Origin of the sequence: Pseudomonas sichuanensis (assembly GCF_003231305.1) — a bacterium.
Lineage (GTDB): Bacteria > Pseudomonadota > Gammaproteobacteria > Pseudomonadales > Pseudomonadaceae > Aquipseudomonas > Aquipseudomonas sichuanensis.
Window position 1 is genome coordinate 1 of record NZ_QKVM01000041.1, and the last position, 57,184, is coordinate 57,184.

Sequence of the window (57,184 nt, forward strand, 5' to 3'; positions counted from 1 at the left end):
TTTTATGCGGTGGTACAACAACGAGCACCGACATAGCCGCATCCGGTTCGTCACACCGGCTGAGCGGCATCGAGGGCTGGACCATCAGGTCTTGGCCCGGCGACATGAGTTGTACGAACGAGCCAAGGAAAACAAACCGGAGCGGTGGTCAGGCCGGACGCGTAACTGGGAACCGATCGGCACCGTGTTGTTGAACCAGGATCGAGAGCAACAGAACGAGAAAATGGCGGCATAGTTAGACGGTTGACGCGACAACTACCTTGAAAAATGCCGTCATGGTAGCTAAGCTAGCACCCCACTAACAATATCGCTATCAGCACATACCGCACCCTGTTCGAACTAATGGATTGTGATGGACACACCAAATAACTCACTGTATGAGGCAACCCATGAAAAAGCAATTAAAAATAATTCTGCTCGCGTCCCACCTGGCTCTGTTTGGCGCGGGAGTTGGGCTAGGGATCTATATACTTCCGATTTTGACAGCACAAGAAAACGCCACCATCGCCGAAATTGAAGAAGTGCAAAAGGTGGCAAAGTATAGCGGAGAGTTCAAGAAAGATCAGAAAGGCAGCGACGCCCTTCACTGGGCGAATGGACAACTTTTTGTTACGGATAACGAAATTGTATTTAAAGGTGATGTAGCACCTGGTCCAGACTACAAAATTTACCTGACAAAGAAACAAGCCACCGACAAAGAATCGTTTTTGGACATAAAGAAAGAAGCAATTCTGATTGGCGAATTGAAAAACTTCGGGAATTTCAAGAAAACCATTCCTGCAAGCGTCAACGTCAACGAGTTTACAACGGTCCAAATATGGTGCGAGCATTTCTCTAAGTTCATCGGCTCCGCAAAATATCAGTAAACAAGCTTAAACTTGGATCTTGCCTGTTCACGAATAACATGCGCCTCATGCCAATGGAAATTAAAGTCTTGCCGGGCATGAGGCCTCCCCTCCACGTCTAGATTCTTGAAGTCAAAATTGACCTCAACCGACCCTCAGACACTGACTACGATGCCTGCATACCCTGAAGCGGTTCACCAGATGGGCTTGCGACAGAGATAAGTACGCGCCAACCTCAGATGCCGCTAAGGCTCTATACGCCGCCTTATCGGAATGGGTGGAATTTTGCGCGCGAGCGTCTAATGTTATCCAAGAGCGAGGGCTCTGATTAGTCCCGTCTCCCATGAAGATTCGCAGACTAAGACCCCTATTAAATCTGTAACATTTCGCTAGTTAAACGTTCATAGTGGAGATAAATAAAATGATTTCTTTACTGTGGGGTGAAATTAACCATATCGACAATGTTAGACCCATAGACGATGAGGACCTGCCATGTCTAAATGAAATATTTGAAATATTGAAAAAGCACAACTGCATAGACAGATTTGGCGTGGCACTACTGCACAAACACTTTGATCTACAAGAAGATGAGGTGCTTCTGGAAACAACCGATGTGGATGGGCGCGAACAGTGGATCAGGCCGATTAAAGAAAGTTACTTAAAAGAAAACCGCATTGAAGCGCAAACAACCCTCGTATGTTACTCCGATGCAGGCCTGTCTCGGATGTGTGTTTGCGCGCGAGGGCCTGATGGTCATATAGGAAGACATGCCAGTACTCCAAGCATGGACTAAGTGTCAAAAATAGCTGGCGTGATAAGCGCAATGGAGGGAGCGTGGAGTGGATAAATATTGCCTCGGATGCCGTGAAAATTGGTATGGGAGCGTTGATCGCTGGAATGTTTGGCTATCTCGTCGCGCTGACCAATACTTCGGCAGAGACCAAAAAACTTCATATCACTAAAAAACAACTGCAGCTGGATAAGGTTATAGAAATACTCAATTCATTCCATAAAAATTATGCACACTATAGAGCCAATGTAAGAAATTACACAGGGCGGTTACAGGAGCTGAGTGCAACACGGTTATTGAATTGAAGCTGGAGCATCATGCCGCATAGCCATAGCTTCCTGCATCACCTCGTCCATAACCTCGATCGGACACTTGAAGTCGAAGCGCTTACGGGGGCGCATGTTCAGTTGCAGTGCGATGGCATCCAGTTCCTCCTGGCTATGCACCGACAAGTCCGTGCCCTTGGGCAGGTACTGGCGGATCAGGCCATTGATGTTTTCGTTACTGCCGCGCTGCCAAGGGCTGTGCGGGTCGCAGAAGTAAATCGCCACCCCGGTCTGCTGGGTGATTTCAGCATGCCGCGCCATTTCTCGGCCCTGGTCGTAGGTCATGCTCTTGCGCATCGCCAGCGGCATGCCATTGAGCGCTGCACTGAAGCCTTCCATCGCCGAGGTCGCCGTCGCGTCGTTCATCTTCACCAGCATCAGGTAGCCACTGGTGCGCTCCACCAGCGTACCTACAGACGAGGCGTTGGCCTTGCCCTTGATCAGGTCGCCTTCCCAATGCCCTGGCATCAGTCGGTCTTCGATCTCCGGCGGACGTACATGAATACTGACCCTCTCAGGGATCTGACCGCGCCGATCCACGCCGCCAGAGCGCGGCCTGCGCATCGTCTTGCTTTGGCGCAGGCAGATGATCAGCTCTTTACGCAGCTCGCCGACTGGCAAGGCATAGATCGCGTTATAGATCGTCTCGCGACAGACGTAGGCATCTCTGAGGCTGGGAATATTCATGCTGCGCAGCTTGCCGGCAATCTGCTCGGGAGACAAACGCTCACGCAGCATATGCGCCACCAATTCGAAGCGCTCGCTACCCGGCAACAGCTTTTGCTTCGGTCGACACACCTGACGGCGGGCCTGCATCTGCTGCTGGGCCACGCGGGCCGAGTAGCCGCCACAGGCATCTCGATTGCGGCGCAGCTCCCGGCTGATGGTCGAAGGGGATCGGTTGATCAAGCAGGCAATCCCGCGCAGGCTGAAACCTTGGGCATGACCGATTTGAATGGTGGCGCGCTCTTCAACGCTGAGTTCGGAATAAGACATAGGGACAGCACCGTACCGGAAAGGTCAGGTGTTGCACTCAGTTTTCGCCGCCGCCCCCTTATTATCACTGCGAGGTGAATAGCTTTTCTGCCAATTGATTATGCCAATGCGATTCTCTTCGCCGAAGATTTCGTCCATGAGCATGCCAAGTCTAAATAGTTCCCTATGATCAATACAGATAGCCATAACCCCGCCTGGGGTTAGCATCTCACGCATCATCCAGATTCTGGGTGTCATGAAGCGCAACCATTTGCTGTGCTTGGACCCATCATCTTTAGGAACTACATCGCCGAGATCTGGATCGTTTGGATCCTTGTCCCACTTGTCGTTATAGCGGAAGTCCTCGCCGGTGTTGTACGGCGGGTCTGTTACTACAAGATCAACTTGACCACGATATTTATAGAGCGTGACCATCGCAGAAAGGTTTTCACCGTCCCAGATCTCATTCTCTGACTGGGCGGTTTCCTCTCCAAAGGATACTTTCTTGATAATACGATGCAGCTTCGGCTTGACCTGGCGGATGATCTGCCAGGGAGCAGCCCGCCCGGTGTAACTCATAACGATGCCATTCTTGCCAGCATCGGCAAGCGCCGCATCATGCTCCTGCAGCATACGGACCAAGGCGGCCCTCGGCAGTTGTTCGTAATCCATGCTTGCCCCTTGAATTCGTGCGGCGGCACCGAAAAGCTGAAAATTCTAGTACCGCTCGTGGATGCTTCACCATCCCTAGGGTGGCGAGTGTACTTGTGAACGTATTGATTTGGCTGTTAAACCGTTGAAAAAGACGGATCAACTGAGTTCCAAACGGGCTGCGTACTGGCTGGCAGATGCGAATCCGGCGCACGCCGCTCCCTTCTGGGCTCAAGCCCGCGAAGCGGGCATAAAGAACCCGGCCGAGGCCGGGATCCTTATGGGCTTATGGGCCGGCGTATTGGTCTGCCCAGTCCAAAGCCGGTGCCACGGGAGCTTGCACCTCCTGAGGCCAGGTTTTGGAGCCCACTGCAAATCGCCCGTAACCCATTAAAAGATAGCTGGGCATCCGACGAAAAGAGCACCAAGGCACCATTACCCTTGAGCTACAGCGCCGCTACGGGGCACCAGTTTGATTTCAACGCGGCGATTTTGGGCGCGACCCTCGGCGGTGTCGTTGGGGGCAATGGGCGAGCTGGAGCCTGCACCAAAGGTTTGCAGGCGCGAAGGATCGACGCCATTGCTGCGCAAAGAGAAAAAGGGGACTGATTTATGTGCGCCAGGCAAAGCTTGGTCGCCTGGGAATGACGGCGCAAGCCGTCACGAAATGGCGTAAGAAACCCAGCGGGTATGACCCCCGCCCGGTAAAGGTTAGCCACCGACCGGAAGCGAGTCTTGCGTGGTGACCGGGTAACCGGCGCTGCGAAGCGTAGACAGCAGAAAAGGGGATTTATTTTCCCTACTCTAAAACGGCCGCTGTTGGCCGATTGCTGCCTGTCGTGGACGACCGTTTAACTTCAAAGCCTGACTGGATTGCAAACTGCTGACACGCGTAGATTCTGTTTTCGACTCGTTTAATGCCGTCGATGCCAGGCCATAAACAGAGAGGAAACAACCGCTCGAAAATTCGAGCCATAGACTCTAGAGCCAGTGGGTAGTCGGAGTCATGTTCCTGCAACCATCAAATCCAGATTCTGCACCGCCGCTCCAGCGGCTCCCTTCCCAAGATTGTCAAACACCGCAGCCAACAAAACCTGCCCCGTCTCATCATTTTCACACACCACCAATCGCAAACTATCAGTCCCGTTAAGCGCCTGAGGATCAAGGCACGTCAACCCTTTGGCCTCCTGCATCGACATCACCTGTACATGGTCCGCATCGACGTAGTGCTGCATAAGACACGCATGCAACCGCACCGCATCCACGCCCGGCGCCAACAAGCGAAGTTGCAACGGTATGGTCAGCACGATCCCCTGCCGAAAAGCCCCATAAGCCGGCACAAACATCGGCCGCTCCATCAGACCGCTTTGCTGCTGAATCTCCGGAATATGTTTGTGTGCCAGCCCCAGACCATAAACCTGAAACGCGGGCGCCTGTGATGCGCCCTCTCCCTCATGCTCTTGCACGCCAACGCGCCCTTTTCCGGAATAGCCCGACACAGCATGAATGTTCGTCGGATAGTCCCTGGGCAGCAACCCGGCCTCCAGCAATGGGCGCAGCAGCCCTATCGCCCCCGTGGGATAGCAACCGGGATTGCTGACCCGCCGTGCCGTGGCGATGCGTTGGGCCTGCTGCGAGTTCATCTCCGCGAAACCATAGGTCCAGTCTAGATGGGTGCGGTGCGCCGAACTCGCATCGATCACCCGAACGGCGGGGTTTTCGATGCTCGCTACAGCGTCGCGTGCGGCTTGGTCGGGCAAGCAGAGAATCGCGATGTCGCAGGCGTTGATGATTTCGGCGCGACGTTGCGGATCCTTGCGATGTTCGGGGCTGAGCGTGATAAGCCGCAGATCGGTCCGGTCGCGTAGACGTTGATGGATTTGCAACCCGGTGGTGCCTTGGTCGCCGTCGATGAATATAAGAGGACTTGCCATGGAATGCTCTCGGACATAGGAAATCAGGAGTTCCAATCTTCAGTGAGGGGCTAAGATAGGAAAAGTTGAATTTCTAAACGATGAAATTCAGCTTTTCTGAACAAGGAGTGACTCATGCGCGAAATCAGCCTGGACCGTCTGCGCACGTTGGTGGCCATTGCCGACCTGGGTTCGTTTGCCGAGGCGGCCCGTGTGCTGCACCTCGCGCCACCCACGGTCAGTTTGCATATTGCCGACCTGGAGTCGCGGGTTGGCGGAAAGCTGTTGTCGCGCACACGTGGGCGCATTCAGCCTTCGGCGATTGGAGAAACGCTGGTGGAGCGCGCGCGGCGCCTGTTGGCGGATGCGGAGCAGGCGCTTGAGGACGTGGAGCGTCAGGTGCAGGGCTTGGCCGGGCGTGTGCGGCTGGGTGCCTCCACAGGGGCCATCGCACAGTTGATGCCGCAAGCTTTGGAGACGTTGGGCCAACGCCACCCCGCTATCGATGTGCAGGTCGCGGTGCTCACGTCGCAGGAAACTTTGAAGAAGCTTGCCGAGGGCTCTTTGGAGATCGGTCTGGTCGCGCTGCCACAGACCCCGGTGAAGGAATTGCGGATCGAGCCATGGCGGCGGGACCCGGTCATGGCCTTCTTGCCGGCTCGCTGGGAATGCCCGGATGTTGTGACCCCCGGTTGGCTGGCCGCCCAGCCATTAATTCTGAATGACAAAACTACTCGGCTTTCGCGCTTGACCTCGGAGTGGTTCGCCAGTGATGGACGGCAGCCCACGCCGCGTATTCAACTGAACTACAACGATGCGATCAAAAGCCTAGTGGCGGCCGGTTATGGTGCGACGTTGTTGCCGCATGAAGCCTCCACGCCATTGCCCGATACCAGGATCGTCATGCGGCCATTACAGCCCTTATTGTGGCGTCAACTTGGTATTGCCCACCGTGGTGGGGACGTCGAGCGGCCTACGCAACATGTGCTGGATGTGTTGTGGGGGTTGAGTGCGGGCTAGGGCGATGTTGTCAGAGAAAGGACCGCTTTCGACCCGGTCATACGGTGATTGAGGTCCCAGGCGTCAGCTACCGCACCTGAAGCCGTCGTTCATCGCTCCAAAGCCGGTGCCTGTCTCCGTTCGCCCAGGCCAGGGTGTCGTAGTACTTGTGCAGCAGCTCGGTAATGGCGGCGGTGTCGTCGGTCATGGGGTTTCCTTGGGGTTGGCGGTGAGGACTGCCTGGACGCGTGCTTGCAGCGCGGGCAGCACGTCTTGTTGGAACCAGGGGTTGCGCACCAGCCAGCGATTGTTGCGCGGGCTAGGGTGAGGCAGGGGGAACGCTTGCGGCCAGTGCTCGCGCCAGGCTTCGACCACCCGGGTGAGCGGCGTCTTGCCAGTACCGAGGTGGTAGTCCATGGCGTAGCTGCCCAGCACGATGACCAGCGACAGGCGCTCGAAACGCTGCATGAAGGCTTCGCGCCAGGCGGGGGGCGCACTCCGGGCGTAGCGGCAGGTCACCGCTTTTGCCGGTGCCCGGATAACAGAAGCCCATGGGCAGAATGGCGATGCGGGTAGGGTCGTAGAAGGTGTCGCGGTCCACGCCCAGCCAGGCGCGCAGACGCGCGCCGCTGGCGTCGTCGAAGGGCACGCCTGAGGCATGGACCCGGGCCCCCGGTGCTTGGCCGGCGATGAGGATGGGCGCACTCGGGTGAAACTGGAAGACCGGCTGCACGCCGTGTGGCAGATGCGGTGCGCAGCGCGTGCAGGCGCGGACGTCGGTCAGAAAGGCGTCGAGTGTCGGCATGGCGCGCTTCCGGAAAGGGTGGCTCGCGCAGGACGGAGGTGCCATCCTGCGCGAAGCGTAACCCGGCAGCAAGTCAGTGCTGGGTCAGTGTCGGATAGCCCTGGATGAATACGCGGTCGGTCTTGGCCGCCGGCACATGGCAGCCCATGCAGTCGGCTTCGTAGCTGACGGCGACATTCTTGGCGGGGGCGTCGGCCTTGAACAGCGCCCAGCCCCAGCCGTCGCCCCACAAGGGGTTGCTGGCGAAACGGCCTTTGGCGTCCTAGACCATCACGAACCACACGGCCGCATCGGAACCCCAGACCACAGGGTTGCCAGTGGTCATGGCGCTGGTTTCGAGCTTGCGGATCTCTTTCACCAGCGTGGCGCCGTCCAAGAACTTGCCGGTCTTGCGGTAGTGCTCGGCCGAGGCCTTTTCGGTGTACACATCGTGCAAGCCGCGAGAGGCGGATTTTTCGTCCAACACCGCATATGAGCCCAGGTGGACGAAGTTTGTGCGGAAGTCTGTGGGGCGGCTGATGCCGCCCTGGCTGTCCACATAGGGCGAAAAGTCGCCGGCCGTGACGGCCAGTGGCAGGACGAGGGCGCTGGCGAGCAGAGCGCCGGTGAGTGCGATTTTCATCGTGTTCTCCTTATATGCCTATGGAGATCAGACGGCGACCACGGGGAAATCCACCGTGGTGTCGGCGATGTGGTTGGTGTAGTTGGTGAGCGTGTTCAGCGCGACGTTGGCGATCACTTCCAGTATCAGGCCGTCGTCGAGCCCCGCGCGGCGGTAGTTGGCCATGGCGTCGGCCGACACCACGCCGCGTTGCTCGACCAGCGCGCGGGCAAAGCCGGCGATTGCATCGTCAAGTGCGTTGGCCGCCTGGCCGGTGCGGGCCGCGGCGATGGCCTCTGCCGACAGTCCGGCACCTTTGCCGATCAGGGTGTGTGCGCTCAGGCAATACTGGCAGCGATTGGCTTGACCGGCAGCGAGCGCAACGATCTCGCGCTGGGAGGCATTCAGGCGGCCGGTGCCCAGCGTTTCGGACAAGCCGAGGTAGCCATTGAGCGCCGCCGGCGCGTGGGCCAGCGTGGCGAACAGGTTCGGCACCATGCCAAGCTTGGCTTTGACGGCCTTGAGTGTGGCAGCGGTAGCGGCGTCAGCGGTGTCGATGGTCAGGGGGGCGATTTGGGTCATGTCTATCTCCGTAGTGGGTGAGGTGCAAGAGCACGTGGGCATGATCGCCCTTTGTTTGGTACGATATGGCACGTAAAGTATCAAATACGTAACCTATCGTCTTATATGGAGAGTGGAATGGCGGATCGACTGGCCGGCTTGCTCCGGCACTACTCGCTTTCGGCGCGCGTTTTTCACAGCGGCGCCTTCTGTGGGCAGCATCATTACGCGGCGCCGCATGGCTATATCCATCTGGTGCGGCGCGGCCCGATTACGGTGCGTTCGCCCGTGCATGAAGATCTGCTGGTTACCGAGCCGAGCCTGCTGTTTTATCCGCGCGTGGCGTCGCATCGTTTTGTCGCCGCCCCCGGCGATACCGCTGAGCGGTTGTGTGCGGAGGTCGACCTGGGCGCTTCGACGGGCAATCCGTTGGCCATGGCCTTGCCGTCGATGCTGCTGATTCCGTTGGCGGACTTGCCCGGCCTCGGGCCGACGCTAGAGTTGCTGTTTGCCGAAGCCGAGCGCGACCAGTGCGGTCGGCAGGCCGCCATCGACCGCTTGTGCGAGTTGCTACTGATCCAGTTGCTGCGTTATCTGATGGATGGGCGGCTTGGCGCCACCGGACTGCTGGCGGGCCTGGCCGACCCGAAACTCGCGCGCGCCATAACCGCCATGCACGATGCGCCGCAGACCGCGTGGTCGCTCGAGGCGCTGGCGGCGAAGGCGGGCATGTCACGCGCGCGCTTCGCCGCCGCGTTCAAGGACGCGGTGGGCGTCACGCCGGGCGACTATCTGGCCGACTGGCGGATGAACGTCAGTTGCACCCTGCTCAAGCAGGGGCGGCCGGTGGCGGTGGTGGCCGACCGCGTCGGCTACGGCAGCCCGAACGCTCTGGCGCGCGCCTTCCGCGTGCGCATGGGCTGCGCCCCGCGCGACTGGCTGGCGCAGCAGCGCGGTGACGCGGCGCTCAGCGGTTCGTGAGTTTGAGTTCGATTCGCCGGTTCTTGGCGTAGGCGGCGCCGGTGTTGCGCTCGTCGAGCGGGTGAAATTCGCATCACGCCGGAACAACTGGCGGAACTCCAGGTGGCGATCCGTCAACGGCTGGTCAGTCTGTTCGTGCGGCGCGGCCGGCTGGACAAGGCTGAGTCAGTGGCGCAGGTAGCTGGATGACGCTGTCCCGCCCTGAGCCGACGCTCACAGGCGGGGATTTCCAGTGTCGTCATTGTCGGCTATTGGCCGGCAGCAGCCCGTCGTTGCCTGATGGATCCAACCCCTCCGCTGCTATAGTGCAGTCGGCTTCTGACGTTCAGTGCAGCCGTCTTCTGAAAACGACATCCAGACGAGCTTCTGGGCTTGGGATTTCCCGTTTTCCTGTCACTTTTCTCGTACCGAAATCAGTGTGAGAAAAACGCATGGGAAAGCGGATTGGATATGCCCGAGTGTCGACTGATGATCAGAACCTCGACCTGCAGCGAGATGCACTTGCTCTGGCTGGGTGCTCAACAGTCTACGAGGAGACCATGAGCGGCAAGTCGGCGGACAGGCCGGAGCTGGGGCATTGCCTTAAAGCTCTGCGTAATGGTGACACTCTGGTTGTCTGGCGACTGGACCGCCTCGGTCGCTCTTTGCCTGACTTGGTTGGGATTGTCAGTAGCTTGGAGCAGGAAGGGGTGGCCTTCGAATCCATAACCGAACGAATCGAAACCACCAGCGCTGCCGGCAAGCTGATTTTTCACGTGTTCGCTGCCCTGGCTGGGTTTGAGCGCAATCTCATTCGAGAACGGACTCGTGCAGGATTGGCTGCGGCTCGTGCCCGTGGGAGAAAAGGTGGACGCAAGCCTGCGCTGGATGATCGTCAGGTGCGTGAGATACGAGCTCTTCTCAGAGATCCTGAGATACAGGTAACCGATGTTGCCCGACGGTATGGCGTTTCTCGAACAACGCTTTACCGCTACGTCGGTTCGCCGAAATCATCTGCGGTCGTTTAAGTGGTGGTGTTATTTTCCGCTGAAGTTGCCCAGATAATTTTGGGCGCTATGACCTAGCAGGCAAGTGAAGAATGTCTCTGGCGTACTACTTGTGCCGGACTACCACTGAATAAATAGGGAGTTTTCATGTCGGTGTTTTTTTCTGTGAAGGGATGCGTTGGTACCTTGCTGTTGGTTGTGCTGGTTGGTTGCTCCAGTACCCCGAAGGTCACGTTGCCAGAACCTAAAGATGTTCCTCGCGAGAAATGGTCCGATGCCATGCTGGTTCTGGAAGCCATGCGCATCGATGGTCAGCGCGATATTCCAAGTGAAACGGTTGGGAATGAAGCAGATAACCTGAGCGCGCCGCGGTCTTCGGGAGGCTCTGGAGGTCTAGCGACGGCAGGTTTGGGATACGTGTCACCTCCAACTGGTTTTAGCAGCGCAGGAGCAGCCTCTTTTGGCGTCGGTTTGTTCTTGCTGGGTGGTGGCAGCGCTGGCCCTGTCTATCATTACCAGGTTGCTGCGTGGGTGCCTGAGAAACTCGCGTCTAACCCAAAGGAGGCATCTGCTTTGGTCAGGTCGGCCTGGCTTGATGCGAGAGAAGAATACTTCGGTGGGAAAATCTCAAAGTTGCGTCATGAGCCGGCTAAGTACGCTGACGGATCAGGCAAGAAATACGACAGGCTTGCAGATTTGGCTGCTGGGAACCCTGCACCGTTCGACGCTCCGGCGAGCGCTGCGCCAGCATTCATTTCGGCCGAGAAAGCTTACGGCCCGATTTTCCTGACCGATCCCTCAGGCGAACTATTTGCTGACGCTAGCAGAGCTGATAAGGACGGCATGGATGCGCTGGCGGGTATTGCTCGTCACCTGCCCGAATGGATGTATGCATACTATCCTGGACGGAATTGGCCTAAGGACTTCCGACCTGCCGCTATTTACAACAAGAACGGCAATCTCTATTTCATTGGGAAGTAGTTCGTGGTCGACCTGTGCGCCTGGCGTGCCGGGGTTTTATCTGCGGAATCAGGCATACAGACTCTCTCGCGAGTCGAAGGCGTTCAATAAAAACGAAGGTGCTCAACACGAGTATTGAGCACCTTCGACGTGCGTTGAGCGCCTTCAGGGAGCGGTGGGAAGCTCCCATGCCCATCCGCCCTGCATACCTGTTTTGTGTGAACGTATACCTAGCTGTTTCTGGGCTCTGCGAAGTGACGCCGAAGAAATGCAACGTTCTTCAGCTAAAGCCATCAACGCATTGGTTGCAACAGGCCCAGCTTGCAACGTCTCCTCAAGAAAGCTGCGCGCTTCTTGAGTAGCTGATGCGGGTCTGGCGTCACCCGTTTGCTCGATAGCAGCGAGAATGGCTTCAGCGCTACCGTCGATGGCCTCTCCCCATCGGATGCAGGTTGTCTCCAGCTGCTTGTCTATAACGATGGGCTCAACGAAATACTCGATTCCTCCGTTATCAATCGAAACGTTGGACTTGGCTCGGACAAGCACCCTGGCTTCTGAATTTTGATCCTTCTCTGCCACCAGTACAGTGCGAGCGAGCGCGGAGAATGCCTGGCTGCCGATTACACGATTAGCGGCGGAGGACTGGACCGTACCTTTGCTCAGGTGAGATATGCCGAGGACAGCGCAACAATGCCGCTCTGCAAAATCCACTACCATTTGTAGCCCTTGCCGAACCTCATTTGCTCGGTGCATATCCCCACGAATAAGATTGATCAGTGGATCGAAAATCAGCAATGAAACGCCGTCAATACGTGCGGCTGCCTCATTCAAAAGGGCAAAGTTGGCTGCAGGATCAAACTGTCGCCTGTTCCCACGCTGATCACTTAGCCCTTCAATTATGTGCACGCGGGTTAGGTCTGCATCTGCAGCCGTAAGGCGGGGAATGATCGTGTCAGCGATACCATCCTCGCCGCTCCAGATTACGATGTTGCCTGCTGTCTCACATTTGCTGCCGTCTGGCCAATCACCACCTCTGCTGAGCGTGGCGGCCAGCGAGATTGCCAGCGTGGTTTTGCCGCATCCACCTGCGCCGGCAAGAATGGATAACTTTGCCTTTGGCAGCCAGCCTGGCCAAATCCACTGGATTTTTTCCGCTGGAATATCGACCGCTGCTGTGAGTTCTATCATCCAGCCCGGTTGTTGAGGTGTTCGGCGCTGCATTACAGTGCCTCCCTTTGCCGAATCCAAGCCTGGACTTCGCTGTTACGCCAACCGACGCTGGAACCGCACAAAAGGCGCTGTCGCGGGAAAAGGCCTTCCGATATTTTCCGATAGATCGTTGAACGTTTCAGGCCGACGATTGCTTCGACATCGCGCAAACGAAGAATCTTGTCATCGTCGCCGACGTCGTCAAAGTTGCTGACGTGCTTTGCCATAGGTTTTGAGTCCGAGGTTCTGAAGCGTGGGGCAGCGTCCTCCGGCACTACTGCTAAAAAGGGTAAAAAGACGGGTATCGGCTGGCTATATAGCGAGCAGGGGCATTTGCCACACGCATAGGTATATGCGCGTTTCCGAGATTCATGGTCGGTAGCGTCGGAGGTCGTTGTGGGCTACAGAAGTTCTAGGGCACTAAGGCTTCTAGGGGCAGAACGCACTGCGAGTGTTCTGACCAGGTACGCAAATCAGCCAATGGCAGCTGATGCGGCCCGTTCAGCTGATGCGAACGAGGCGAAAGCTTTTAACGTCGTTACCGGGGCGACGTGGCGGCCCGTTGCGGATCGATAGGGAACGCTTGGGACGGACACTATTTAACATGAGAGTGCCGGGCTGGCAATCAGCAGGTGCTCTACCTTGGTTGGGAAAGGGTGGCCCAACCAAGGCAGTAGTGACTGAATGCTCAGCGTTCTGTCGGACTCAACTAGTTATTTTTCCCGATATCGATTTTGGGCAGCGCCTTGACGATTTTCTGGGTTTCCAGGCTGACGGTAACCACGCGCAGGAACAGCTCGAGTGGGTACTTGGGGTTGCCCATGGTTTCCACGGCCCAGTCGTTGGCGTCGTTGACGATGCCGCTGGCCTTGTCGGTACGCACCGCTTGGCGCTCCATCACCCAATCGAGTGCGGCTTTGCCGTTGACGACGTAATCCCACGCCGCTTCAGGAATGTCCTTTATGGTGATGCAGTGGTTGTAGATGACGGTGGTCTTGTCGCCCTTCTTGGCGAACTTCATCTTCTCCACGCGGTAATCGGCATTGGTCAGCGTGCCCTTGGCCTCGATGGTCAGCGGGTAGGGCGCGACGGTTTCGTAGTTCAGGTGAAGTTCGGCCAATGCGCGGCCCGCCTTGCTGAAAGCCCAGAAGTCGGCGACTTTCTGTACGGCCGGAATGCGTGGCAGTTCCTTGCTAAGGTTGTCGGCAAAGCGTTCGCGGTATTCCGGGGAATGGAGAATGCCGTAGACATAATAGAACAGATCTTCTTTGCCGATGGCCTCGCCGGGATAGGCGTTGGCAAAGTGCGCCAGACCAGCATCGGTAATGGCATCGCGGCGGCGCAAGCCACCTTTGACTGGGTCTGCAAAGAGGTCATCTTTTGCGATCTGAGCAGCTTCATCGTAGAGGTAGAGGGGGAAGCATTGAGAACCTTCAATATCCATACAGTGAAGGCTAGGCACATGATTTGAAATCAGTGCGCTAAAGGCCACTTTCTCTCCTGATCCAGAAACGCCTATTACTAGGTTTTCAGATGCAGCCTCAGGGAACATCCGGGGTAGCTGATTAACATAAGCATTTAACATTCTGTCAAAATACCCATGCTGCTTTGTGAAAGGCCGATAAAGACAAGTAATAAATCCAGTTTCGTTAAATTTTGCTAATTTTCCCTTTGCACAGTCGTTACGCAGGCCTCGTGTCCAACTAATTTTGGTCGCCTCCTTATTAATAAAGTCAGCAACAGCTTCCGCTCTTGATTTGGTATCCATTTCCGGGGTCGCGTGGAGAAATCGATCAACTTCTCCGTTATAGAAATCGACCATAGATTTGACTTTGTTTTTGAGCACGCTTTTCGAGCTATTGAACACCCAAGCATCGCGCCCGGTTTCCAGTCCTCTGGTGTAGTTCTCAAACAACGTTGCTGTGGTTTTGTCGTCCTTGTCGCCTAACGCTATGAACTGGGCAAAGCTGTTGTCGCGCTGTTTGAGCCAATCGCCGTGCTCGTCGGGAATTATCTGCTGCCAAGCTGGAATGCCGACAACGCTGGCGTAGCTGACGATCTTCTCCAGCTTTTCTTCGCGGCTGAGATAGTCGCCGATATCGTGGAAATAGATCTGGCCGTGGGTTACCGCCTCGGGGTTCTTAACCAGCAGCGAGATGGCAATTGGGGCACGGCTGCCACTACCAAAAATCTTCCCACCTTCCTTACGTGAGGTTTCGCCACTGGTGCGCTGGTTGCCACGGAGGTGGAACACATAGAGGCTGGAGAACTCATCCACCAGGCACTTGCGTAGGCCATCTGCAGTATTGGCTTCTACGAAGCCTGCGTTGGTAACGAAACCAATGATGCCGGCATCGCCAATACGGTCACTGGCCCAGCGAATGGAGCGAATATAGCTGTCATAGAGAGCGTTCTTGTTGTTCGCGTCTGAACGAGCGGCATAGGTTGTTCGAATGCGCTCATCCAGACTTGGATAAGGGACGTTAGCGTTGTTAGCGTTGGCGTCACCTTGGCCGACTGAATAAGGCGGATTGCCCACAATCACCCGTATATCCAAATCCTTCTGCCGCTTACGCCGGGCGCTGTTGTCCTCCAGCAGTGCGTCTACCAGGTCGTCCTTCTCATACATTTGGAAGGTATCGGTCAGGCAGATGCCTTCAAACGGGGCGTATTCGTCGATCACTTCACCATGGTAAGCCGCTTCGATATTGATGGCGGCGATGTAGTAAGCCAGTAGCACCAGCTCGTTGGCATGGATCTCGTGTCTGTACTTGTGCGGTAGCTCTTCCGGCTTGATCAGGCCCGACTGGATTAGGCGTGTGATAAAGGTGCCGGTGCCGGTGAACGGATCGATGATGTGAACGCCCTTACTGCCTAGGGTTTGGCCGAACTCCTGTAGCAGCAGGTGGTTGACGCTGTGGAGGATGAAGTCCACCACTTCGACCGGGGTGTAAACGATACCCAAGCGCTCGGTCATCTTGGGGAAGGCGTTGCGGAAGAATTTGTCGTACAGCTCGACGATGATCTTCTGCTTGCCCTGGGTGTTGTTGATGCCGGCAGCACGCTGACGCACGCTGGCGTAGAACTTCTCTAGGGTGTCGGCTTCCTTGGCCAGGTGGTGCTCATGAAGCGCGTCCAGCACGCTTTGCATGGCCTTGGACATGGGGTTGTGGCTGGCGAAGCTGTATTCATCGAACAGTGCATCGAATACTGGCTTGGTTACCAGATGCTGGGCAAGCATTTCGACGATCTCGCCATCGCTGATGCTGTCGTTGAGATCATCGCGTAGCTCAGCGGCGAAGGCCGCGAAAGTAGCTCTCTCCTGGGTGTATTCAGGATTCTCCAAAATACCCTGGATGCGGTCGATGTGGGTACGGGCGATCTTGGCGATGTCGTTGGCCCAGTCTTCCCAGTGGTGGCGGTTGCCACACTTATCGACGATCTTGGCGTAGATGGCCTTCTCGATTTCCCCGACCTCATAGGCCAGCTCGGCCTGCTGGGTCATCTGGCCTTCGACATCGTACTTAGCGCGTTTCTCACCAATGCCGTACTGGCCTTTGCCTGCCTGGCCGTTGCTGGTGCCGCTAGTTTTCCTTACCTTTTTACCGGCCTTGTCGGTGATAGCAATGACTTCCATCTTGCGCGGGTCAGAGCCGATCAGGTCGAGCTTGTTGACCATGGCGTCGAAGCTGTCGTCGTGCGAGCGCAGTGCCTGAAGCACCTGCCAGACCACCTTATAGGTCTGGTTGTCGTTGAGCGCTTCGTGGGGCTCCATACCGGCAGGAATGACCACCGGCAGCACCACATAGCCACGCTTCTTGCCCGGTGCGTTGCGCATTACCCTGCCAACGGATTGCACCACGTCGACTTGGGAATTACGCGGGGTGAGGAAGAGCACGGCGTCCAGCGCGGGCACGTCCACACCCTCGGACAGGCAGCGCACATTGCTGAGGATGCGGCAGGTATTCGCTGGCGGCTCTTCCTTGAGCCAGTTGAGCTTGGCTTCCTTGGCGCTGGCATTCATGCCACCATCGACGTGTGCGGCTTCGCATATGATGCGTGAGGCTTCATCGATGTTTTCTGACTCCTGATAAGCCTCCACCACCGATTGGAACATGCTGGCGATGTTGACAGAGCTGACCTTGTGCTTGGTGCCCTTGTAGTTGGGCGAGATGACCTGGCAGAAAGCTACAGCACGCTTCATGGGCTGATCATCACCCACCAGGTTTTCGGCCAGTCCCTGCTTGGCCAGCGCCTTCCAGCAACCGACTATCTTGGCGGCGTCGTCTACCTTGAGTTGGTTGTTCTCGTCCTTCAGCATCTCCTGAAGGCGGCGGCTGATGGTGCTCTCCTCGACGGTGAGTACTAGCACCTTGTAATCGGTGAGCAGGCCGCGCTGAACGGCCTCGGAGAAGTTGATGACGAACAGTTCTTTGCCGTAGAGCGCTTCGTCATCCATCGAGCACAGGGTGACTTCGCCGGACTCGGCCTTGAGCTTGGCGTTGTCACCGTAGATGCGCGGCGTGGCGGTCATGTACAGACGTTTAGTGGCGCGGATGTAGTCGGCATCATGAACGCGCACAAAGTTGCTTTCGTCATCGTCGCCAAAGGTGGCACCCGTGGTGCGGTGAGCTTCGTCGCAGATCACCAGATCGAAAGCGGCCAGGCCATGATCAGCCTGGGCGCGGCTGATTACGTCGATGGAGTGATAGGTGGAGAACACCACGCTCATGTGTTCGGCATCGTGGCGCTTGAGCATTTCCGCTGCGAGGCGATCCGCCTTGGTGGTGGCCGGGTAGCGCAGCTCGTGGGTGAACACCTGAACCGCGTCATCCTCTGATTTGCGCTTCTTGCCTACGTCGCTGTCGGAGCAGACGGCAAAGCTGTGGAGCGGGGTTGCGCTTTCCTGCGTCCACTCGGTGAGGGTTTGCGATAGCAGTGACAGGCTGGGCACCAGGAACAATACACGCTTGCCCTTGCCGGCCTGCTGCTCGGCAATTTTCAGGCTGGTGAAGGTCTTGCCGGTGCCGCAGGCCATGATCAGCTTGCCGCGTTCGGCGTCCTTGAGGCCAGCGGCCACGGCATTCAGCGCGGTTTGCTGGTGCTCGCGCAACTGCTTCTTGGCCTTGAGCGCGACGGCTTGATTGGGCTGGTACTTGGCCCAGTCGATCTGGCTGTCTTCCAGGGCTTGCAGGTCGATCTTACTGACCGGGGGCTGCTGGCCCTGCAACGCGTCCTCGGCGTGCTCGCTCCAGTTGTTGGTAGTGGCTACGATGATGCGGTGCGAGAACGGCGCCTTGCCCGAGGCAGTGAAGAAGCTGTCGATGTCCTTCTTCTGAACGCGGTAATCCACGGCATACAGCTTACACTGGATGGCGTGGTACTCGCCGGTACCTTGGGTGCGCGCCACCAGGTCGATGCCCGCGTCCTTACCGCTAAGGCCCTGCTCCTTCGCCCACTCCGCATATGCCCATACCTTGTCGTATAGGTCGCGGTAGGTGGCTTCGTTGCGGAGGTAAGTGCAAATCAGCTCTTCGAAATAAGTACCTTTTTCGCGTTCGGTGACAGAAGCGCTGCGGTAGGTATTCAGCAAAGCTGATAAGGCTGACATCGGTAGGAATTCCTTTTGGACTGCGCCTGGCGCACTACAGGCGCCAAATCGGCGCAGTTTAGCAATTCAGCCAGTACTGGAGCGATAAGATAGTGCTTGTATTAGCTTGAAGGCTTGCTGGCTGATGGGGGCGCTTGCATTCAGCGTTTTATCGAGTCCAAAAAGTCGGCCCAGATCTGCATCATTTCACGCCGCTCCGGCAAGAAGGTGGTTCGATCGTACGCACGTCCCAGCGGATTTTTTACCGTGTGAGCAAGCTGATGCTCCAGAAGATCGGGGCGAAACCCCAGCACCTCAGCGCCTATGGTTCTCGCTGTCGCACGAAAGCCGTGCCCAGTCATTTCGTCGCCGCTGATGTCCATGCGGCGTAACGCGCTGAGTACGGCATTGTTGGACATCGGCCGGTCGCCTCCCCGTGCCGAGGGGAAGGCGTACCGATGTCTGCCGGTGAGTGGTTTCAGCTCGCGCAGAACAGCGATTGCTTGCTGGCTCAGGGGAACCAAATGATCCGGACGATCCTGTTTGGTGGCAGTGAGCCCTTTCATCTTGTGGCCGGGAATCAACCACTCGCCCGCCTCCAGATTGACCTCCGACCACTCCATGTGGCGCAGGTCACCGGGCCGGCAGAACAGCAATGGGGCCAGTTTGAGTGCACAACAAACAGGCATTGTCCCCGTGTAGCTATCCAGTGCTTTGAGCAGTGCCCCGAGTTTTTCAGGATCGGTCACGGCAGCAAAGTGTTTCACCCGCTTGGCTGGGAGCGTACGTGAGAGATTGCCAATCTGGTTGGGCGGGGTGATACCGGCAGCTTCGGCGAACTCGAAAATCTGTTTGTAGATCTGGGCAACACGACGCGCCGTCTCGCGAGCGCCGCGCTTGATGATGCGCTGCAGGTTTTCGACCAGCATGGGCGTGTTGATGCTGCTGATCGGGAGTTTTCCCAGCCAGGGGTAGGCATTGAGCTCAAGGCGCTGCCGCACCGTGCGGGTGTACTCCGGATCCCAGGATGATTCGCGAATAGTGAGCCATTGCTTAGCGACCGATTCAAAGGTGTGTTGGTGATCGAGCTGGCTGACCACCTTGGCCATACGCCGTTGGAGCGAAGGGTCTTGGCCGCCGGCGAGCTGAACACGAGCGTCATCACGCTTGCGCCGGGCCTCCTGCAGGCCGACCTCGGGGTAAACGCCAAGGGCCAGGCGTTTTTCTTTTCCCAGAAAGCGGTACTTCAAGCGCCAGTAACGGCCTCCGTTGGGCTGCACTTCAAGGTACAAACCTTGTTCGTCGTACAGGCGGTATGGCTTGTCCTGGGGCTTGGCGTTGCGGCAGTTGGTGTCTTTCAGGGGCATTGGGGGCACATCCTCTCCGAGCGAGCTGATGAGCGTTTTATGCCCCCATATATGCCCCCGTCAACCGCAGGATGCCCTGGGATTAGGTGGGAAAACGTGGGCAATAAAAAAGCCGTAAAGCTTTGATTTCTCTAGGCTTTACGGCTTTTCTGGGTCTTCCTGGGAAGAAAAATTGGTGGAGCCGGGGGGATTTGAACCCCCGTCCGCCAGTACTCCGCTGTCGGTACTACATGCTTAGCCGTGTCTACTGATTTAATCCGCAGCCGCCCGACGGGCAGGGTGCTTTGGATGAGTTGGGTAAGTTTTAGTCGCTTCGCCCCCAACGTGCTGCACGACGATCCTGTTCTGTATGACAATCATTTCGGGTTTACAGGCATCCCCTGATGATTGCTGGAGCCGAAGCTACCAGGAGAGCGGGCTCAGCTGCTTACGCAGCGAGAGCGTAGCCCTCGTAGTTTTCGTCATTGGCAACTATAGAAAGTTGCAACAGTGGATTTACGAGTTCTGTTACCAACTCGGCATGCACCTAGAGTTTCGCTACCGGCGTCGAATCCTAATCGGCCCCACACTCAGCTCTAGCTGACCGTACCTTTCGGCACGTAGGACGGAGTATACGCCCTTGAGCGGGCGGCGTCGACTGTCGCCGCCCTTCGCGGGGCTCAGGCACCGCTGCCGCTGGCACCGCCGCCGCCTTTTTCGGTTTTTTCCAGGCCTTCGAGCACCTTGCTGGTGATGGCGATGCATTCCTTGGTATCGCCCGAGGCCTGGGCGGCCTTGGCTTTGTCTACGCGTTCGGTGACGGCTTTGTCCATGCCTTCGGAGGTGGCGCCGGCGGTGGCCATGGCGTCGTCGATCTTCTGCAGGTTGAGGGCGCACAGGTCATCGGCGGCGAATACGGGCGAGGCCAGCAGGGTGGCGGCCGCGAACAGGGCGGATAGCGCAGTACCTTTCATGGGTGTCTCCTCGTGAGGCCTCTGGTGGGTGGGCCTGTTGGGTGGACTGTGCATGAATGAGCAGGGTTCAATTGATGTGATGGTTGCCCATCGCGGGGCAAGCCCGCTCCCACGTTCAGATATGGGGCGGGCTTGGTGGGCGTGGTTAGGTGCCGTGGCCCATGCCGAGCTCCAGGTCGTCGATCAGGGCCTTGGCCATGGCGCTGAGGATGCGGGCGGTGCCGCCGGCGATCAGGTCGCCTTCCATTTCGGCTTCGCAGGTGAGGTGGCGGATGCAGCCTAGCAATACCGACAGTTCGCTGAAGGCATGCTGGAAGGGGATGCCGGGCTGGATGCGGTAGAGCTCAAGGCAAGTGGTGGTGCCTGTGGTGCTCCAGTGGGTGGAGGGCTCGGTCATGGCTGCGCTCCTGTTTCGTGGCGGATCAGGGGGTAGAGCAGCTGATTGAGGTAGATGCAGGTGTTCAGCAGGGTTTGGCGCTGTTCTTCGCTGTTGGTGTCGAAGTACATGTCGAGCACTTCGCGCAGGCAGCCCATCAATGAGGTGGCTTCGGTGCGGGCGGCTTCGGGGGTGAGGTCGGGGGAGATGGACAGGTAAGGGAAGAAACGGGGTGGGTCGGGGACGATCTTTTTCATGTTCAACACTTCCGCGTAGTTCATGGATGCTGCCGTCCATGCCTTTCTCACGGGACGAGGGGTGGCAGCCGTACACGGGGTGAGAAACCGACGCGGAAGTGAACCTCGGCCAGACCGAAGTCTGCCCGGGCACGGCTGCCATAACAGAGATGCCGTAGACTTTTTGCGTCGGGTTCTCACACCCGGTCACCAAATTTGGCGACTGGGTGAAGTTAGCCCTGAGGGATTTCCCCGACAACGCAGCGACTTCCGGCAGGTGCGTAGGATAGTTCCCAAGCCTTTTGGGCTGAAGCATTTGGTTGCAGGTTCGGAAATGTCTTACGGGGTGAGTGGTATGCCCTTGGTGGTCCTGGCTGGCTACCGCGTGAGGGCAAACAGGTGCCAGGCTGTTGATTGCATCAGGGCATGCAGGTGCCTGCCACAGCTCTTGTGGCGCCTATGAGATCGAGCGCCGCCCGCGCGGCGCATCGCGGGACAAGCCCGCTCCCACATTTGTTTCGGGCCAATGAGTCCTGTGAAAGTACCGCTGCCCGCCTTGGTGCATGTCTTGAGTCATGCGAAGCAGCGTTAGCGACTACGCCAAAACCGCGTCGTACCAACAAGGCGGACCAGGTGATGGCACAGGAAGTACTGGCCCGAAACAGATGTGGGAGCGGGCTTGTCCCGCGATGCGCCGCGCGGGCGGCGCTCGATCTCATAGGCGCTGCAAGAGCTGTGGTGAGCACCTGCATGCCTTGATGCAACCTACAGCCAGGCACCTGGATGCCCTGATGCAACCTACAGCGAGACACCTGGATGCCTTGATGCAACCTACAGCCAAGCACCTGGATGCCTTGATGCAATCAACAGCCAGGCACCTGCCCGCCCTCACGCAATCCCGCCAACATTCAGACCGCCCGCGCCCGCGTCACCCGATCCACCAGATACACCAACCCGTGATAGTCGATCCCACTATGGCTCGACAACCCAATCTCACAGGTACGACTGGTAGAAATCCCTTCACTGCAATACTGCACCGCATCCTTGAGCGTACGCAGCGAGTGGGCATTGAGCTCGGGCGTGGTGAATCCCTTATCGCCAGCAAAACCACAGCAGTGAATGCCTTCAGGAATCACCACATTCTTGCTACAGCGCCGCGCCAAATCGATCAGTGCCTGGCTCTCGCCCAGGTGCTGGGTGCTGCAGGTCACATGCACGGCCACCGGTTCATCCTGGGGGGTGAACTCCAGCTTGTTGACCAGATGGGTGCGAATGAACCGCACCGGGTCGTAAAGGTCCAGGCGGGTTTCGCCCAGGTCCTGCACCAGGCGCAGGGTGCAGGGGCTGGTGTCGCAGTAGATCGGGTCGAGGCCGCCGCGGCTGGCGTGCAGCAGGGCGGTGATCAGCTCCTGGCGCTTGTGCTCGGCCTGCTCCGGGTAACCCTTGGAGGCGAACGGCTGGCCGCAGCACAGGCTGTCGGCGTTGTCCGGGAACACTACCTGGTAACCGGCCTTTTCCAGCAGGGCGCGGGTCTTGTCCAGCAGCGAGCTCTGCTCGCGGTCGGCATAGGCCGGGCCCATCACCCGCGACACGCAGGCGGCCAGGTAGACCACCCGTGGGCGGGTGTCGTGACTGGGCGTCGGCAGCGTGATGGCGCGTAGCGGCTGGGGCATGGCGGGCGTCCACTGTGGCAGGCGGCCGTGGCTGGCCTTGCTCAGGCTGGCACTGAGGCGCGCCATGCGCGGGGCGCCCAGCAGCTTGCGCGCGCCATTGGCGACGGCCAGGGTCAGGCGGGCGCCGCGCAGGGTGGTGTGGAAATGCTCGGCCAGCCAGTCGGCGGCCTTGGCGTGCTCGGCCGCCTGGCCGCGCAGCTTCTTCACCAGGTCGCCGGTGTTGATGCCCACCGGGCAGCGCTGGGCGCACAGGCCGGTGGCGGCGCAGGTGTCGATGCCTTGGTACTGGTAAGTGCGCAGCAGCTCGCGGGTGTCGACGCCGGCGCGCTTCTTCGCCTGGATGTCGCGCCACATGACGATGCGCTGGCGCGGGCTGAGGGTGAGGCCCTTGGACGGGCACACCGGCTCGCAGAAACCGCACTCGATGCACTTGTCGACGATCTCGTCGGCGGCGGGCAGCGGCTTGAGGTGCTTCAGGTGGATGTCCGGGTCTTCGCTCAGCACCACATCGGGGTTGAGGATGCCATTGGGGTCGAGCAGGCGCTTGAGTTGCCACATCAGCTGGTAGGCGTCCTTGCCCCATTCCAGCTCGACGAAGGGCGCCATGTTGCGCCCGGTGCCGTGCTCGGCCTTGAGCGAGCCGCCGAACTCCACCGCCACCAGTTGCGCCACGTCGTCCATGAAGGCCTGGTAGCGGGCGACTTCCTCGGCGCTGTTGAAGCCCTGGGTGAAGACGAAGTGCAGGTTGCCTTCCAGGGCGTGGCCGAAAATGATCGCCTCGTCGTAGCGGTGCTTGTCGAACAGCTGGATCAGGCGGTTGACGCCCTCCGCCAGTTGCTCGATGGGGAAGGTGACGTCTTCGATGATCACGGTGGTGCCGGTCTGGCGCACGGCGCCGACGGCGGGGAAGGTGTCCTTGCGGATCTTCCACAGCTGGTTGTACACCGCCGGGTCTTCGCTGAACTCGACCTTCTGCTCCAGGGGGTAGTCGGCAATCGACGCCATCACCTGCTGCAACTGCTCGTGCAGCAGGCTCTGGCTGGCGGCGCGGCACTCGATCAACAGGGCGCAGGCGTTGGCCGAGAGGTCCTTGACCCACGCCGGCATGCCCGGCATTTCCTGCACCGAACGCAGGCTGCGGCGGTCGAGCAACTCGACGGCCGATACCGGCTGGCGCTTGAGCACGGTCACGGCGCGGCAGCAGCTTTCCACGGTGGGGAACACCAGCAAGGCGCTGGCCTTGTGCGGGTGGTCGGGCACGGTGTCGTAGGTGACGGCGCTGATGAAGCCGAGGGTGCCTTCAGAGCCGACCAGCAGGTGTTGCAGGATGTCGAGCGGCTGGTCGTAGTCCACCAGGGCGTTGAGCGACAGACCGGTCGTGTTTTTTAGCCGGTACTTGTGGCGGATGCGGTCGGCCAGTTCGGTGTTGGCGCGGGTTTCGCGGCCAAGGCGAGCGAGCTCGTCGAGCAGGCTGGCGTGGCTTTGTTCGAAGGCGGCGACGCTGGCCGGGTCTTCGCTGTCCAGGCGGGTGCCGTCGGCCAGCACCAGGCGCAGGCCGGCCAGGGTGTGGTAGGTGTTCTGCGCGGTGCCGCAGCACATGCCGCTGGCGTTGTTGGCGACGATGCCGCCGATCTTGCAGGCGTTGATCGAGGCCGGGTCGGGGCCGATCTTGCGCCCGTAGGGGGCAAGCCAGGCGTTGGCCTGGGCGCCGATCACGCCGGGTTGCAGGCGGATCTGCTCGCCCTGGCCGCGAATCTCGCGGCCGTTCCAGCTGTCGCCGAGCACGATCAGCACCGAGTCGCTGATGGCCTGGCCAGACAGGCTGGTGCCGGCGGCGCGGAAGGTCACCGGCACACGCTCGCGCTGGGCCAGCTTAAGCAGGCCGACCACTTCGTCTTCGGACTCCACGCGCACCACCAGCTTGGGGATCAGCCGGTAGAAGCTGGCGTCGGTGCCGAAGGCCAGGGTCGAGGTGGGGTCGTCGAAGCGGCGTTCGGCGGGGATCAGGCGCTCGGCATCACGCAGGAACGCGGCGGGCAGGCTCATGCAGTCTCCTCGCGGGGCCGCGGCGTCTGGCGCGCGGCGTGCCCCGGGTATTCAGGCGGTAGCGGGCGCTCAGGCGCCCAGTTCGCGGACCAGCGAGTCGCGGGTGATCTCGCTGATGGACTTGGCGCCGGTCAGCACCATGGCCACGCGCATTTCCTTCTCGAACAGCTCCAGCAGGTTCTTCACCCCGGCCTCGCCATGGGTGGCCAGGGCATAGAGGAAGGCGCGGCCGATCAGCACGGTGTCGGCGCCCAGGGCAATCATGCGCACCACGTCGAGGCCGCTGCGGATGCCGGAGTCGGCGAGGATCTTGATATCGCCCTTCACCGCGTCGGCGATGGCCGGCAGGGCGCGGGCGCTGGACAGCACGCCGTCGAGCTGGCGGCCGCCGTGGTTGGAGACGACGATGCCGTCGGCGCCGAACTTGACCGCGTCGCGGGCGTCATCGGCGTCGAGGATGCCCTTGATGATCATCGGGCCGTCCCAGAATTCGCGGATCCACTCCAGGTCTTTCCAGGAGATGGACGGGTCGAAGTTGTTGCCCAGCCAGCCGATGTAGTCGGCAAGGCCGGTGGGGTTGCCACGGTAGGCGGAGATGTTGCCCAGGTCGTGGGGGCGGCCCATCACGCCGACGTCCCAGGCCCATTGCGGGTGGGTCATGGCTTGCAGCACACGGCGCAGCGGGCCGTTGGCGCCGCTCATGCCGGAGTGGGCGTCGCGGTAGCGGGCGCCGGGCACGGGCATGTCGACGGTGAACACCAGGGTTTTCACGCCGGCGGCCTTGGCGCGCTCCAGGGCATTGCGCATGAAGCCGCGGTCCTTGAGCACGTACAGCTGGAACCACATGGGCCGGTCGATGGCCGGGGCCACTTCTTCGATCGGGCACACCGACACGGTGGACATGGTGAAGGGGATGCCGTGGGCGGCGGCGGCGCGGGCGGCCTGCACTTCGCCGCGGCGGGCGTACATGCCGGTGAGGCCGACGGGGGCCAGGGCCACGGGCATGCTCAGGGTTTCGTTGAACAGCTTGGTCTCGAGGCTGAGCTCGGACATGTTGTTCAGCACGCGCTGGCGCAGGGCGATGCTGGCCAGGTCCGACACGTTGTGGCGCAGGGTGTGTTCGGCGTAGGCGCCGCCGTCGGCATAGTGGAACAGGAAGGGGGGCAGCTTGCGTTGGGCCGCGGCGCGATAGTCGGTGGAGGCGGAAATGATCATGGATTCTCGCAGCGTGGGTTGAAGGAGATGCCGGGCGCTGTGGCGCGCCCGGCCCCTTTCACTTTAGTGATGAACCAGCATGCCGGTCAGCCAGTAAGCCTGGACCAGGGTGATCAGGCCGACGATGGTGGCGAAGAACAGGCTGTGCTTGACGGTGAAGCGGAACAGGTCGGATTCCTTGCCCACCAGGCCAGTGGCGGCGCAGGCCACGGCGATCGACTGCGGCGAGATCATCTTGCCGGTCACGCCGCCGCTGGTGTTGGCGGCTACCAGCAGGGTGTCGTTGACGCCGATCTGGTGCGCGGTGGTGGCCTGCAGCGAGCTGAACAGGGCGTTGGACGAGGTGTCGGAGCCGGTCAGGAATACGCCCAGCCAGCCGAGGAACGGCGAGAAGAACGGGAACGCGGCGCCGGTGCCGGCCAGTACCAGGGCCATGGTCGAAGACATGCCCGAGTAGTTGGTGACGAAGGCGAAGGCCAGCACCATGCCGATGGACAGGATCGGCCAGCGCAGCTCCCAGAAGGTCTCTTTAAAAGTGGTCAGACCAGTTTTGAAGTTGATCTTCAGCACGGCCATGGAGATCAGCGCGGAGAGGAAGATCGCGGTGCCGGTGGCGGAGATCGGGTCGAGCTTGAACACCGCAGGCATGGCGGTGGGCGCGGCGACGATCGGCGCGGTCTTGATCACCAGCTGGTCGAGGTGCGGGATGGCGAAGTTGAACACGAAGTTGTACATCGCGCCGCCTGGGGCGAACGCCGCCTTGAACGGCTTGAGGGTCCAGATGGTCACCAGCACGGTGAGGATCAGGAACGGCGACCAGGCCTTGAAGATCTCGCCGAAGCTGTATGGGCTCGGCTGGCTGCCGCTCGACTGCACCACGGCGGCGCCGACGCTGCCCTTGGCTTCGCTGAACGAGCGCTTGGGCTGCCAGACCTTGAGGAACAGGGTCAGGGCGATCAGGCTGGCCAGGGCCGAGGTGATGTCGGGCAGCTCTGGGCCGATGAAGTTGGAGGTGAAGTACTGGGTGACGGCGAAGCTCAGGCCGGCGACCAGGGCGGCAGGCCAGGTTTCCTTCACGCCGCGCAGGCCGTCCATCATGAATACCAGCCAGAAGGGCACGAACAGCGACAGCAGCGGCAGCTGGCGGCCGGTCATGGCGCCGATGTGGAAGGCGTCGATGCCGGTCACTTGGCCGGCGACGATGATCGGGATGCCGAGGGCGCCGAAGGCCACCGGGGCGGTGTTGGCGATCAGGCACAGGCCGGCGGCGTACAGCGGGTTGAAGCCCAGGCCCACCAGCAGCGCGGCGGTGATGGCCACGGGGGCGCCGAAGCCGGCGGCGCCTTCGAGGAAGGCACCGAAGCAGAAGCCGATCAGCAGCACTTGCAGGCGCTGGTCGTCGGTGATCGACAGCACCGAGCTGCGGATCACTTCGAATTGGCCGCTCTTGACCGTGAGTTTGTAGAGGAACACCGCGGCAACGATGATCCAGGCAATCGGCCAGAGGCCGTAGAGGAAGCCATAACCTGCGGCGGCGAAGGCCATGTCGACAGGCATCTGGAAGGCGAAGATCGCCACCAGGATCGACAGCGCGAGGGTGATGCTGCCGGCGACGTGGCCTTTGAGGCGGAACACGGCGAGGGCAAGGAAGAAGAACACGATAGGGATGACCGCCGCCAGTGCGGACAGACCAAGACTACCAAGCGGGCTATAGAGTTGTTGCCAGGTTTGCATATGGGGTGGCCCCTAATTTTTGTTGGTAAGGCACTGGCATTGGATAATTGGTAATACCAATTTACAATGGCTGGTCGCTAGGTTAAAAGCGCCATTGCGGGTGTGTCAATTTGTCCCGTGCAAAACTTTGGTGGAATGCCGATGAGCGGGCGCCTGATGGGTAGCTAAAATCGCCGGCTGATGGCTGTCGGCACAGGCCGGATAGGCGCAGAATAGGCGCCCCCGGGAACCGCACGCCGGGGTTCGTGGAGAGCATGTAGATGGTTTTTGATCAGGTCCGCCAACGGCGCCTGTCCGACGACATCGTCGATCGGTTGGAAGGGATGATTCTGGAAGGCACGCTGACCTCGGGGCAGCGGCTGCCGGCCGAGCGCGCGCTGGCCGAGCAGTTCGGCGTGTCCCGCCCGTCGTTGCGCGAGGCGATCCAGAAGCTGGTGGCCAAGGGGTTGTTGGTCAGCCGCCAGGGCGGTGGCAACTATGTGGCCGAGTCGCTGGGCTCGACCTTCAGCGACCCTTTGCTGAAACTGCTCGAAGGCAGCCCCGAGGCGCAGCGTGACCTGCTGGAGTTCCGTCATACGCTGGAGGCTTCATGCGCTTATTACGCGGCGCAGCGTGCCACCGGGCCTGATCGTGAGCGGCTGAAGGTGGCATTCGATGCCTTGCAGGATTGCTATAACCGGGTCGGTGAAGTCGATCGGGCAGAGGAGGGCGCGGCCGATGCGCGGTTCCACCTGGCGATCGCCGAGGCCAGCCACAATGCTGTGTTGCTGCATACCATCCGTGGCTTGTTCGACCTGCTCAAACGCAACGTGGTGACCAATATCGGCGGCATGTACCAGCAGCGCAGCGAGACGCGCGACATGTTGATCGGCCAGCACCGTGAGCTGTACGAGGCGATTGTCGAGGGGCGTGCGGAGGATGCGCGGGAGGTTTCCAGCCGGCACATTCTGTATGTGCAGGAGGTGCTGGAAGAGGCGCAGGAAGAGGCCCAGCGGGTGGCGCGGGCGGAGCGGCGCAGCGGGCGCTGACGCCGTGGGAGCGGGCTTGCCCCGCGATGGCGCCAGCAGGGGCAATAGTGCTGCCTGGCCTGGCGCCATCGCGGGGCAAGCCCGCTCCCACGGGGTAGGTAGAGTTTTACTCTTCCTTGCCCTTGTTGCGCATGGTGCGCTGCAGCTCGCGGTTGGAATCGCGTTCGCGCACGGTGTCGCGCTTGTCGAATTCCTTCTTGCCCTTGCCGAGTGCGATCTCGCACTTGATCAGGTGCTTGCTCCAGTACAGCGACATCGCCACGCAGGTATAGCCCTTCTGCGCCACGGCCGCTTCGAGGCGCTCAAGCTCGCGCTTGTTCAGCAGCAGCTTGCGTGTGCGGATCGGGTCGGCGATGACGTGGGTGCTGGCGGTGGTCAGCGGGGTGATGTGGCTGCCGAACAGCCAGGCTTCGCCATCCTTGAGCAGCACGTAGCTGTCGGTCAGGTGCGCCTTGCCGGCCCGCAGGCTCTTTACTTCCCAACCGGACAGGACCAGCCCGGCCTCGAACTTGTGTTCGATGAAGTAATCGTGTCGCGCCTTCTTGTTCTGCGCGATGGTCCCGGTCGGATGTTTCTTTTGCTTAGCCATAGGGGCGGCATTATAGGGAGTCGCTGCGTCCTCGGCTATGGGGTTTAGGTGCGCTTGAGCCTGTTGTGTGAATCCCGGACAATACTGCCCTTGTTCTGATCAACAGAATCGTATTCGAGGCGCTATGTAGCGCTGCCGCCCCGTTTGGAAGTGACGCCTGGATGACTACCCATATTCAACGTTCCGCCCTGCTGCCTTACCCTGCCCAGGCGCTCTACGACCTGGTCAACGATGTGGCCAGCTACCCGGCGTTCTTGCCCTGGTGCTCGGCCTCGACGGTGATCGAGAGCAGCGACACGCACATGCGCGCCAGGCTGGAGGTGGCCAAGGGTGGCATCAGCCAGCACTTCGTCACGCGCAATGTGCTGGTGCCGGGGCAGTCGATCGAAATGAACCTTGAAGAGGGGCCGTTCTCCCAGCTGCATGGCCTGTGGGTGTTCAAGCCGCTGGGCGAGAAGGCCTGCAAGATCAGCCTCGATCTGTCGTTCGACTATGCCGGTGCGTTGGTGCGGGCAACCTTGGGGCCGCTGTTCAATCAGGCTGCCAATACCATGGTCGATGCGTTCTGCGAGCGTGCCAAGCAGCTGAATGCCTGAGGCGTCGGCCATTACTGCAGCCTGCCAGGCAGTCGCCCAATAAAAAGCCCGGACAGTGTCCGGGCTTTTTCGTTGTCGCCTGCGGTTATTGCGGCGAGGTGTCCAGCGGTGCTGGCGTCGGGACCGGGGTGGTCTCGATGGTGTCGATCTCTTTTTGCAGCGTCTCTTCTAGCGAGCCTGGCTTGGCCGGTTTTTCCGGTTGCTGGCTTGGCTGGTGCGCCGGGCTGACCGTGGTATCGCCGCTGCCGCCGAGGATTTCCTGGTCGCGGCTGACGCCTGGCATGAAGTCGCCGGCCAGGCTGACCAGTTGGTCGCTTTCGTTGAAGAAAATGCTCATGCGCTCTTGCTGACGCTGGCCGCCACCAGGCTGCAGGCTGTACAGGTAGTCCCAGCGATTGGTGTGGAAGGGGTCCTGGATCAGCGGGTTGCCCATGATAAACCTTACTTGCCGGCGGGTCATTCCCGGGCGTAATTGGTCTATCATGTCCTGCGTGACGACATTGCCCTGCTGGATGTCGATTTTGTAAACCCCGGGAAACGAGCAACCGGCGAGTGCGAGCAGTCCCACTAGGGTGAGGCTGGTTAGCAAGAGCTTGGTGTTTTGCATCGGTGGGCGACTTCCACTATCTTGGCTGGACAACGTAAACCCCGATCATACCCGTATTAAGAGAAGCTGCGAAGCAGCATCGGCGAGAAAGCTGACCATGGTTGAAAATAGCGAATTGCGCAAAGCGGGCCTCAAGGTAACCCTGCCTCGAGTCAAGATTCTTCAGATGCTCGACTCCGCCGAGCAGCGTCACATGAGTGCGGAGGATGTCTACAAGGCACTGATGGAAGCTGGCGAAGATGTCGGCCTGGCGACCGTGTATCGCGTGCTGACTCAGTTCGAAGCAGCGGGCCTGGTGGAGCGTCACAACTTCGATGGCGGCCATGCTGTGTTCGAGCTGGCGGATGGCAAGCACCACGATCACATGGTCAACGTGGATAGCGGTGAGGTCATTGAATTCTTCGATGCCGAAATCGAGAAGCGCCAGAAAGAGATCGTTGCCGAGCACGGCTTCGAGCTGGTGGACCACAACCTGGTCCTCTATGTACGTAAAAAGAAGTAACGATTTAGCTCGTTATTGACGACAAAGGCGACCTTCGGGTCGCCTTTGTGCTTTCTAAGAAGTGGTTGAGGGGACGTGGGAGCGGGCTTGCCCCGCGATGACGTCAACTCGGCACTTTATGTTGTTCTTGCTGGCGCTGTCGCGGGGCAAGCCCGCTCCCACGGATCACGCAGCTTCAAGTTTTGCTGGTCACTACCATCTTGCGCGCATGGGCCAAGGACTCCTTGGTCAGATCGATGCCGCCGAGCATGCGTGCCACTTCCTCGACCCGCTCGCGCTTGGCCAGGCTGGCCACGGCGGTGTGGGTGGTGTCGCTGTTGCGCACCTTGTGCACGAACAGGTGGTGATGCCCCTGCGCTGCTACCTGCGGCAGGTGGGTCACGGTCAGTACCTGGCCGCGTTCGCCCAGGCGGCGCAGCAACTGGCCGACGATCTCGGCGGTAGGGCCGCCGATGCCGACGTCCACTTCGTCGAACACTAGCGTGGGGATGCGCGAGGTCTGTGCGGTGATCACCTGGATCGCCAGGCTGATACGCGACAGCTCGCCGCCCGAGGCCACCTTGGCCAAGGCTTTGAGCGGCTGCCCCGGGTTGGCGCTGACCAGCAGCTCGATCTGCTCCAGCCCATGGGGGGAGAGGTCGCCATTGTCGAAGGGGGTAAGCGCAATGCAAAAGCGCCCGCCCGGCATGCCCAAGCGTTGGATTTCCTGCTCCACAGCAGTGGCCAGCTGTTTGGCGGCCTGTTCGCGCAGGGCGCTCAGTTCGCGGGCCCGCTCTTTATAGTGCTGGGCAAAGGCTGCCAGTTCTTCGCCCAGGCGTTCGATCGATTCATCGCTGGCGTTCAGGCCTTCGATCTCTTCCATCAGGCGCTGCTGCAGCTGCGGCAGCTCGGTAGGGTGCACGCGGTGCTTGCGGGCGAGGGTATAGATAGTGTCGAGCCGCTCTTCGAGTGCTTGCAGGCGTAGCGGGTCGGCATCGAAGTTGTCGAGGAAGCGGTTCAGTTCGCCGACGGCTTCTTCCACCTGGATTTGCGCGCTGGCGATCAGGTTGACCGCCTCGCCCAGGGCTCTGGGTGCATTGCTGACTGCCGTGAGGCGGTTGAGGCTGACGGTGAGGGCGCTGAGTACGTTGCCCGAGTCGCTTTCGCTGCACTGGTCGATGACTTGGCGGCAGATGCCGAACAGCGCCTCGGCGTTGGTCAGGTTCTTGTGTTCCTGCTCCAGCAGCTCCAGCTCGTTTTCGCCGAGCCCAAGGTTGTCCAGTTCTTCGAGCTGGTAGCTCAGCAGCTGGTGGCGTGCGCGCTGCTCGTCGCCGGAGTTGCTCAGGCGCTCGAGCTCCTGGCGGGTCTGGTTCCAGCGCTTGGCTGCAAGCTGTACCTGGCGTGCCAGGTCGATGGCGCCGGCATACTCGTCCACCAGGCGGCGGTGGGTGTCGGTTTTGAGCAGGGACTGATGTTCGTGCTGGCTGTGGATGTCGATCAGCAACTCGCCCAGGGCCTTGAGGTCGCCGAGTGGGCAGGGTGTGCCATTGATGTAGCCGCGGCTGCGGCCTTCGGCGGTGATCACCCGGCGCAGGATGCAGGGGCCGTCGCTTTCGAGGTCGCGTTCGGCGAGCCAGCCATGGGCCTCGGGGATGTCCACCAGGTCGAAGGTGGCGAGGATGTCCGCCTTGTCTGCGCCTGGGCGTACCACGCCACTGTCGGCGCGATCGCCCAGCGCCAGGCCGAGGGCATCGAGCATGATCGACTTGCCGGCCCCGGTTTCGCCGGTGATGACGGACATGCCGCGGGCGAGTTCGAGGTCGAGGTGTTCGACGATGGCGTAGTTGTGAATGGACAGGTGCACCAGCATGTGGGCGGCTCCCGAAGATGTGATCTGGATATTTATACAGTGCTTTTTGCTGGTCTGACAATGCCCGGCTGATGAATGTGGATTTCCCACGCAGCCCTTGAACCTGGTTTTTCCGACCCCATATAGCCGGCAAGACACGGCGAGCCTGGCTCGCGCAACAGAAATTGCGGAGGAGATACCCAATGGCTGACGAACAGCTGGATGAAAAGAACCTGAACCCCGAAGAGGCCGTTGCAGCTACCGCCGACGCCCGCGTTCTGGAGCTCGAGGAGCAGCTGGCCGCCGCCAAGGATCAATCCCTGCGCGTCGCTGCAGAAGCGCAGAACAGCGTTCGTCGCGCTGAACAGGAAGTCGACAAGGCCCGCAAGTTCGCCCTCGAGAAGTTCGCTGGCGACCTGCTGCCGGTGATCGACAGCCTGGAGCTGGCCCTGGCCCACTCCAACGTCGAGGACGAGCAGGTCAAGAAGATCCGCGAAGGCGTCGAGCTGACCCTGAAGATGTTCCAGGACACCCTCAAGCGCTACAACCTCGAAGCCATCGACCCGCACGGCCAGCCGTTCAACGCCGAGCACCACCAGGCGATGGCCATGCAGGAAAACGCCGAGGTCGAGCCGAACAGCGTGCTGAACGTGTTCCAGAAGGGTTACCTGCTCAACGGCCGTCTGCTGCGCCCCGCCATGGTGGTGGTAAGCAAGGCGCCGGCGGCAGCTCAGCCATCTATCAATGAGAAGGCTTGAAATCCTGCTGGGCATCCCCATTTAGGTGTCAAGCACTCAAGTATTTCCGCAGTCGTCTCGTGTAGTCGCTGCGACCAAATTCAAGTTTCGGGAGAGTTAACATGGGCAAAATCATCGGTATCGACCTGGGGACCACCAACTCCTGCGTCTCCGTGCTGGAAAACGGCACCGCCAAAGTCATCGAGAACGCCGAAGGCGCGCGTACCACCCCTTCGATCATCGCCTACGCCAACGACGGCGAGATTCTGGTTGGCCAGTCGGCCAAGCGCCAGGCGGTCACCAACCCGCACAACACGCTGTTCGCGGTGAAGCGCCTGATCGGCCGCCGTTTCGAAGAAGATGTCGTGCAGAAAGACATCAAGCTGGTGCCTTACAAGATCGTCAAGGCCAACAACGGTGACGCCTGGGTAGAGGCTGCCGACAAGCAGATGGCTCCGCCGCAGATCAGCGCCGAAGTCCTGAAAAAGATGAAGAAGACCGCCGAAGACTACCTCGGCGAGCCCGTCACCGAAGCGGTCATCACCGTTCCGGCCTACTTCAACGACAGCCAGCGTCAGGCGACCAAAGACGCCGGCCGCATCGCTGGCCTGGACGTAAAACGTATCATCAACGAGCCGACCGCTGCTGCGCTGGCCTACGGCATGGACAAGGGCAAGGGCGACCACACCGTCATCGTTTATGACCTGGGTGGCGGTACCTTCGACGTGTCGGTCATCGAAATCGCCGAAGTCGACGGTGAGCATCAGTTCGAAGTACTGGCCACCAACGGCGACACCTTCCTGGGTGGCGAAGACTTCGACATGCGCTTGATCGACTACCTCGTCGACGAGTTCAAGAAAGAGTCCGGCATGGACCTGAAGAACGATCCGCTGGCCCTGCAGCGCCTGAAAGAAGCCGCTGAAAAAGCCAAGATCGAGCTGTCTTCCGCTCAGTCGACCGACGTCAACCTGCCGTACATCACAGCAGATGCCACCGGTCCTAAGCACCTGAACGTGAAGATCTCCCGCGCCAAGCTGGAGTCGCTGGTCGAAGACCTGGTCAACCGTACCATCGAGCCATGCCGCATCGCCCTGAAAGACGCCGGCATCGACGCCAGCAAGATCGACGACGTGATCCTGGTCGGTGGCCAGACCCGTATGCCGATGGTGCAGAAAGCCGTTGCCGACTTCTTCGGTAAAGAAGCGCGTAAGGACGTCAACCCGGACGAAGCCGTGGCCATGGGTGCTGCCATCCAGGGCGCCGTACTGGCCGGTGACGTCAAAGACGTACTGCTGCTGGACGTCAGCCCGCTGACCCTGGGTATCGAAACCATGGGCGGCGTGATGACCGCGCTGATCGAGAAGAACACCACCATCCCGACCAAGAAGTCGCAGGTGTTCTCGACTGCCGACGACAACCAGGGCGCCGTGACCATTCACGTGCTGCAGGGCGAGCGCAAGCAAGCTTCGCAGAACAAGTCGCTGGGCAAGTTCGACCTGGCTGACATTCCGCCAGCACCGCGCGGCGTGCCACAAATCGAAGTGACCTTCGACATCGACGCCAACGGCATCCTGCACGTCGGCGCCAAAGACAAGGCCACCGGCAAGGCTCAGTCGATCGTGATCAAGGCCAACTCCGGCCTGTCCGACGAAGAGATCGAAAAAATGGTGCGTGACGCCGAGGCCAATGCCGAGGAAGACCGCAAGTTCGAAGAGCTGGCCGCTGCCCGCAACCAGGGTGACGCGCTGGTTCACTCGACCCGCAAGATGGTCAATGAGGCCGGTGACAAGGTCACTGCCGAAGAGAAGACCGCCATCGAGGCTGCCGTGGTTGCCCTGGAAGCCGCCGTCAAAGGCGACGACAAGGCTGCCATCGACGCCAAGGTCGAGGAGCTGTCCAAGGTCTCCGCGCCGGTTGCCCAGAAGATGTACGCAGAGCAGGCCGAGCAGCCGCAGGGCGGCGCCCAGCAGCAGGCCGAGCCGGAAGCCAAGCACGATGACGTGGTTGACGCCGAGTTCGAAGAAGTGAAAGACAACAACAAGCAGTAATGCCTGCATGTTGTCGGCCAGCTCAGCGGCGTTTGCCGGTGAGCTGGTAGGATGTCGCCGCGCGGGGGCTTGCTCCCGCGTTGGCGTGTCTGGAACACGAGAATTATTTACAGCATCTGTCTGGGCGCATTCGCGTATGGCGGCAGGTGCTGACGGCACGACGCAATAATTGCGCACCGTGTGCCGAACGCCCACAAGAGTGCAAATGACCTATGGCAAAGCGTGATTTTTATGAGGTCCTGGGTGTCGAGCGAGGCGCCAGCGAAGGTGATCTCAAGAAGGCCTATCGCCGCCTGGCGATGAAGTACCACCCGGACCGCAACCCCGGCGATAAAGCGTCGGAAGACAGCTTCAAGGAGGCCAACGAGGCCTACGAAGTGTTGTCTGATGCCAGCAAGCGCGCGGCGTACGACCAGTACGGCCACGCCGGCGTCGACCCGAGCATGGGCGGCGGTGGTGCGGGCTTCGGCGGCGCCAACTTCTCCGACATCTTCGGCGATGTCTTCAGTGACTTCTTCGGTGGTGGCCGTGGCGGCTCGCGTGGCGGCGCTCAGCGCGGCAGCGACCTGCGCTACACCCTCGAGCTGAATCTTGAAGAAGCGGTGCGTGGCACCACGGTCAGCATTCGCGTGCCTACCCTGGTCAACTGCGCGCCGTGCGACGGTTCGGGTGCCAAGAAGGGCTCGACCCCGTCGACCTGCCCGACCTGTGGCGGTATCGGCCAGGTGCGCATGCAGCAGGGCTTCTTCTCGGTGCAGCAGACCTGCCCGCGCTGCCATGGTCAGGGCAAGATCATCACCGACCCTTGCAATTCCTGCCATGGCGAAGGCCGTGTCGAGGAATACAAGACCTTGTCGGTCAAGGTGCCGGCTGGCGTCGATACCGGCGACCGCATTCGCCTGTCCGGCGAAGGCGAGGCGGGTGCTCATGGCGGTCCGACCGGCGACCTGTACGTGGTGATCAACGTGCGTGAGCACGGGATCTTCCAGCGCGACGGCAAGCACCTGTACTGCGAAGTGCCGATCAGCTATACCGACGCAGCCCTGGGTGGCGAGCTGGAAGTGCCGACCCTGGATGGCCGCGTGAAGCTGAAAATCCCGGAAGGCACCCAGACCGGCAAGCAGTTCCGCCTGCGCGGCAAGGGCGTGGCGCCGGTGCGTGGCGGTGCGGCGGGCGATCTGCTGTGCCGCGTGGCGGTGGAAACCCCGGTCAACCTCAGCCGTCGCCAGCGCGAGCTGCTCGAAGAGCTGCGTGCCTCCCTCGAGGGCGACAGCTCCCACTCGCCCAAGGCCAGTGGCTGGTTCGAAGGCGTGAAGCGCTTCTTCGGCGATCTCTGAGAAGGAACAGGCTATGCGACGTATTGCAGTGATGGGCGCGGCAGGGCGGATGGGCAAGACCCTCGTCGAGGCCGTGCAGCAACAGGCGCCACAGGCCGGCCTGACGGCGGCGATCGATCGTCCCGACAGCTCGCTGGTCGGGGCTGATGCCGGTGAGCTGGCGGCCCTGGGCCGGATCGGCGTGACGATCTGCGACGACCTGGCCAAGGTGGTCGACGAGTTCGATGTGCTGATCGACTTTACCCACCCTTCGGTGACCCTGAAGAACCTGGCGTTCTGCCGCAAGGCGGGCAAGGCCATGGTCATCGGCACCACCGGTTTCACGCCGCAAGAGAAAGAGCAGCTGGCCGAGGCGGGCAAGGAGATCCCGATCGTCTTCGCCGCCAACTTCAGCGTGGGCGTCAACCTTAGCCTCAAGCTGCTGGACATGGCGGCCCGGGTGCTGGGTGATGACGTGGATATCGAGATCATCGAGGCGCACCACCGGCACAAGGTCGATGCGCCTTCGGGTACCGCGCTGCGCATGGGTGAAGTGGTCGCCAATGCACTGGGGCGTGACCTGCAGGAAGTGGCGGTCTATGGCCGTGAAGGCCAGACCGGCGCTCGTGATCGCAAGACCATCGGTTTTGCCACCGTGCGTGCCGGCGACGTGGTCGGTGATCACACCGTGCTGTTCGCCGCCGAAGGTGAGCGCCTGGAGATCACCCACAAGGCGTCGAGCCGCATGACCTTCGCCAAGGGCGCGGTGCGTGCCGCGCTGTGGCTGGATGGGCGTGAGCCTGGGCTGTACGACATGCAGGACGTGCTCGAGCTGCGTTGAGCCGTCAGCGTGGCGTTGGTTTCTTCGCGGGTAAACCCGCTCCCAGGTCCCTGTGGGAGCGGGTTTACCCGCGAAGGGGCCGCCGCCGAATCCAGTCTGTCGCATTCATGTGTTTTAGAGACACATCTGCGGTAGACCCAAAACGCACTTTTCTGTAAGCTACAGCTTTAGTGTGTCCACTAAAAGCGCGCAGCGAATTGAATTCAGCACATGAAAGCGGGGTGACGTGTCCATACGTCACTCCGCTTTTTTGCAACCTGCGATCGCCCTTTCATGCTTGATCTACGGGAGGTCTTCTTGACAAAGCCAGCCATACTCGCCCTTGCCGACGGCAGTATTTTTCGCGGTGAAGCCATCGGTGCCGACGGTCAGACCGTTGGTGAGGTGGTGTTCAACACTGCTATGACCGGCTACCAGGAAATCCTTACAGACCCTTCCTATGCCCAGCAAATCGTTACCCTGACCTACCCGCACATCGGCAACACCGGCACCACGCCGGAAGACGCCGAGTCGAACCGCGTCTGGTCCGCCGGCCTGGTCATCCGTGACCTGCCGCTGCTGGCCAGCAACTGGCGTAACACCCAGTCGCTGCCTGACTACCTCAAGGCCAACAATGTCGTCGCCATCGCTGGCATCGACACCCGTCGCCTGACCCGTATCCTGCGTGAAAAGGGCGCTCAGAACGGCTGCATCCTCGCCGGTGACAACATCACCGAAGAGCAGGCCATCGCCGCCGCCCGCGCCTTCCCGGGCCTGAAGGGCATGGACCTGGCCAAGGTCGTTTCCACCAAGGAGCGCTACGAGTGGCGTTCCAGCGTGTGGGAGCTGAAAACCGACAGCCACCCGACTATCGAAGCCGCCGACCTGCCGTACCACGTGGTTGCCTTCGACTACGGCGTCAAGCTGAACATCCTGCGCATGCTGGTTGCCCGCGGCTGCCGCGTGACCGTGGTGCCGGCACAAACCCCGGCCAGCGAAGTGCTCGCGCTCAACCCCGATGGCGTGTTCCTGTCCAACGGCCCTGGCGATCCCGAGCCATGCGACTATGCCATCCAGGCGATCAAAGAGATCCTCGACACCGAGATCCCGGTGTTCGGCATCTGCCTCGGCCACCAGCTGCTGGCCCTGGCCTCCGGCGCCAAGACCCTGAAGATGGGCCACGGCCACCACGGTGCCAACCACCCGGTCCAGGACCTGGACACCGGCGTGGTCATGATCACCAGCCAGAACCACGGTTTCGCCGTTGACGAAGCCACGCTGCCGGCTAACGTGCGCGCCATCCACAAGTCGCTGTTCGACGGCACCCTGCAGGGTATCGAGCGCACCGACAAGAGCGCGTTCAGCTTCCAGGGCCACCCTGAAGCGAGCCCAGGCCCGACCGACGTCGCGCCACTGTTCGATCGTTTCATCGATGCCATGGCCAAGCGCCGCTGAGCATCCTGCTGCAAGGCCCCGGGGCGGCGTGTGCCGCGCCCGGAAGCGCCTGACCCAGATTGTTCAAGACGGCTTGCCGACTGACCCGCGGATTTGAGTGACAACCATGCCAAAACGTACAGACATCAAAAGCATCCTGATTCTCGGCGCTGGCCCGATCGTGATCGGCCAGGCCTGCGAATTCGACTACTCCGGCGCCCAGGCCTGTAAAGCCCTGCGCGAGGAAGGTTTCCGCGTCATCCTGGTGAACTCCAACCCGGCCACCATCATGACCGACCCGGCCATGGCCGACGCCACCTACATCGAGCCGATCAAGTGGCAGTCGGTGGCCAAGATCATCGAGAAAGAACGCCCAGACGCCGTATTGCCGACCATGGGTGGCCAGACCGCGCTGAACTGCGCCCTGGACCTGGAGCGCCACGGCGTTCTGGAGAAGTTCGGCGTGGAGATGATCGGTGCCAACGCCGACACCATCGACAAGGCCGAAGACCGCTCGCGCTTCGACAAGGCCATGAAAGACATCGGCCTGGAGTGCCCGCGCTCCGGTATCGCCCACAGCATGGAAGAGGCCTATGCGGTCCTCGAAAAGCTCGGCTTCCCATGCATCATCCGCCCGTCGTTCACCATGGGTGGCACTGGCGGTGGTATCGCTTACAACCGTGAAGAGTTCGAAGAAATCTGCACCCGTGGTCTGGACCTGTCGCCGACCAAAGAGCTGCTGATCGACGAATCGCTGATCGGCTGGAAAGAGTACGAGATGGAAGTGGTCCGCGACAAAAAGGACAACTGCATCATCGTCTGCTCGATCGAAAACTTCGACCCGATGGGCGTGCACACCGGTGACTCGATCACCGTTGCTCCAGCGCAGACCCTGACCGACAAGGAATACCAGATCATGCGCAACGCCTCGCTGGCGGTGCTGCGTGAGATCGGCGTGGAGACCGGCGGTTCCAACGTGCAGTTCGGTATCTGCCCGAACACTGGCCGCATGGTCGTGATCGAGATGAACCCGCGCGTATCGCGTTCCTCGGCCCTGGCATCGAAGGCTACCGGCTTCCCGATCGCCAAGATCGCCGCCAAGCTGGCCATCGGTTACACCCTCGACGAACTGCAGAACGACATCACCGGCGGCCGTACCCCGGCGTCGTTCGAGCCGTCGATCGACTACGTCGTCACCAAGCTGCCACGCTTCGCCTTCGAGAAATTCCCGAAAGCCGACGCCCGCCTGACCACCCAGATGAAATCCGTGGGTGAAGTCATGGCCATCGGCCGTACCTTCCAGGAATCCCTGCAGAAAGCCCTGCGCGGCCTGGAAGTCGGCGCCTGCGGCCTCGACCCGAAAGTCGACCTGGCCAGCCCTGAAGCTGCCAGCATCCTCAAGCGCGAGCTGACCGTGCCGGGCGCCGAGCGTATCTGGTACGTGGCCGACGCCATGCGTTCGGGCATGAGCTGCGAAGAGATCTTCGCCCTGACCGGCATCGACATGTGGTTCCTGGTGCAGATGGAAGATCTGATCAAGGAAGAAGAGAAGGTCAAGACCCTGGCCCTGTCGGCGATCGACAAGGACTACATGCTGCGCCTCAAGCGCAAGGGCTTCTCGGATCAGCGCCTGGCCGTGCTGCTGGGCATCACCGACAAGAACCTGCGCCGTCACCGCCACAAGCTGGAAGTGTTCCCGGTGTACAAGCGCGTCGACACCTGCGCCGCCGAGTTCGCCACCGACACCGCCTACCTGTACTCGACCTATGAGGAAGAGTGCGAGGCCAACCCGTCGACCCGCGACAAGATCATGATCCTCGGCGGTGGCCCTAACCGTATCGGCCAGGGCATCGAGTTCGACTACTGCTGCGTGCACGCGGCACTGGCCCTGCGTGAAGACGGTTACGAGACCATCATGGTCAACTGCAACCCGGAAACCGTCTCCACCGACTACGACACCTCCGACCGCCTGTACTTCGAGCCGCTGACCCTGGAAGACGTGCTGGAAGTCTGCCGCGTCGAGAAGCCGAAGGGCGTCATCGTTCACTACGGCGGCCAGACCCCGCTGAAACTGGCCCGTGCCCTGGAAGAAGCCGGCGTACCGATCATCGGTACCAGCCCTGACGCCATCGACCGCGCCGAAGACCGCGAGCGCTTCCAGCAGATGGTTCAGCGCCTGAACCTGCTGCAGCCGCCAAACGCCACCGTGCGCAGCGAAGACGAAGCCATCCGCGCTGCGGGCGGCATCGGTTACCCGCTGGTTGTGCGCCCGTCCTACGTACTGGGCGGCCGCGCCATGGAAATCGTCTACGAGCTGGACGAGCTGAAGCGCTACCTGCGTGAAGCGGTTCAAGTGTCGAACGACAGCCCGGTACTGCTCGATCACTTCCTCAACTGCGCCATCGAGATGGACGTGGATGCGGTGTGCGACGGCACCGACGTGGTCATCGGCGCGATCATGCAGCACATCGAACAGGCCGGCGTTCACTCCGGTGACTCGGCCTGCTCGCTGCCGCCGTACTCGCTGAGCCAGCACGTGCAGGACCAGGTTCGCGACCAGGTCAAGAAGATGGCCCTGGAGCTGGGCGTGGTCGGCCTGATGAACGTGCAGCTGGCCCTGCAGGGCGACAAGATCTACGTGATCGAAGTCAACCCGCGCGCCTCGCGTACCGTGCCGTTCGTGTCCAAGTGCATCGGCACTTCCCTGGCCATGATCGCGGCCCGCGTCATGGCTGGCAAAACCCTGAAAGAGCTGGGCTTCACCCAGGAAATCATCCCGAACTTCTACAGCGTCAAGGAAGCCGTCTTCCCGTTCGCCAAGTTCCCAGGGGTTGACCCGATCCTCGGCCCTGAGATGAAATCGACCGGTGAAGTCATGGGTGTCGGTGACAGCTTCGGTGAAGCCTTCGCCAAGGCCCAGATGGGTGCAAGTGAAGTGCTGCCGACCGGCGGTACCGCGTTCATCAGCGTGCGTGACGACGACAAGCCGCAAGTGGCTGGCGTTGCTCGCGACCTGATCGCCCTGGGCTTCGAAGTGGTTGCCACTGCCGGCACCGCCAAGGTTATCGAGGCGGCTGGCCTGAAAGTGCGCCGTGTGAACAAGGTGACCGAAGGTCGCCCGCACGTGGTCGACATGATCAAGAACGACGAAGTCTCGCTGATCATCAACACCACCGAAGGCCGCCAGTCGATCGCCGACTCGTACTCGATTCGTCGCAATGCGCTGCAGCACAAGATTTACTGCACCACTACCATTGCGGCTGGTGAAGCCATCTGCGAAGCGCTGAAATTCGGCCCTGAAAAGACCGTTCGTCGCTTGCAGGATCTGCATGCAGGACTCAAAGCATGAGCATTACCAAGTACCCGATGACCGTCCAGGGCGCGCGCGCCCTGGAAGAGGAGCACCTGTTCCTGAGCAAGACCGAGCGCCCGCGCCTGAGCCAGGCGATCGGTGAAGCCCGTGAGCTGGGTGACCTCAAGGAAAACGCCGAATACCATGCCGCCCGCGAAGAGCAGGGCATGGTCGAGGCGCGTATCCGTGATATCGAAGGCCGCCTGCAGAACTCGGTGGTGATCGACGTGACCACCATCGCTCACACCGGCAAGGTGATTTTCGGGACCACCGTGGACCTGGAAAACACCGAGACGGGCGACCAGGTGACCTACCAGATCGTCGGCGAGGACGAAGCCGACATCAAGAAGGGCAAGCTCTCGGCGGGTGCGCCGATTGCCCGTGCCATCATCGGCAAGGAAGAAGGTGATATCGTCGTCGTCAAGACGCCAAGTGGCACGGTCGAGTACGAGATTGTCGAAGTCAAGCACATCTGACCGGCGCCTGCGCGCGCCATCCCTCGAGGGGATCCTCTGGCAACTGGCCCAGGTATTCTGGGTCGGTGGCCTGTGGGTGTTCCATGTGGGGCTGGTGCCGGCGCTCAAGGTCAGTGGCCTTGCGCCGTTGCTGGTGCATGATGTGGCCGGGCAGATCGACCGCTGGTTGATCGGCGTGGCGATGCTCGGGCTGTTGACCCAGCTGGCGGTATTGGCGAGGGTGGACGGCCTGGCGGCCTGGTGGCGGCAGTTCCGTGGGCAGATGTTGCTGCTTGGCTTTGCTGCCTGCGTCAGCTACTACACGCTGCGCTACGGTATTTCCGTGGGTGAACGCTGGCAGATGTTCTGCTTCCTGGTGCTGGGTTTTTCCGGCATCGTGCTGGTGGCCCAGCCAGTTCCGGTCAGGGCGCGCAAGGCGCGCCACTGATCGGCGCCACCCTTACTTGAAGCGGTGGATGTTGGACAGCTGCTTGTTCGGCTGTGGGTTCTTGCGGTAGATCAGCGCTTTCTTGCCGATGGTCTGCACCAGCTCGGCGCGGCCGACCTTGCACAGTTCGGCGATCGCGGCGGCGCGCTCTTCACGGTCTTCCGAGCGGATTTCGACCTTGATCAGCTCGTGATCGGCCAGGGCGCGCTCCAGTTCGGCGGCGACGCCTTCGTTCACACCGTTGCCAGCAACGATCAGGACCGGCTTCAGGTCATGACCAATGGACTTGTATTGCTTCTTCTGCTCGTTATTGAGCGGCATAATCTGACCCTTTTCGTCTGATTCTGTAAAATTGACGGGCATTTTACCCGAGGGCCCCCGGCTCCGCCCAGTCAAACACGACGCATATCATCGAGGTGCCCCGTGGTACAACGTTCCAAAAGCAGCGCAAACTGGCTGCGCGAGCATTTCAACGACCCTTTTGTGAAACAGGCGCAGAAGGATGGCTACCGCTCGCGTGCGAGCTACAAACTGCTGGAGATCCAGGAGAAAGACCGCCTGATCCGTCCCGGCATGAGCGTGATCGACCTCGGCGCAGCGCCGGGCGGTTGGTCGCAGGTGACCAGTCGTCTGATTGGTGGCCAAGGCCGGTTGATCGCCTCGGACATCCTGGAAATGGACTCGATCCCCGATGTGACCTTCATCCAGGGTGACTTCACCCAGGACGCAGTGCTGCAGCAGATCCTCGAAGCGGTCGGCGATTCGCATGTAGACCTTGTGATTTCCGATATGGCCCCCAATATGAGTGGTACGCCCGCGGTGGACATGCCGCGCGCCATGTTCCTCTGTGAGCTGGCCCTGGATCTGGCAACCCGCGTGCTCAAGCCGGGCGGGGATTTCCTGATCAAGATCTTCCAGGGCGAAGGTTTCGACATGTACCTGAAGGACGTGCGCAGCAAGTTCGACAAGGTGCAGATGCGCAAGCCATCGTCCTCGCGGGATCGCTCCCGCGAACAGTACCTGTTGGGCAAGGGTTTCAAAGGGGCATGAAAGGCGTGCTGCGGGGTAGCCGATAGTTAATTCCAATCAGCTGCCCCGTCTGGATCGTCCGAACTTCGTGTAGTCTAGCTTTCACAAAGGGTTACAGACGGTGCCTGCGGTTGCGTAGGTAATGTAGTAAGTTAGGGCGATGAATATCATGCGAGGCACGGCTGCGTCGTGCGCCGGCCTCAGAGGGTAGCGAATTGAACGACATGGCAAAGAATCTGATCCTGTGGTTGATCATCGCCGCCGTCCTGGTGACGGTGATGAACAACTTCTCCAGCCCTAACGAGCCGCAGACCCTCAACTATTCCGACTTCATCCAGCAGGTCAAGGATGGCAAGGTCGAGCGCGTGACCGTCGACGGCTACATCATTACCGGCAAGCGCACCGACGGCGACAACTTCAAGACCGTCCGTCCGGCCATCACCGACAACGGCCTGATCGGCGACCTGGTCGACAACCACGTGACCGTCGAAGGCAAGCAGCCCGAGCAGCAGAGCATCTGGACTCAGTTGCTGGTGGCGAGCTTCCCGATCCTGGTGATCATCGCCGTGTTCATGTTCTTCATGCGCCAGATGCAGGGCGGTGCCGGCGGTAAAGGCGGCCCGATGAGCTTTGGCAAGAGCAAGGCGCGCCTGCTCTCCGAAGACCAGGTCAAGACCACGCTGGCTGACGTCGCGGGTTGCGACGAGGCCAAGGAAGAGGTTGGCGAGCTGGTCGAGTTCCTGCGCGATCCGGGCAAGTTCCAGCGCCTGGGTGGCCGTATCCCGCGTGGCGTGCTGATGGTGGGCCCGCCTGGTACCGGTAAGACCCTGCTGGCCAAGGCCATCGCCGGCGAAGCCAAGGTGCCGTTCTTCACTATCTCGGGTTCCGACTTCGTTGAAATGTTCGTCGGTGTCGGTGCTAGCCGTGTGCGCGACATGTTCGAGCAGGCGAAGAAGCACGCCCCCTGCATCATCTTCATCGACGAAATCGACGCCGTCGGTCGCCACCGTGGCGCCGGCATGGGCGGCGGTCACGACGAGCGTGAGCAGACCCTCAACCAGTTGCTGGTCGAGATGGATGGCTTCGAGATGAACGATGGCATCATCGTCATCGCCGCCACCAACCGTCCGGACGTACTCGACCCGGCGCTGCTGCGCCCGGGCCGCTTCGACCGCCAGGTGGTGGTCGGCCTGCCGGACATCCGTGGTCGCGAGCAGATCCTCAAAGTCCACATGCGCAAGGTCCCGATTGGCGAGAACGTCAACCCGGCGGTCATTGCTCGCGGTACCCCTGGTTTCTCCGGTGCCGACTTGGCCAACCTGGTCAACGAGGCGTCGCTGTTCGCCGCCCGCGCCAGCAAGCGCGTGGTCGAGATGAAGGAGTTCGAGCTGGCCAAGGACAAGATCATGATGGGCGCCGAGCGCAAGACCATGGTCATGTCCGAGAAAGAGAAGCAGAACACCGCTTATCACGAAGCCGGTCACGCCATCGTTGGTCGCGTGGTGCCTGAGCATGATCCTGTCTACAAGGTGTCGATCATCCCGCGTGGTCGCGCGCTGGGTGTGACCATGTTCCTGCCGGAAGAAGACCGCTACAGCCTGTCCAAGCGCGCGCTGATCAGCCAGATCTGCTCGCTGTACGGTGGCCGTATCGCTGAAGAAATGACCCTGGGCTTCGACGGCGTTACCACCGGTGCCTCCAACGACATCATGCGTGCCAGCCAGATTGCCCGGAACATGGTCACCAAGTGGGGCCTGTCCGAGAAGCTCGGGCCGCTGATGTACGCGGAAGAAGAGGGCGAAGTGTTCCTCGGCCGCAGCGCCGGCAGCCAGCACGCCAGCGTGTCGGGCGAGACCGCCAAGATGATCGACTCGGAAGTGCGCGCGATCATCGATCAGTGCTACGCCACGGCCAAGCAGATCCTCACCGACAACCGTGACAAGCTCGACGCCATGGCCGAAGCATTGATGAAGTACGAAACCATCGATGCCGACCAGATCGACGACATCATGGCAGGCCGCACCCCGCGTGAACCGCGTGACTGGGACAATGATGCCGGCACTTCCGGCAACCAGGCCTCCCAGGGTGATCGTCCGGAGTCGCCTATCGGCGGCCCAGCGGCTCAACACTAAGGGTAGCCATGAGTTCACAGCAGTACCCGACCCGGTTGCCTTGCGGCAACCGGGTTCTTGATTTGTCCCGTACCCATGTCATGGGTATCCTCAATATCACCCCCGATTCCTTCTCTGACGGCGGGCGCTTCAGTCAGCGCGACGCAGCGCTGCGTCACGCCGAGGCGATGGTGGCCGCCGGCGCGACCCTGGTCGATGTCGGCGGCGAGTCCACGCGTCCCGGTGCCCGGGCAGTTTCGCCCCTCGAGGAGCTGGAGCGCGTGGCGCCCATCGTCGAAGCGATCAGCAGCCGCCTTGATGTGATCATCTCCGTGGATACCTCGACGCCCGCAGTCATGCGCGAGTCGGCCCGCGTCGGTGCCGGCCTGATCAACGACGTGCGCGCCCTGGAGCGCGACGGTGCGCTTGATGCGGCTGCCGCTACAGGGCTGCCGGTGTGCCTGATGCACATGCGCGGCGAGCCGGGCAACATGCAGGACAATCCACATTACGAGGATGTGACCGCCGATGTTGCGCGCTATCTTGAGCAGCGCATGGCGGCCTGTGCGGCGGTCGGCATCGACGCCGATCGTATCGTCCTCGATCCCGGGTTCGGGTTTGCCAAGACCCTCGAGCACAACCTGAGCCTGTTCAAACACATGGAAGCGCTTTACCGCCTTGGGCGGCCGCTATTGGTGGGCGTCTCGCGCAAGAGCATGATTGGCCTCACGCTGGACCGCCCGGTAGGTGAGCGGCTGTACGGCAGCCTGGCGCTGGCGGCACTGGCCATGACCAAGGGCGCGAGCATCCTGCGCGTTCATGATGTCGCCGAAACGGTCGATGTAGTGCGCATGATCGCCGCCGTGCAGAGCGCCGAATAAGAAAACTGGAGTCCCTATGAGCAGAAAATACTTTGGTACCGATGGTATCCGTGGTCGCGTTGGCCAGTTCCCCATCACCCCGGACTTCATGCTGAAACTCGGCTGGGCCGCGGGCATGGCCTTCCGTAAGCAGGGCCACTGCCGTGTGCTGGTCGGCAAGGACACCCGTATCTCCGGCTACATGTTCGAGTCGGCGCTCGAGGCCGGCCTTTCTGCCGCCGGTGCCGACGTGATGCTGCTCGGGCCGATGCCGACCCCGGCGATCGCCTACCTCACCCGCACTTTCCACGCCGAAGCCGGCATCGTCATCAGTGCGTCGCACAACCCGCACGACGACAACGGCATCAAGTTCTTCTCGGGCAATGGCACCAAGCTGCCGGACGAAGTCGAGCTGATGATCGAGGAGTTGCTCGATCAGCCGATGACCGTCGTCGAGTCGGGCAAGCTGGGCAAGGTCTCGCGCATCAACGATGCGGCGGGCCGCTACATCGAGTTCTGCAAGAGCAGCGTGCCAACCAGCACCAGTTTCGAAGGCCTCAAGGTCGTCGTGGATTGCGCTCACGGCGCCACCTACAAGGTAGCCCCCAGTGTGTTCCGTGAGCTGGGCGCCGATGTAACGGTGCTGCATGCCGCGCCGGATGGCCTGAACATCAACGAGGGCTGCGGTTCGACGCACATCGAGTCGTTGCAGGCAGCGGTGCTGGTCGGGCATGCCGACCTGGGTATCGCCTTCGACGGCGATGGCGACCGGGTGCTGATGGTCGATCACACCGGTGCCATCGTCGACGGTGACGAACTGCTGTACATCATCGGCCGCGACCTGCACGAGCGCGGCAAGCTGCAGGGCGGCGTGGTGGGTACCTTGATGAGCAACCTTGGCCTGGAGCTGGCGTTCAAGGAGCTGGACATTCCGTTCGTGCGGGCGAAAGTCGGCGACCGTTATGTCATGGCCGAACTGATCGAGCGCGAGTGGCTGCTGGGGGGTGAAAACTCCGGGCATGTCGTGTGCTGCAACCACACCACCACCGGTGATGCGATCATCGCCGCGCTGCAGGTGCTGATGGCCCTCAAGCGTCGCGGTGAAACCCTTGCCCAGGCGCGCCATGGCGTGCGCAAGTGCCCTCAGGTGTTGATCAATGTGCGCTTCGAAGCAGGCAAGAGCGACCCGCTGAAAAACCCGTTGGTGCAAGCGGCAAGCGACAAGGCGACCGAAGACATGGCGGGCCGCGGGCGTGTGCTGTTGCGCAAGTCCGGTACCGAGCCACTGGTGCGCGTGATGGTCGAAGGCGACGATGAAAGCCAGGTGCGTGGGCATGCCGAAGCCCTGGCCAAACTGGTCGCTGAAGTTTGTGCCTGAAGAGGCTTGCCAGCGCAGATCGGGTTGGGTAAGATCTGCGCCCACTTTGACCGACGAGGTAAAGCATGCGTCGCCCCATGGTAGCTGGTAACTGGAAGATGCACGGTACCCGCGCCAGCGTCGCTGAGCTGACTCAGGGCTTGGGCAATCTGCCCCTGCCAAGCGGTGTGGAAGTCGCGGTGTTTCCGCCATTCCTGTTCATTGATCAAGTGATCAATGGCCTGGAAGGAAAGGGAATCACCGTCGGCGCACAGAATTCTGCTGTACAGCCTGAACAAGGCGCGCTGACCGGCGAAGTTGCACCGAGTCAGTTGGCTGAAGTTGGTTGCAAATATGTTCTGATCGGGCATTCCGAGCGTCGCCAAATTATTGGTGAAACTGACGAAGTGCTGAATCAAAAGTTTGCAGCTGCTCAGAAAAGTGGTTTGACGCCAGTGCTCTGTATAGGGGAAACTCTCGAAGAGCGCGAGGCAGGCAAGACGCTTGAAGTTGTAGAGCGTCAACTAAGCAGTGTTATCGACGCGTTCGGTATTGCCGCTTTTGCCAATGCAGTAATTGCCTATGAGCCTGTATGGGCCATCGGTACTGGTTTGACGGCCTCGCCACAGCAAGCCCAGGATGTGCATGCAGCCATCCGCAAGCAGTTGGCGGCGATGGACGCCGAAGTTGCAGCTAACATGCAGCTTCTCTACGGCGGCAGCGTGAAGGCGGCCAATGCGGCCGAACTGTTCGGCATGCCGGATATCGATGGGGGGCTCATTGGTGGAGCGTCCCTGAATGCAGACGAATTCGGTGCAATTTGTCGCGCCGCAGGAAACTGAACAATGCTGGAAACAGTCGTAGTTGTTTTTCATCTGTTGGCGGCATTGGCACTGGTAGTAATGGTGCTGCTGCAACAGGGTAAAGGTGCGGAAGCAGGTGCATCTTTCGGCGCAGGTGCTTCAAATACTGTGTTCGGAAGCCAAGGTTCCGCTACCTTTTTGAGTAAAGTTACTGCTATACTTGCCGCCACTTTCTTTTTGACTGCACTTGGGTTAGGATACTTCGCCAAGCAGCAGGCTCACCAGCTGACTCAAGCTGGTCTGCCAGATCCAGCAGTGCTGGAAGTCAAAGAGCAAAAGCCGGCAGTCAATGATGATGTACCGGTGCTCCAGCAGCAGAAGAGCGAAACCACCAACTCTGGTGACGTACCTCCTCCAGCCAAAGAGCAGCAGTAACGGGTTTCAAAAGTAGTATTGCCGAGGTGGTGGAATTGGTAGACACGCAACCTTGAGGTGGTTGTGCCCATAGGGTGTAGGGGTTCGAGTCCCCTTCTCGGTACCAATTGAAGCAAGAGAGCCCGCTTTAAGCGGGCTTTCTTGTAGGTGGAGGTTGGATTGACCCTCAAGGGGGTTCGGTCTTATACTTTCGCCCCAGCTTTGTCGCGGGGTGGAGCAGCTTGGTAGCTCGTCGGGCTCATAACCCGAAGGTCGTTGGTTCAAATCCAGCCCCCGCAACCAGCTTCAGCGGAGCCCCTTTTCAGGGGCTTTTTGCTAGCCAACAGTTTTCGGCGTCGTTGTCCTACGGCGCTTTCAGGGATGGGCGCTTCGCCCATTTTTTATTTGCACAGCATGCACGAGGGGGTTCAGGTGTCGAGCAAGCTAGAACAGTTGCAGGCCTTGTTGGCCCCAGTGGTCGAGGGGCTGGGCTATCAGTGCTGGGGGATCGAATACGTCTCCCAAGGTAAGCATTCGGTACTGCGTATCTACATCGACAAGGAAGGCGGCATTCTGGTGGAGGACTGCGAAGCGGTCAGCCGTCAGGCCAGTGCCATCCTGGATGTGGAAGACCCGATCAGCAGTGAATACACCCTCGAGGTTTCCTCTCCAGGCATGGATCGCCCGCTGTTCACTCTGGAACAGTTTGCCTCGCATGCCGGCGAGCAAGTGAAGATCAAGCTGCGTACGCCCTTCGAGGGTCGTCGTAACTTCCAGGGCCTTCTCCGCGGTGTGGAGGAGCAGGATGTGGTGGTCCAGGTGGATAACCATGAGTTCCTGCTGCCGATCGACTCGATCGACAAGGCCAATATTATTCCCAGTTTTGACTGAGACGTGCCGGGCCCGGCGGAATTTACGGGCCCAATGGCTTGCGCAAGGCGAGGCGTACGATGAGCAAAGAAGTACTGCTGGTTGTTGAATCGGTATCCAACGAAAAGGGTGTACCGCCCGGCGTCATTTTCGAGGCGCTGGAAGTGGCTCTGGCCACTGCAACCAAAAAGCGTTTTGAGGACGAAGTCGACCTGCGTGTGGAAATCAACCGCCACACCGGTAGCTACGAAACGTTCCGTCGCTGGACGGTCGTCGAGGAGGCGGATCTGGACGATCCGGCAATCGAGGTCTGGCCAGCAAAGATTCAGGAGAGTCATCCTGAAGCCAAGGTTGGCGACGTGATCGAAGAGAAGATCGAATCGATCGAGTTCGGTCGCATTGCTGCGCAAACCGCCAAGCAAGTCATCGTGCAGAAGGTTCGCGAAGCTGAGCGCGCCCAGGTGGTCGACGCCTACCGTGAACGCGTTGGCGAGATCATCTCCGGTACCGTGAAGAAGGTCACCCGCGACAACGTCATCGTCGACCTGGGCAACAACGCCGAAGCGCTGCTGGCTCGTGAAGACATCATCCCCCGTGAGACCTTCCGGGTCGGTGTGCGCCTGCGTGCACTGCTCAAGGAAATCCGCACCGAGAACCGTGGCCCGCAGTTGATCCTGTCGCGCACTGCGCCGCAGATGCTGATCGAGCTGTTCACCATCGAAGTGCCGGAAATCGCCGAAGGCCTCATCGAAGTCATGGCCGCTTCCCGTGATCCGGGATCGCGTGCCAAGATCGCCGTCCGCTCCAAGGACAAGCGCATCGACCCACAAGGTGCCTGTATCGGCATGCGTGGTTCGCGCGTCCAAGCCGTATCCGGCGAGCTGGGTGGCGAGCGTGTGGATATCGTCCTGTGGGACGAGAACCCGGCGCAGTTCGTCATCAACGCCATGTCGCCGGCAGAGGTTGCCGCGATCATCGTTGACGAAGACGCCCATGCGATGGATATCGCCGTTGGTGCCGACAACCTGGCTCAGGCCATTGGTCGTGGCGGTCAGAACGTTCGTCTGGCCAGCCAGCTGACCGGCTGGACCCTGAACGTGATGACCGAGTCGGACATCCAGGCCAAGCAACAGGCTGAAACCGGCGACATCCTGCGTAATTTTGTCGAGGAACTGGAAGTCGACGAAGAACTGGCACAAGTGCTGGTCGACGAAGGCTTCACCAACCTTGAAGAAATTGCCTACGTACCGTTGGAAGAAATGCTCAACATCGATGGCTTTGACGAAGAAATCGTCAATGAGCTCCGCGCTCGAGCCAAGGACCGTTTGTTGACCAAGGCCATCGCTACCGAAGAAAAACTGGCAGACGCCCATCCGGCCGAAGACCTGCTCTCTCTCGAGGGTATGGACAAGGACCTGGCGGCCGAACTGGCGGTGCGCGGCGTGGTTAACCGCGAAGACCTGGCCGAGCAGTCGATCGACGATCTGCTCGACATCGACGGCATCGACGAAGAGCGTGCCGGCAAGTTGATCATGGCCGCCCGAGCCCACTGGTTCGAGTAATTAGGCGCGGCCTGAGGAGAGAAGTGCATGACGCAAGTCACGGTGAAAGAACTGGCCCAAGAGGTCGAGGCACCGGTAGAGCGCCTGCTGCAGCAGATGCGTGAGGCAGGTCTGCCGCACACCGACGCCGGTCAGGTAGTGACCGATAATGAGAAGCAGACCCTGCTGACCCATTTGAAGAGCAGCCACAAGAGCAAGGCGGAAGAGCCGCGCAAGATTACCTTGCAGCGCAAGACCACCAGCACCCTGCGTGTCGCCGGTAGCAAGAGCATCAGCGTAGAAGTACGCAAGAAGAAAGTATTCGTGCAGCGCAGCCCGGAAGAAATCCAGGCTGAGCAGAAGCGTGAAGCAGAAGAGCGCCGCGCGGCTGAAAATGCCGCTCGCGAGAAGGTCGAAGCCGAAGTGCGCCAGCGTAACGAGGAGCAGGCACGCCGTCAGGCCGCCGAAGCCCCGGCCGCTGCCCCTGTAGCCAAGGCCGAGCCTGCCGCTGTCGCTGCCCCGGTAGTGGCCAATGCGCCGGTGTCCGAAGACGCCGCCGCACGTGCTGCCGAGCGCAAGAAAGACGAGACCCGCCGCAACGAAAGCCGCAGCCGTGACGACGATCGTCGTGGTGGTGGCCCGGCTGCTGCCGGCCGTGGCGAAGCGCCGCGCATGTCGGTCAAGGTCAAGGTCAAGGAGAAGGAAAAGGCTCCGACTCCACGTGCCGCGCCGCGTACCACCGAAGAAGAAAGCGATGGTTTCCGTCGTGGCCGCGGTGGCAAGAGCAAAGGCAAGAAGCGCAACCAGCATGGCTTCCAGAGCCCGTCCGGCCCCGTCATCCGTGACGTGACCATCGGCGAGACCATCACGGTTTCGGACCTGGCCCAGCGCATGTCGGTCAAAGGCGCTGAAGTCGTCAAGTTCATGTTCAAGATGGGCACTCCGGTCACCATCAACCAGGTGCTCGACCAGGAAACCGCTCAGCTGGTAGCAGAAGAGTTGGGTCACAAGGTCACCCTGGTCAGCGATACCGCCCTGGAAGACTCCCTGGCCGAATCGCTGAAATTCGAAGGTGAAGTCGAATCGCGCGCGCCGGTCGTTACCGTCATGGGTCACGTTGACCATGGTAAGACCTCGCTGCTCGACTACATCCGTCGTGCCAAGGTTGCAGCCGGCGAAGCCGGTGGCATCACCCAGCACATCGGTGCCTACCACGTCGAAACCGACCGTGGCATGGTCACCTTCCTCGACACCCCAGGCCACGCTGCGTTCACTCAGATGCGTGCCCGTGGTGCCAAGGCCACCGACATCGTCATCCTGGTGGTGGCGGCGGACGACGGTGTGATGCCGCAGACCCGCGAAGCCGTTCAGCATGCCAAGGCTGCTGGCGTGCCGCTGGTGGTTGCGGTGAACAAGATCGACAAGCCGGGTGCCGACCTCGATCGCATCCGCAACGAGCTGGCCGTCGAAGGCGTCACCTCCGAGGACTGGGGTGGTGACACGCCGTTCGTCAAGGTGTCGGCGAAGATGGGTACCGGTGTCGACGAACTGCTCGAAGCCGTACTGCTGCAGGCCGAGATTCTCGAACTGACCGCCACCCCGACTGCTCCAGGTCGCGGTGTCGTGGTTGAATCGCGCCTGGACAAAGGCCGTGGCCCGGTTGCCACCATCCTGGTTCAGGACGGCACCCTGCGTCAGGGCGACATGGTCCTGGTCGGCTCCAACTATGGCCGCGTGCGCGCCATGCTCGACGAGAACGGCAAGCCTGTGAAGGAAGCCGGCCCGTCGATCCCGGTCGAGATCCTCGGCCTGGATGGCACCCCGGACGCCGGTGACGAAATGTCCGTGGTGGCCGACGAGAAGAAAGCCCGTGAAGTTGCCCTGTTCCGTCAAGGCAAGTTCCGTGAGGTCAAGCTGGCCCGTGCTCACGCCGGCAAGCTGGAAAACATCTTCGAGACCATGGGTCAGGAAGAGAAGAAGACCCTCAACATCGTCCTCAAGACCGATGTGCGTGGCTCCCTGGAAGCGCTGCAGGGCTCGCTCGGCGGCCTGGGCAACGACGAAGTTCAGGTGCGTGTGATCGGTGGCGGCGTCGGTGGTATCACCGAGAGCGACGCCAACCTGGCACTGGCCTCGAACGCGGTGCTGTTCGGCTTCAACGTGCGTGCCGATGCCGGTGCGCGCCGGATCGTCGAGCAGGAAGGTCTGGATATGCGTTACTACAACGTGATCTACGACATCATCGAAGACGTCAAGAAAGCCCTGACCGGCATGCTCGGCAGCGATGTTCGCGAGAACATCCTGGGTGTCGCCGAAGTGCGTGACGTGTTCCGCTCGCCGAAGTTCGGCGCCATCGCTGGCTGTATGGTCATCGAGGGTACCGTGTACCGCAACCGTCCGATCCGCGTACTGCGCGACGACGTTGTGATCTTCGAAGGCGAACTGGAATCGCTGCGTCGCTTCAAGGACGATGCTGCCGAAGTGCGTAACGGCATGGAGTGCGGTATTGGCGTCAAGAGCTACAACGACGTCAAGGTCGGCGACAAGATCGAAGTCTTCGAGAAAGTCCAGGTGGCTCGTACCCTTTAAGGGCGAGCCCGCTGCCAACCCCCGTCGTACGGCGGTCGGCAGCGCCTCTGCAGGTAGCGCCCGGTCAGGCTTGTGTCTGAACCGGGCGTTTGCCGCTTTAGATACAGGTAGCAAAAATGGCAAAAGAATACAGCCGTACCCAACGTATCGGCGATCAGATGCAGCGTGAGCTGGCCGAACTGATCCGCCGCGAAGTCAAGGACCCACGCGTGGGCCTGGTGACCATCACCGCCGTCGACGTCAGCCGTGACGTAGGCCATGCCAAGGTCTTCATCACCGTCATGGGTGAAGAAACCCCGGACGCCGTGCAGCAGTCGCTCAAGGCCCTCAACAGTGCCGCCAGCTTCCTGCGCCTGCACCTGGGCCGCTCGATGCAGCTGCGCAGCGTGCCGCAACTGCACTTCCACTTCGATGAAAGCGTCAGCCGTGGCGTGCACCTGTCGGCACTGATCGAGCGGGCGGTCGCCGAAGACCGTCTGCACAAGGATGCCGACGAGCCGGGCGCCAAGGAGTAAGCGGTGGCCCAGGTCAAACGTATCCGCCGCAACGTCAGCGGCATCATCCTGCTCGACAAACCGCTGGGGTTCACCTCCAACGCCGCGTTGCAGAAGGTCCGCTGGTTGCTCAATGCCGAGAAGGCCGGCCACACCGGCAGCCTCGACCCGCTGGCCAGCGGCGTGCTGCCGCTGTGCTTCGGTGAAGCGACCAAGTTCTCGCAATACCTGCTCGAGTCCGACAAGGGCTACGAAACGGTCATGCAGATGGGGCAGACTACCAACACCGGCGATGCCGAGGGCGAAGTCCTGCAGACCCGTGAGGTGACCGTCGGTCGCGCCGACATCGAGGCACTGCTGCCGCGTTTTCGCGGCCCGATCAGCCAGATACCGCCGATGTACTCGGCGCTCAAGCGTGACGGCCAGCCGCTTTACAAGCTGGCACGTGCAGGAGAGGTAGTGGAGCGCGAGGCGCGTTCTGTTACTATTGGCCGCTTGGAGTTGCTCGAGTGCGAAGGCACCCGTGCACGGCTGAGCGTAGGATGCAGCAAAGGCACCTATATCCGCACCCTGGTGGAGGATATCGGCGAGGCACTTGGCTGCGGCGCCTATGTCGCCGAGCTGCGCAGGACCCAGGCCGGGCCCTTCGCGCTGGCACAGACCGTGACCCTCGAGGAGCTCGAACAGGCCCACGCCGAAGGTGGCAACGAAGCGCTCGATCGCTTCCTCATGCCGTCCGACAGCGGGCTGCAGGACTGGCCGCTGTTGAGCCTTTCCGAGCACAGTGCGTTCTACTGGCTGCATGGCCAGGCCGTACGTGCCCCGGATGCGCCGCAGTTCGGCATGGTCCGCGTACAGGATCACAACGGTCGCTTCATCGGTATCGGTGAAGTGAGCGAAGACGGGCGCGTTGCGCCGCGTCGGCTGATTCGGTCGGAATGACCGAAACCGCAGGCCCAGGCTTCGGCTAAAGCCTGCGGATACAAGGGTGGCTGTCAGTAGGCACGGTCACACCTTTTTTATTAATACAGGGATCAAGTCCCTGGCCTATTGGACTCCGCTTGCGGGATCCGTTTATCAGGAGAAGCCACATGGCCCTCAGCGTTGAAGAAAAAGCTCAAATCGTTGCCGACTACCAGCAAGCTGCTGGCGATACTGGTAGCCCGGAAGTTCAGGTTGCTCTGCTGACCGCGAACATCAACAAGCTGCAAGGCCACTTCAAGGCCAACGGCAAAGACCACCACTCGCGTCGTGGCCTGATCCGTATGGTTAACCAGCGTCGTAAGCTGCTGGACTACCTGAAGGGCAAAGACACCACTCGTTACAGCGCCCTGATCGGTCGCCTGGGCCTGCGTCGCTAATAGCGGCCTGGTCAGTGGTGTGCATGGCGCATTCATCGGCAACGCTGCCTGGCAGCGTTTCCGTTGGGCACGTCATGCGTATCTTCGAGGTTGGCAGCCTGGCAATGCCGAGCGGGATTTCCGCTCGGCGCCAGGCTCCCAGCCTCGTGTTGTATCTGGACGGTCAACGGGGCCGATTCCCTGTTCTGCCCAAGAATTCGCAA

The 57,184-nt window shown here is 60.6% G+C and carries 49 protein-coding genes, 2 tRNA genes, 1 other RNA gene and 4 pseudogenes; 33 read left to right on the forward strand and 23 right to left on the reverse strand.

Translation table 11 applies throughout. The features are described from left to right. The 4 genes and pseudogenes from DM373_RS19740 to DM373_RS28800 all read left to right on the forward strand — a co-directional run. Positions 1–235 (forward strand): annotated as a pseudogene (locus DM373_RS19740) (IS3 family transposase); the annotation flags it as partial. Between the two features lie 154 nt (positions 236–389). Beyond that, positions 390–866, forward strand: a complete 477-nt coding sequence (locus tag DM373_RS19745; protein WP_011711661.1) for a DM13 domain-containing protein — start codon at positions 390–392, stop codon at positions 864–866. A 400-nt stretch (positions 867–1,266) separates the two neighbouring features. Then, on the forward strand, positions 1,267–1,638 hold the full coding sequence (locus tag DM373_RS28795) for a hypothetical protein (protein WP_052959448.1): 372 nt from the start codon (positions 1,267–1,269) through the stop codon (positions 1,636–1,638). 41 nt (positions 1,639–1,679) lie between these two features. Then, on the forward strand, positions 1,680–1,940 hold the full coding sequence (locus DM373_RS28800; protein WP_047296649.1) for a hypothetical protein: 261 nt from the start codon (positions 1,680–1,682) through the stop codon (positions 1,938–1,940). Here the strand turns inward: DM373_RS28800 and DM373_RS19750 are convergent. The 4 genes and pseudogenes from DM373_RS19750 to argC form a co-directional block, all read right to left on the reverse strand. After that, on the reverse strand, positions 1,929–2,957 hold the full coding sequence (locus DM373_RS19750; protein ID WP_003465026.1) for an IS30 family transposase: 1,029 nt from the start codon (positions 2,955–2,957) through the stop codon (positions 1,929–1,931). The two genes, DM373_RS28800 and DM373_RS19750, sit on opposite strands and share 12 nt — an antisense overlap. Positions 2,958–2,981: 24 nt before the next feature. Continuing rightward, entirely contained in the window at positions 2,982–3,608 is a 627-nt protein-coding gene (locus DM373_RS19755; RefSeq protein WP_003465024.1) for a DNA methyltransferase, read from the reverse strand. A 414-nt stretch (positions 3,609–4,022) separates the two neighbouring features. Beyond that, positions 4,023–4,178, reverse strand: a pseudogene (locus DM373_RS29255) (OmpA family protein); the annotation flags it as partial. Between the two features lie 413 nt (positions 4,179–4,591). After that, positions 4,592–5,521: an N-acetyl-gamma-glutamyl-phosphate reductase gene (argC, locus tag DM373_RS19765; protein WP_049275860.1), complete on the reverse strand. Its 930-nt coding sequence runs from the start codon at positions 5,519–5,521 to the stop codon at positions 4,592–4,594. Between the two features lie 114 nt (positions 5,522–5,635). Between argC and DM373_RS19770 the strand changes: the two genes are divergently transcribed. Continuing rightward, positions 5,636–6,520 carry a LysR family transcriptional regulator gene (locus tag DM373_RS19770; protein ID WP_003465017.1) on the forward strand — a complete coding sequence of 295 codons (885 nt, stop codon included), beginning with the start codon at positions 5,636–5,638 and terminating at the stop codon, positions 6,518–6,520. Between the two features lie 183 nt (positions 6,521–6,703). Here the strand turns inward: DM373_RS19770 and DM373_RS29090 are convergent, their stop codons facing one another. From DM373_RS29090 to DM373_RS19790, 4 genes and pseudogenes are all read right to left on the reverse strand, one after another. Further along, positions 6,704–6,967: a uracil-DNA glycosylase family protein gene (locus DM373_RS29090; RefSeq protein WP_003830781.1), complete on the reverse strand. Its 264-nt coding sequence runs from the start codon at positions 6,965–6,967 to the stop codon at positions 6,704–6,706. A gap of 61 nt (positions 6,968–7,028) precedes the next feature. After that, positions 7,029–7,349 (reverse strand): annotated as a pseudogene (locus tag DM373_RS29780) (uracil-DNA glycosylase family protein); the annotation flags it as partial. Between the two features lie 28 nt (positions 7,350–7,377). Beyond that, positions 7,378–7,926 (reverse strand): annotated as a pseudogene (locus tag DM373_RS19785) (cytochrome P460 family protein). A 27-nt stretch (positions 7,927–7,953) separates the two neighbouring features. Beyond that, the gene (locus DM373_RS19790) at positions 7,954–8,529 is read right to left on the reverse strand and encodes a carboxymuconolactone decarboxylase family protein (RefSeq protein WP_003464997.1); all 576 of its coding nucleotides are present in this window, start codon (positions 8,527–8,529) and stop codon (positions 7,954–7,956) included. Between the two features lie 75 nt (positions 8,530–8,604). Between DM373_RS19790 and DM373_RS19795 the strand changes: the two genes are divergently transcribed. From DM373_RS19795 to DM373_RS19810, 3 genes are all read left to right on the forward strand, one after another. After that, the gene (locus tag DM373_RS19795; protein ID WP_049275859.1) at positions 8,605–9,447 is read left to right on the forward strand and encodes a helix-turn-helix transcriptional regulator; all 843 of its coding nucleotides are present in this window, start codon (positions 8,605–8,607) and stop codon (positions 9,445–9,447) included. A gap of 431 nt (positions 9,448–9,878) precedes the next feature. Then, positions 9,879–10,454: a recombinase family protein gene (locus DM373_RS19805; RefSeq protein WP_110995181.1), complete on the forward strand. Its 576-nt coding sequence runs from the start codon at positions 9,879–9,881 to the stop codon at positions 10,452–10,454. Positions 10,455–10,580: 126 nt separating this feature from the next. Further along, positions 10,581–11,414 carry a hypothetical protein gene (locus DM373_RS19810; RefSeq protein WP_110995182.1) on the forward strand — a complete coding sequence of 278 codons (834 nt, stop codon included), beginning with the start codon at positions 10,581–10,583 and terminating at the stop codon, positions 11,412–11,414. Between the two features lie 144 nt (positions 11,415–11,558). Here DM373_RS19810 and DM373_RS19815 read toward each other — a convergent pair whose 3' ends face one another. The 11 genes from DM373_RS19815 to DM373_RS19865 form a co-directional block, all read right to left on the reverse strand. Further along, a complete protein-coding gene (locus DM373_RS19815) occupies positions 11,559–12,614 on the reverse strand; it encodes an AAA family ATPase (protein WP_110995183.1) in 1,056 nt (351 codons plus the stop codon). Next, complete coding sequence (locus tag DM373_RS19820; protein ID WP_054881519.1) at positions 12,614–12,829, reverse strand: helix-turn-helix transcriptional regulator; 216 nt, start codon at positions 12,827–12,829, stop codon at positions 12,614–12,616. The genes DM373_RS19815 and DM373_RS19820 overlap by 1 nt, the downstream gene beginning before the upstream one ends. Positions 12,830–13,311: 482 nt before the next feature. Continuing rightward, entirely contained in the window at positions 13,312–18,213 is a 4,902-nt protein-coding gene (locus tag DM373_RS19825) for a DEAD/DEAH box helicase (RefSeq protein WP_110995184.1), read from the reverse strand. A gap of 140 nt (positions 18,214–18,353) precedes the next feature. Continuing rightward, positions 18,354–19,559: a tyrosine-type recombinase/integrase gene (locus DM373_RS19830; RefSeq protein ID WP_110995185.1), complete on the reverse strand. Its 1,206-nt coding sequence runs from the start codon at positions 19,557–19,559 to the stop codon at positions 18,354–18,356. 173 nt (positions 19,560–19,732) lie between these two features. Then, positions 19,733–20,124: a transfer-messenger RNA gene (gene ssrA / locus DM373_RS19835) on the reverse strand. Positions 20,125–20,218: 94 nt separating this feature from the next. After that, positions 20,219–20,512, reverse strand: coding sequence for a hypothetical protein (locus tag DM373_RS19840; RefSeq protein ID WP_110995186.1), 294 nt, complete (start codon positions 20,510–20,512; stop codon positions 20,219–20,221). 145 nt (positions 20,513–20,657) lie between these two features. Then, positions 20,658–20,909: a DUF3077 domain-containing protein gene (locus DM373_RS19845; protein ID WP_110995187.1), complete on the reverse strand. Its 252-nt coding sequence runs from the start codon at positions 20,907–20,909 to the stop codon at positions 20,658–20,660. Continuing rightward, the gene (locus DM373_RS19850) at positions 20,906–21,169 is read right to left on the reverse strand and encodes a hypothetical protein (RefSeq protein ID WP_110995188.1); all 264 of its coding nucleotides are present in this window, start codon (positions 21,167–21,169) and stop codon (positions 20,906–20,908) included. The genes DM373_RS19845 and DM373_RS19850 overlap by 4 nt, the downstream gene beginning before the upstream one ends. 863 nt (positions 21,170–22,032) lie before the next feature. Then, complete coding sequence (locus DM373_RS19855; protein WP_110995189.1) at positions 22,033–24,843, reverse strand: FAD-binding and (Fe-S)-binding domain-containing protein; 2,811 nt, start codon at positions 24,841–24,843, stop codon at positions 22,033–22,035. Positions 24,844–24,912: 69 nt separating this feature from the next. Further along, positions 24,913–26,058 carry an FMN-dependent L-lactate dehydrogenase LldD gene (lldD, locus tag DM373_RS19860; protein WP_110995190.1) on the reverse strand — a complete coding sequence of 382 codons (1,146 nt, stop codon included), beginning with the start codon at positions 26,056–26,058 and terminating at the stop codon, positions 24,913–24,915. A gap of 63 nt (positions 26,059–26,121) precedes the next feature. After that, positions 26,122–27,792: a lactate permease LctP family transporter gene (locus tag DM373_RS19865; RefSeq protein ID WP_110995191.1), complete on the reverse strand. Its 1,671-nt coding sequence runs from the start codon at positions 27,790–27,792 to the stop codon at positions 26,122–26,124. A 260-nt stretch (positions 27,793–28,052) separates the two neighbouring features. Between DM373_RS19865 and DM373_RS19870 the strand changes: the two genes are divergently transcribed. Further along, complete coding sequence (locus DM373_RS19870; protein ID WP_110995192.1) at positions 28,053–28,820, forward strand: FCD domain-containing protein; 768 nt, start codon at positions 28,053–28,055, stop codon at positions 28,818–28,820. Between the two features lie 106 nt (positions 28,821–28,926). Here DM373_RS19870 and smpB read toward each other — a convergent pair whose 3' ends face one another. Continuing rightward, the gene (gene smpB / locus DM373_RS19875) at positions 28,927–29,409 is read right to left on the reverse strand and encodes an SsrA-binding protein SmpB (protein ID WP_011532120.1); all 483 of its coding nucleotides are present in this window, start codon (positions 29,407–29,409) and stop codon (positions 28,927–28,929) included. A gap of 161 nt (positions 29,410–29,570) precedes the next feature. Here smpB and DM373_RS19880 point away from each other — a divergent pair, with 161 nt between their 5' ends. Continuing rightward, positions 29,571–30,005, forward strand: coding sequence for a type II toxin-antitoxin system RatA family toxin (locus tag DM373_RS19880; RefSeq protein ID WP_110995193.1), 435 nt, complete (start codon positions 29,571–29,573; stop codon positions 30,003–30,005). An 85-nt stretch (positions 30,006–30,090) separates the two neighbouring features. Here DM373_RS19880 and DM373_RS19885 read toward each other — a convergent pair whose 3' ends face one another. Continuing rightward, the gene (locus DM373_RS19885) at positions 30,091–30,612 is read right to left on the reverse strand and encodes an outer membrane protein assembly factor BamE (protein ID WP_110995194.1); all 522 of its coding nucleotides are present in this window, start codon (positions 30,610–30,612) and stop codon (positions 30,091–30,093) included. Positions 30,613–30,709: 97 nt separating this feature from the next. Between DM373_RS19885 and fur the strand changes: the two genes are divergently transcribed. Beyond that, positions 30,710–31,114, forward strand: a complete 405-nt coding sequence (gene fur / locus DM373_RS19890; RefSeq protein ID WP_028691268.1) for a ferric iron uptake transcriptional regulator — start codon at positions 30,710–30,712, stop codon at positions 31,112–31,114. 175 nt (positions 31,115–31,289) lie between these two features. Here fur and recN read toward each other — a convergent pair whose 3' ends face one another. Further along, positions 31,290–32,963, reverse strand: coding sequence for a DNA repair protein RecN (recN, locus tag DM373_RS19895; protein WP_110995195.1), 1,674 nt, complete (start codon positions 32,961–32,963; stop codon positions 31,290–31,292). 182 nt (positions 32,964–33,145) lie between these two features. Here recN and grpE point away from each other — a divergent pair, with 182 nt between their 5' ends. The 8 genes from grpE (at position 33,146) to DM373_RS19935 (ending at position 43,552) form a co-directional block, all read left to right on the forward strand. Then, positions 33,146–33,700 carry a nucleotide exchange factor GrpE gene (gene grpE, locus DM373_RS19900; protein ID WP_110995196.1) on the forward strand — a complete coding sequence of 185 codons (555 nt, stop codon included), beginning with the start codon at positions 33,146–33,148 and terminating at the stop codon, positions 33,698–33,700. 101 nt (positions 33,701–33,801) lie between these two features. Next, entirely contained in the window at positions 33,802–35,727 is a 1,926-nt protein-coding gene (gene dnaK / locus DM373_RS19905) for a molecular chaperone DnaK (protein ID WP_110995197.1), read from the forward strand. A gap of 212 nt (positions 35,728–35,939) precedes the next feature. After that, positions 35,940–37,064, forward strand: a complete 1,125-nt coding sequence (gene dnaJ / locus DM373_RS19910) for a molecular chaperone DnaJ (RefSeq protein WP_110995198.1) — start codon at positions 35,940–35,942, stop codon at positions 37,062–37,064. 13 nt (positions 37,065–37,077) lie between these two features. Further along, complete coding sequence (gene dapB, locus DM373_RS19915; protein ID WP_110995199.1) at positions 37,078–37,884, forward strand: 4-hydroxy-tetrahydrodipicolinate reductase; 807 nt, start codon at positions 37,078–37,080, stop codon at positions 37,882–37,884. 297 nt (positions 37,885–38,181) lie between these two features. Further along, entirely contained in the window at positions 38,182–39,318 is a 1,137-nt protein-coding gene (gene carA / locus DM373_RS19920; RefSeq protein WP_110995200.1) for a glutamine-hydrolyzing carbamoyl-phosphate synthase small subunit, read from the forward strand. Between the two features lie 106 nt (positions 39,319–39,424). After that, positions 39,425–42,646, forward strand: a complete 3,222-nt coding sequence (gene carB, locus DM373_RS19925) for a carbamoyl-phosphate synthase large subunit (protein ID WP_110995201.1) — start codon at positions 39,425–39,427, stop codon at positions 42,644–42,646. Then, complete coding sequence (gene greA / locus DM373_RS19930) at positions 42,643–43,125, forward strand: transcription elongation factor GreA (protein WP_189654514.1); 483 nt, start codon at positions 42,643–42,645, stop codon at positions 43,123–43,125. Before carB ends, greA begins: the two co-directional genes overlap by 4 nt. Beyond that, the gene (locus DM373_RS19935; protein ID WP_110995202.1) at positions 43,103–43,552 is read left to right on the forward strand and encodes an MFS transporter; all 450 of its coding nucleotides are present in this window, start codon (positions 43,103–43,105) and stop codon (positions 43,550–43,552) included. The genes greA and DM373_RS19935 overlap by 23 nt, the downstream gene beginning before the upstream one ends. A gap of 12 nt (positions 43,553–43,564) precedes the next feature. Here the strand turns inward: DM373_RS19935 and DM373_RS19940 are convergent, their stop codons facing one another. Next, on the reverse strand, positions 43,565–43,873 hold the full coding sequence (locus DM373_RS19940) for a YhbY family RNA-binding protein (protein ID WP_027595032.1): 309 nt from the start codon (positions 43,871–43,873) through the stop codon (positions 43,565–43,567). Positions 43,874–43,975: 102 nt separating this feature from the next. On the opposite strand from DM373_RS19940, the gene rlmE reads away from it, so the two are divergent. The 14 genes from rlmE to rpsO all read left to right on the forward strand — a co-directional run bounded on the left by rlmE (position 43,976) and on the right by rpsO (position 56,981). Next, positions 43,976–44,602: a 23S rRNA (uridine(2552)-2'-O)-methyltransferase RlmE gene (gene rlmE, locus DM373_RS19945; protein WP_110995203.1), complete on the forward strand. Its 627-nt coding sequence runs from the start codon at positions 43,976–43,978 to the stop codon at positions 44,600–44,602. A gap of 203 nt (positions 44,603–44,805) precedes the next feature. Then, positions 44,806–46,713 (forward strand): ATP-dependent zinc metalloprotease FtsH, encoded by a 1,908-nt coding sequence (ftsH, locus tag DM373_RS19950; RefSeq protein WP_110995204.1) that lies wholly within the window; start codon positions 44,806–44,808, stop codon positions 46,711–46,713. 8 nt (positions 46,714–46,721) lie between these two features. Then, complete coding sequence (folP, locus tag DM373_RS19955; protein ID WP_110995205.1) at positions 46,722–47,573, forward strand: dihydropteroate synthase; 852 nt, start codon at positions 46,722–46,724, stop codon at positions 47,571–47,573. Positions 47,574–47,589: 16 nt separating this feature from the next. Further along, complete coding sequence (glmM, locus tag DM373_RS19960) at positions 47,590–48,930, forward strand: phosphoglucosamine mutase (protein WP_110995206.1); 1,341 nt, start codon at positions 47,590–47,592, stop codon at positions 48,928–48,930. A gap of 65 nt (positions 48,931–48,995) precedes the next feature. Then, positions 48,996–49,751 carry a triose-phosphate isomerase gene (gene tpiA, locus DM373_RS19965; protein WP_110995207.1) on the forward strand — a complete coding sequence of 252 codons (756 nt, stop codon included), beginning with the start codon at positions 48,996–48,998 and terminating at the stop codon, positions 49,749–49,751. Between the two features lie 3 nt (positions 49,752–49,754). Then, complete coding sequence (gene secG / locus DM373_RS19970) at positions 49,755–50,147, forward strand: preprotein translocase subunit SecG (protein ID WP_011532138.1); 393 nt, start codon at positions 49,755–49,757, stop codon at positions 50,145–50,147. A 20-nt stretch (positions 50,148–50,167) separates the two neighbouring features. Next, a tRNA-Leu gene (locus tag DM373_RS19975) sits at positions 50,168–50,253 on the forward strand. Between the two features lie 99 nt (positions 50,254–50,352). Further along, positions 50,353–50,429: transfer RNA gene (locus tag DM373_RS19980), tRNA-Met, on the forward strand. 129 nt (positions 50,430–50,558) lie between these two features. After that, a complete protein-coding gene (rimP, locus tag DM373_RS19985) occupies positions 50,559–51,017 on the forward strand; it encodes a ribosome maturation factor RimP (RefSeq protein WP_016391791.1) in 459 nt (152 codons plus the stop codon). A 59-nt stretch (positions 51,018–51,076) separates the two neighbouring features. Continuing rightward, a complete protein-coding gene (gene nusA / locus DM373_RS19990; protein WP_110995208.1) occupies positions 51,077–52,558 on the forward strand; it encodes a transcription termination factor NusA in 1,482 nt (493 codons plus the stop codon). A gap of 27 nt (positions 52,559–52,585) precedes the next feature. Continuing rightward, positions 52,586–55,126, forward strand: a complete 2,541-nt coding sequence (infB, locus tag DM373_RS19995) for a translation initiation factor IF-2 (RefSeq protein WP_110995209.1) — start codon at positions 52,586–52,588, stop codon at positions 55,124–55,126. A 116-nt stretch (positions 55,127–55,242) separates the two neighbouring features. Beyond that, positions 55,243–55,641: a 30S ribosome-binding factor RbfA gene (rbfA, locus tag DM373_RS20000; protein WP_110995210.1), complete on the forward strand. Its 399-nt coding sequence runs from the start codon at positions 55,243–55,245 to the stop codon at positions 55,639–55,641. Between the two features lie 3 nt (positions 55,642–55,644). Next, the gene (gene truB / locus DM373_RS20005) at positions 55,645–56,562 is read left to right on the forward strand and encodes a tRNA pseudouridine(55) synthase TruB (protein WP_110995211.1); all 918 of its coding nucleotides are present in this window, start codon (positions 55,645–55,647) and stop codon (positions 56,560–56,562) included. Positions 56,563–56,711: 149 nt separating this feature from the next. Continuing rightward, complete coding sequence (gene rpsO, locus DM373_RS20010) at positions 56,712–56,981, forward strand: 30S ribosomal protein S15 (RefSeq protein ID WP_009404303.1); 270 nt, start codon at positions 56,712–56,714, stop codon at positions 56,979–56,981. Positions 56,982–57,184: the final 203 nt, after the last annotated feature.

Excerpts from the sequence above, each read along its gene's own strand:
- DM373_RS19745 (WP_011711661.1), top strand. The coding sequence starts at position 390 with ATGAAAAAGCAATTAAAAATAATTCTGCTCGCGTCCCACCTGGCTCTG.
- DM373_RS28795 (WP_052959448.1), top strand. The coding sequence starts at position 1,267 with ATGATTTCTTTACTGTGGGGTGAAATTAACCATATCGACAATGTTAGA.
- DM373_RS19750 (WP_003465026.1), bottom strand. The coding sequence starts at position 2,957 with ATGTCTTATTCCGAACTCAGCGTTGAAGAGCGCGCCACCATTCAAATC.
- DM373_RS19755 (WP_003465024.1), bottom strand. The coding sequence starts at position 3,608 with ATGGATTACGAACAACTGCCGAGGGCCGCCTTGGTCCGTATGCTGCAG.
- argC (WP_049275860.1), bottom strand. The coding sequence starts at position 5,521 with ATGGCAAGTCCTCTTATATTCATCGACGGCGACCAAGGCACCACCGGG.
- DM373_RS19770 (WP_003465017.1), top strand. The coding sequence starts at position 5,636 with ATGCGCGAAATCAGCCTGGACCGTCTGCGCACGTTGGTGGCCATTGCC.
- DM373_RS29090 (WP_003830781.1), bottom strand. The coding sequence starts at position 6,967 with ATGCAGCGTTTCGAGCGCCTGTCGCTGGTCATCGTGCTGGGCAGCTAC.
- DM373_RS19790 (WP_003464997.1), bottom strand. The coding sequence starts at position 8,529 with ATGCCCACGTGCTCTTGCACCTCACCCACTACGGAGATAGACATGACC.
- DM373_RS19795 (WP_049275859.1), top strand. The coding sequence starts at position 8,605 with ATGGCGGATCGACTGGCCGGCTTGCTCCGGCACTACTCGCTTTCGGCG.
- DM373_RS19805 (WP_110995181.1), top strand. The coding sequence starts at position 9,879 with ATGGGAAAGCGGATTGGATATGCCCGAGTGTCGACTGATGATCAGAAC.
- DM373_RS19810 (WP_110995182.1), top strand. The coding sequence starts at position 10,581 with ATGTCGGTGTTTTTTTCTGTGAAGGGATGCGTTGGTACCTTGCTGTTG.
- DM373_RS19815 (WP_110995183.1), bottom strand. The coding sequence starts at position 12,614 with ATGCAGCGCCGAACACCTCAACAACCGGGCTGGATGATAGAACTCACA.
- DM373_RS19820 (WP_054881519.1), bottom strand. The coding sequence starts at position 12,829 with ATGGCAAAGCACGTCAGCAACTTTGACGACGTCGGCGACGATGACAAG.
- DM373_RS19825 (WP_110995184.1), bottom strand. The coding sequence starts at position 18,213 with ATGTCAGCCTTATCAGCTTTGCTGAATACCTACCGCAGCGCTTCTGTC.
- DM373_RS19830 (WP_110995185.1), bottom strand. The coding sequence starts at position 19,559 with ATGCCCCTGAAAGACACCAACTGCCGCAACGCCAAGCCCCAGGACAAG.
- DM373_RS19840 (WP_110995186.1), bottom strand. The coding sequence starts at position 20,512 with ATGAAAGGTACTGCGCTATCCGCCCTGTTCGCGGCCGCCACCCTGCTG.
- DM373_RS19845 (WP_110995187.1), bottom strand. The coding sequence starts at position 20,909 with ATGACCGAGCCCTCCACCCACTGGAGCACCACAGGCACCACCACTTGC.
- DM373_RS19850 (WP_110995188.1), bottom strand. The coding sequence starts at position 21,169 with ATGAACTACGCGGAAGTGTTGAACATGAAAAAGATCGTCCCCGACCCA.
- DM373_RS19855 (WP_110995189.1), bottom strand. The coding sequence starts at position 24,843 with ATGAGCCTGCCCGCCGCGTTCCTGCGTGATGCCGAGCGCCTGATCCCC.
- lldD (WP_110995190.1), bottom strand. The coding sequence starts at position 26,058 with ATGATCATTTCCGCCTCCACCGACTATCGCGCCGCGGCCCAACGCAAG.
- DM373_RS19865 (WP_110995191.1), bottom strand. The coding sequence starts at position 27,792 with ATGCAAACCTGGCAACAACTCTATAGCCCGCTTGGTAGTCTTGGTCTG.
- DM373_RS19870 (WP_110995192.1), top strand. The coding sequence starts at position 28,053 with ATGGTTTTTGATCAGGTCCGCCAACGGCGCCTGTCCGACGACATCGTC.
- smpB (WP_011532120.1), bottom strand. The coding sequence starts at position 29,409 with ATGGCTAAGCAAAAGAAACATCCGACCGGGACCATCGCGCAGAACAAG.
- DM373_RS19880 (WP_110995193.1), top strand. The coding sequence starts at position 29,571 with ATGACTACCCATATTCAACGTTCCGCCCTGCTGCCTTACCCTGCCCAG.
- DM373_RS19885 (WP_110995194.1), bottom strand. The coding sequence starts at position 30,612 with ATGCAAAACACCAAGCTCTTGCTAACCAGCCTCACCCTAGTGGGACTG.
- fur (WP_028691268.1), top strand. The coding sequence starts at position 30,710 with ATGGTTGAAAATAGCGAATTGCGCAAAGCGGGCCTCAAGGTAACCCTG.
- recN (WP_110995195.1), bottom strand. The coding sequence starts at position 32,963 with ATGCTGGTGCACCTGTCCATTCACAACTACGCCATCGTCGAACACCTC.
- grpE (WP_110995196.1), top strand. The coding sequence starts at position 33,146 with ATGGCTGACGAACAGCTGGATGAAAAGAACCTGAACCCCGAAGAGGCC.
- dnaK (WP_110995197.1), top strand. The coding sequence starts at position 33,802 with ATGGGCAAAATCATCGGTATCGACCTGGGGACCACCAACTCCTGCGTC.
- dnaJ (WP_110995198.1), top strand. The coding sequence starts at position 35,940 with ATGGCAAAGCGTGATTTTTATGAGGTCCTGGGTGTCGAGCGAGGCGCC.
- dapB (WP_110995199.1), top strand. The coding sequence starts at position 37,078 with ATGCGACGTATTGCAGTGATGGGCGCGGCAGGGCGGATGGGCAAGACC.
- carB (WP_110995201.1), top strand. The coding sequence starts at position 39,425 with ATGCCAAAACGTACAGACATCAAAAGCATCCTGATTCTCGGCGCTGGC.
- greA (WP_189654514.1), top strand. The coding sequence starts at position 42,643 with ATGAGCATTACCAAGTACCCGATGACCGTCCAGGGCGCGCGCGCCCTG.
- DM373_RS19940 (WP_027595032.1), bottom strand. The coding sequence starts at position 43,873 with ATGCCGCTCAATAACGAGCAGAAGAAGCAATACAAGTCCATTGGTCAT.
- ftsH (WP_110995204.1), top strand. The coding sequence starts at position 44,806 with ATGGCAAAGAATCTGATCCTGTGGTTGATCATCGCCGCCGTCCTGGTG.
- folP (WP_110995205.1), top strand. The coding sequence starts at position 46,722 with ATGAGTTCACAGCAGTACCCGACCCGGTTGCCTTGCGGCAACCGGGTT.
- glmM (WP_110995206.1), top strand. The coding sequence starts at position 47,590 with ATGAGCAGAAAATACTTTGGTACCGATGGTATCCGTGGTCGCGTTGGC.
- tpiA (WP_110995207.1), top strand. The coding sequence starts at position 48,996 with ATGCGTCGCCCCATGGTAGCTGGTAACTGGAAGATGCACGGTACCCGC.
- secG (WP_011532138.1), top strand. The coding sequence starts at position 49,755 with ATGCTGGAAACAGTCGTAGTTGTTTTTCATCTGTTGGCGGCATTGGCA.
- nusA (WP_110995208.1), top strand. The coding sequence starts at position 51,077 with ATGAGCAAAGAAGTACTGCTGGTTGTTGAATCGGTATCCAACGAAAAG.
- infB (WP_110995209.1), top strand. The coding sequence starts at position 52,586 with ATGACGCAAGTCACGGTGAAAGAACTGGCCCAAGAGGTCGAGGCACCG.
- rbfA (WP_110995210.1), top strand. The coding sequence starts at position 55,243 with ATGGCAAAAGAATACAGCCGTACCCAACGTATCGGCGATCAGATGCAG.
- rpsO (WP_009404303.1), top strand. The coding sequence starts at position 56,712 with ATGGCCCTCAGCGTTGAAGAAAAAGCTCAAATCGTTGCCGACTACCAG.